Annotated in this window: 59 protein-coding genes, 1 riboswitch and 1 other annotated feature (2 of these 61 running past the window's edge); of the genes, 4 read left to right on the top strand and 55 right to left on the bottom strand. The window is 46.5% G+C overall.

The annotated features are described in order from the left end of the window. The 3 genes from BLS14_RS10405 to spoIVA form a co-directional block, all read right to left on the bottom strand. On the bottom strand, window positions 1–708 hold the beginning of the coding sequence (locus tag BLS14_RS10405) for a sugar ABC transporter ATP-binding protein (RefSeq protein ID WP_090951463.1). 810 nt of this gene lie to the left of the window's left edge; the window shows 708 of its 1,518 coding nt (coding positions 1–708); it begins with the start codon at window positions 706–708; its stop codon lies off the left edge, out of view. A 109-nt stretch (window positions 709–817) separates the two neighbouring features. Next, window positions 818–1,915 (bottom strand): sugar ABC transporter substrate-binding protein, encoded by a 1,098-nt coding sequence (locus BLS14_RS10410; RefSeq protein WP_090951465.1) that lies wholly within the window; start codon window positions 1,913–1,915, stop codon window positions 818–820. Between the two features lie 219 nt (window positions 1,916–2,134). Beyond that, window positions 2,135–3,613, bottom strand: a complete 1,479-nt coding sequence (gene spoIVA, locus BLS14_RS10415; protein WP_024630674.1) for a stage IV sporulation protein A — start codon at window positions 3,611–3,613, stop codon at window positions 2,135–2,137. A gap of 455 nt (window positions 3,614–4,068) precedes the next feature. Here spoIVA and BLS14_RS10420 point away from each other — a divergent pair, with 455 nt between their 5' ends. Continuing rightward, window positions 4,069–4,458, top strand: coding sequence for a tautomerase family protein (locus BLS14_RS10420; RefSeq protein ID WP_090951468.1), 390 nt, complete (start codon window positions 4,069–4,071; stop codon window positions 4,456–4,458). Between the two features lie 152 nt (window positions 4,459–4,610). Here BLS14_RS10420 and BLS14_RS10425 read toward each other — a convergent pair whose 3' ends face one another. The 18 genes from BLS14_RS10425 to BLS14_RS10505 all read right to left on the bottom strand — a co-directional run bounded on the left by BLS14_RS10425 (window position 4,611) and on the right by BLS14_RS10505 (window position 17,896). Then, window positions 4,611–5,384 (bottom strand): hypothetical protein, encoded by a 774-nt coding sequence (locus BLS14_RS10425; RefSeq protein WP_079694050.1) that lies wholly within the window; start codon window positions 5,382–5,384, stop codon window positions 4,611–4,613. Between the two features lie 35 nt (window positions 5,385–5,419). Beyond that, the gene (locus tag BLS14_RS10430; RefSeq protein WP_063566759.1) at window positions 5,420–5,773 is read right to left on the bottom strand and encodes a 2Fe-2S iron-sulfur cluster-binding protein; all 354 of its coding nucleotides are present in this window, start codon (window positions 5,771–5,773) and stop codon (window positions 5,420–5,422) included. A gap of 16 nt (window positions 5,774–5,789) precedes the next feature. Continuing rightward, entirely contained in the window at window positions 5,790–6,407 is a 618-nt protein-coding gene (locus tag BLS14_RS10435) for a hypothetical protein (RefSeq protein WP_090951470.1), read from the bottom strand. 83 nt (window positions 6,408–6,490) lie between these two features. Next, window positions 6,491–6,670, bottom strand: a complete 180-nt coding sequence (locus tag BLS14_RS10440; RefSeq protein ID WP_063566757.1) for a DUF2768 family protein — start codon at window positions 6,668–6,670, stop codon at window positions 6,491–6,493. A gap of 170 nt (window positions 6,671–6,840) precedes the next feature. Then, window positions 6,841–7,116, bottom strand: a complete 276-nt coding sequence (locus BLS14_RS10445) for a stage VI sporulation protein F (protein WP_024630680.1) — start codon at window positions 7,114–7,116, stop codon at window positions 6,841–6,843. 99 nt (window positions 7,117–7,215) lie between these two features. Next, window positions 7,216–8,256, bottom strand: coding sequence for an NAD(P)H-dependent glycerol-3-phosphate dehydrogenase (locus tag BLS14_RS10450; protein ID WP_063566756.1), 1,041 nt, complete (start codon window positions 8,254–8,256; stop codon window positions 7,216–7,218). Further along, entirely contained in the window at window positions 8,249–8,872 is a 624-nt protein-coding gene (gene plsY / locus BLS14_RS10455; RefSeq protein WP_063566755.1) for a glycerol-3-phosphate 1-O-acyltransferase PlsY, read from the bottom strand. Before plsY ends, BLS14_RS10450 begins: the two co-directional genes overlap by 8 nt. 11 nt (window positions 8,873–8,883) lie before the next feature. Then, window positions 8,884–10,206, bottom strand: a complete 1,323-nt coding sequence (der, locus tag BLS14_RS10460; RefSeq protein WP_063566754.1) for a ribosome biogenesis GTPase Der — start codon at window positions 10,204–10,206, stop codon at window positions 8,884–8,886. Window positions 10,207–10,390: 184 nt separating this feature from the next. Continuing rightward, window positions 10,391–11,605 (bottom strand): 30S ribosomal protein S1, encoded by a 1,215-nt coding sequence (gene rpsA / locus BLS14_RS10465; protein WP_063566753.1) that lies wholly within the window; start codon window positions 11,603–11,605, stop codon window positions 10,391–10,393. A 142-nt stretch (window positions 11,606–11,747) separates the two neighbouring features. Next, window positions 11,748–12,335, bottom strand: coding sequence for a lysophospholipid acyltransferase family protein (locus BLS14_RS10470; RefSeq protein ID WP_063566752.1), 588 nt, complete (start codon window positions 12,333–12,335; stop codon window positions 11,748–11,750). Further along, window positions 12,332–13,036, bottom strand: a complete 705-nt coding sequence (cmk, locus tag BLS14_RS10475) for a (d)CMP kinase (protein WP_063566751.1) — start codon at window positions 13,034–13,036, stop codon at window positions 12,332–12,334. The genes BLS14_RS10470 and cmk overlap by 4 nt, the downstream gene beginning before the upstream one ends. Before the next feature lie 112 nt (window positions 13,037–13,148). Continuing rightward, window positions 13,149–13,364: a hypothetical protein gene (locus tag BLS14_RS10480; RefSeq protein WP_063566750.1), complete on the bottom strand. Its 216-nt coding sequence runs from the start codon at window positions 13,362–13,364 to the stop codon at window positions 13,149–13,151. Window positions 13,365–13,433: 69 nt separating this feature from the next. Further along, window positions 13,434–14,087: a flagellar brake protein gene (locus BLS14_RS10485; protein WP_063566749.1), complete on the bottom strand. Its 654-nt coding sequence runs from the start codon at window positions 14,085–14,087 to the stop codon at window positions 13,434–13,436. Window positions 14,088–14,241: 154 nt separating this feature from the next. Next, window positions 14,242–15,588 carry a germination protein YpeB gene (gene ypeB, locus BLS14_RS10490; protein WP_090951473.1) on the bottom strand — a complete coding sequence of 449 codons (1,347 nt, stop codon included), beginning with the start codon at window positions 15,586–15,588 and terminating at the stop codon, window positions 14,242–14,244. Window positions 15,589–15,710: 122 nt separating this feature from the next. Further along, window positions 15,711–15,881 (bottom strand): hypothetical protein, encoded by a 171-nt coding sequence (locus tag BLS14_RS32525; protein WP_167666101.1) that lies wholly within the window; start codon window positions 15,879–15,881, stop codon window positions 15,711–15,713. 117 nt (window positions 15,882–15,998) lie between these two features. Beyond that, complete coding sequence (prsW, locus tag BLS14_RS10495) at window positions 15,999–16,694, bottom strand: glutamic-type intramembrane protease PrsW (RefSeq protein ID WP_063566747.1); 696 nt, start codon at window positions 16,692–16,694, stop codon at window positions 15,999–16,001. A gap of 43 nt (window positions 16,695–16,737) precedes the next feature. After that, window positions 16,738–17,352 (bottom strand): genetic competence negative regulator, encoded by a 615-nt coding sequence (locus BLS14_RS10500; protein WP_063566746.1) that lies wholly within the window; start codon window positions 17,350–17,352, stop codon window positions 16,738–16,740. Window positions 17,353–17,539: 187 nt separating this feature from the next. Further along, window positions 17,540–17,896, bottom strand: coding sequence for a hypothetical protein (locus BLS14_RS10505; protein WP_090951476.1), 357 nt, complete (start codon window positions 17,894–17,896; stop codon window positions 17,540–17,542). A gap of 94 nt (window positions 17,897–17,990) precedes the next feature. On the opposite strand from BLS14_RS10505, the gene BLS14_RS10510 reads away from it, so the two are divergent. Further along, entirely contained in the window at window positions 17,991–18,926 is a 936-nt protein-coding gene (locus tag BLS14_RS10510) for a polysaccharide deacetylase family protein (RefSeq protein ID WP_090951478.1), read from the top strand. A 107-nt stretch (window positions 18,927–19,033) separates the two neighbouring features. Here BLS14_RS10510 and BLS14_RS10515 read toward each other — a convergent pair whose 3' ends face one another. Genes BLS14_RS10515 through BLS14_RS10525 form a run of 3 tightly spaced genes read right to left on the bottom strand, consistent with a single transcriptional unit; the run spans window position 19,034 to window position 20,891 of the window. Beyond that, on the bottom strand, window positions 19,034–19,858 hold the full coding sequence (locus tag BLS14_RS10515) for a metallophosphoesterase (RefSeq protein ID WP_090807405.1): 825 nt from the start codon (window positions 19,856–19,858) through the stop codon (window positions 19,034–19,036). Further along, window positions 19,846–20,301, bottom strand: coding sequence for a hypothetical protein (locus BLS14_RS10520; RefSeq protein ID WP_063566744.1), 456 nt, complete (start codon window positions 20,299–20,301; stop codon window positions 19,846–19,848). The genes BLS14_RS10515 and BLS14_RS10520 overlap by 13 nt, the downstream gene beginning before the upstream one ends. Continuing rightward, window positions 20,298–20,891 carry a CPBP family intramembrane glutamic endopeptidase gene (locus BLS14_RS10525; RefSeq protein WP_063566743.1) on the bottom strand — a complete coding sequence of 198 codons (594 nt, stop codon included), beginning with the start codon at window positions 20,889–20,891 and terminating at the stop codon, window positions 20,298–20,300. The genes BLS14_RS10520 and BLS14_RS10525 overlap by 4 nt, the downstream gene beginning before the upstream one ends. 346 nt (window positions 20,892–21,237) lie before the next feature. Further along, window positions 21,238–21,468: a binding site (T-box leader), on the top strand. A 201-nt stretch (window positions 21,469–21,669) separates the two neighbouring features. Between BLS14_RS10525 and serA the strand changes: the two genes are divergently transcribed. Beyond that, entirely contained in the window at window positions 21,670–23,265 is a 1,596-nt protein-coding gene (serA, locus tag BLS14_RS10530; RefSeq protein WP_063566742.1) for a phosphoglycerate dehydrogenase, read from the top strand. A gap of 103 nt (window positions 23,266–23,368) precedes the next feature. On the opposite strand, the gene BLS14_RS33465 is transcribed toward serA, so the two are convergent. The 26 genes from BLS14_RS33465 to BLS14_RS10675 form a co-directional block, all read right to left on the bottom strand. Then, window positions 23,369–28,117 carry a BclA C-terminal domain-containing protein gene (locus tag BLS14_RS33465; protein WP_143021532.1) on the bottom strand — a complete coding sequence of 1,583 codons (4,749 nt, stop codon included), beginning with the start codon at window positions 28,115–28,117 and terminating at the stop codon, window positions 23,369–23,371. Between the two features lie 197 nt (window positions 28,118–28,314). Then, on the bottom strand, window positions 28,315–29,712 hold the full coding sequence (locus BLS14_RS10555) for an ATP-binding protein (protein WP_256336347.1): 1,398 nt from the start codon (window positions 29,710–29,712) through the stop codon (window positions 28,315–28,317). 55 nt (window positions 29,713–29,767) lie between these two features. Next, window positions 29,768–30,484, bottom strand: a complete 717-nt coding sequence (locus BLS14_RS10560; RefSeq protein ID WP_072735241.1) for a response regulator transcription factor — start codon at window positions 30,482–30,484, stop codon at window positions 29,768–29,770. 143 nt (window positions 30,485–30,627) lie between these two features. After that, window positions 30,628–31,890: a cytochrome c biogenesis protein CcsA gene (gene ccsA / locus BLS14_RS10565; RefSeq protein WP_063568322.1), complete on the bottom strand. Its 1,263-nt coding sequence runs from the start codon at window positions 31,888–31,890 to the stop codon at window positions 30,628–30,630. Further along, complete coding sequence (locus BLS14_RS10570; protein ID WP_090951480.1) at window positions 31,887–33,560, bottom strand: cytochrome c biogenesis protein ResB; 1,674 nt, start codon at window positions 33,558–33,560, stop codon at window positions 31,887–31,889. Before BLS14_RS10570 ends, ccsA begins: the two co-directional genes overlap by 4 nt. Window positions 33,561–33,574: 14 nt before the next feature. Beyond that, the gene (locus BLS14_RS10575; protein ID WP_063568320.1) at window positions 33,575–34,102 is read right to left on the bottom strand and encodes a redoxin domain-containing protein; all 528 of its coding nucleotides are present in this window, start codon (window positions 34,100–34,102) and stop codon (window positions 33,575–33,577) included. 253 nt (window positions 34,103–34,355) lie between these two features. After that, complete coding sequence (locus BLS14_RS10580) at window positions 34,356–35,105, bottom strand: pseudouridine synthase (RefSeq protein WP_063568319.1); 750 nt, start codon at window positions 35,103–35,105, stop codon at window positions 34,356–34,358. 221 nt (window positions 35,106–35,326) lie between these two features. Then, a complete protein-coding gene (locus BLS14_RS10585) occupies window positions 35,327–36,145 on the bottom strand; it encodes a S1 family peptidase (protein ID WP_064636817.1) in 819 nt (272 codons plus the stop codon). A gap of 64 nt (window positions 36,146–36,209) precedes the next feature. Next, window positions 36,210–36,743, bottom strand: a complete 534-nt coding sequence (locus BLS14_RS10590) for a spore maturation protein (protein ID WP_062324415.1) — start codon at window positions 36,741–36,743, stop codon at window positions 36,210–36,212. 6 nt (window positions 36,744–36,749) lie between these two features. Then, a complete protein-coding gene (locus BLS14_RS10595) occupies window positions 36,750–37,376 on the bottom strand; it encodes a nucleoside recognition domain-containing protein (RefSeq protein WP_090951482.1) in 627 nt (208 codons plus the stop codon). Between the two features lie 18 nt (window positions 37,377–37,394). After that, window positions 37,395–38,582 carry a D-alanyl-D-alanine carboxypeptidase family protein gene (locus tag BLS14_RS10600; protein WP_090951485.1) on the bottom strand — a complete coding sequence of 396 codons (1,188 nt, stop codon included), beginning with the start codon at window positions 38,580–38,582 and terminating at the stop codon, window positions 37,395–37,397. A 134-nt stretch (window positions 38,583–38,716) separates the two neighbouring features. Beyond that, a complete protein-coding gene (ytfJ, locus tag BLS14_RS10605) occupies window positions 38,717–39,211 on the bottom strand; it encodes a GerW family sporulation protein (protein ID WP_063565747.1) in 495 nt (164 codons plus the stop codon). A 283-nt stretch (window positions 39,212–39,494) separates the two neighbouring features. After that, window positions 39,495–40,226: a DUF2953 domain-containing protein gene (locus BLS14_RS10610; protein WP_072735281.1), complete on the bottom strand. Its 732-nt coding sequence runs from the start codon at window positions 40,224–40,226 to the stop codon at window positions 39,495–39,497. A gap of 190 nt (window positions 40,227–40,416) precedes the next feature. Continuing rightward, complete coding sequence (scpB, locus tag BLS14_RS10615; protein WP_090810655.1) at window positions 40,417–41,079, bottom strand: SMC-Scp complex subunit ScpB; 663 nt, start codon at window positions 41,077–41,079, stop codon at window positions 40,417–40,419. Further along, a complete protein-coding gene (locus tag BLS14_RS10620; RefSeq protein WP_063565744.1) occupies window positions 41,048–41,848 on the bottom strand; it encodes a segregation and condensation protein A in 801 nt (266 codons plus the stop codon). The genes scpB and BLS14_RS10620 overlap by 32 nt, the downstream gene beginning before the upstream one ends. 102 nt (window positions 41,849–41,950) lie before the next feature. After that, complete coding sequence (gene ribE / locus BLS14_RS10625; RefSeq protein WP_063565743.1) at window positions 41,951–42,418, bottom strand: 6,7-dimethyl-8-ribityllumazine synthase; 468 nt, start codon at window positions 42,416–42,418, stop codon at window positions 41,951–41,953. 86 nt (window positions 42,419–42,504) lie between these two features. After that, entirely contained in the window at window positions 42,505–43,743 is a 1,239-nt protein-coding gene (locus BLS14_RS10630) for a bifunctional 3,4-dihydroxy-2-butanone-4-phosphate synthase/GTP cyclohydrolase II (protein ID WP_072735283.1), read from the bottom strand. A 57-nt stretch (window positions 43,744–43,800) separates the two neighbouring features. Continuing rightward, window positions 43,801–44,469, bottom strand: a complete 669-nt coding sequence (ribE, locus tag BLS14_RS10635) for a riboflavin synthase (RefSeq protein WP_090951488.1) — start codon at window positions 44,467–44,469, stop codon at window positions 43,801–43,803. A 40-nt stretch (window positions 44,470–44,509) separates the two neighbouring features. After that, window positions 44,510–45,613 carry a bifunctional diaminohydroxyphosphoribosylaminopyrimidine deaminase/5-amino-6-(5-phosphoribosylamino)uracil reductase RibD gene (gene ribD, locus BLS14_RS10640; RefSeq protein WP_063565740.1) on the bottom strand — a complete coding sequence of 368 codons (1,104 nt, stop codon included), beginning with the start codon at window positions 45,611–45,613 and terminating at the stop codon, window positions 44,510–44,512. A 359-nt stretch (window positions 45,614–45,972) separates the two neighbouring features. Then, window positions 45,973–46,136: riboswitch (FMN riboswitch) on the bottom strand. 146 nt (window positions 46,137–46,282) lie between these two features. After that, on the bottom strand, window positions 46,283–46,714 hold the full coding sequence (locus tag BLS14_RS10645) for a peptidylprolyl isomerase (protein ID WP_024630947.1): 432 nt from the start codon (window positions 46,712–46,714) through the stop codon (window positions 46,283–46,285). Between the two features lie 222 nt (window positions 46,715–46,936). Next, window positions 46,937–48,268, bottom strand: a complete 1,332-nt coding sequence (gene lysA, locus BLS14_RS10650; protein WP_090951492.1) for a diaminopimelate decarboxylase — start codon at window positions 48,266–48,268, stop codon at window positions 46,937–46,939. A gap of 104 nt (window positions 48,269–48,372) precedes the next feature. After that, a complete protein-coding gene (locus BLS14_RS10655; protein WP_256336396.1) occupies window positions 48,373–49,980 on the bottom strand; it encodes a spore germination protein in 1,608 nt (535 codons plus the stop codon). An 86-nt stretch (window positions 49,981–50,066) separates the two neighbouring features. Further along, window positions 50,067–50,489: a stage V sporulation protein AB gene (locus tag BLS14_RS10660; protein ID WP_063565738.1), complete on the bottom strand. Its 423-nt coding sequence runs from the start codon at window positions 50,487–50,489 to the stop codon at window positions 50,067–50,069. Beyond that, window positions 50,476–51,132 carry a stage V sporulation protein AA gene (locus BLS14_RS10665; RefSeq protein ID WP_063565737.1) on the bottom strand — a complete coding sequence of 219 codons (657 nt, stop codon included), beginning with the start codon at window positions 51,130–51,132 and terminating at the stop codon, window positions 50,476–50,478. Before BLS14_RS10665 ends, BLS14_RS10660 begins: the two co-directional genes overlap by 14 nt. A gap of 542 nt (window positions 51,133–51,674) precedes the next feature. Continuing rightward, window positions 51,675–51,896: a hypothetical protein gene (locus BLS14_RS10670; RefSeq protein WP_063565736.1), complete on the bottom strand. Its 222-nt coding sequence runs from the start codon at window positions 51,894–51,896 to the stop codon at window positions 51,675–51,677. Beyond that, complete coding sequence (locus tag BLS14_RS10675; RefSeq protein WP_063565735.1) at window positions 51,893–52,804, bottom strand: AraC family transcriptional regulator; 912 nt, start codon at window positions 52,802–52,804, stop codon at window positions 51,893–51,895. The genes BLS14_RS10670 and BLS14_RS10675 overlap by 4 nt, the downstream gene beginning before the upstream one ends. Window positions 52,805–52,913: 109 nt before the next feature. Here BLS14_RS10675 and BLS14_RS10680 point away from each other — a divergent pair, with 109 nt between their 5' ends. Further along, window positions 52,914–53,846, top strand: a complete 933-nt coding sequence (locus tag BLS14_RS10680; protein ID WP_063565734.1) for an EamA family transporter — start codon at window positions 52,914–52,916, stop codon at window positions 53,844–53,846. 89 nt (window positions 53,847–53,935) lie between these two features. Here BLS14_RS10680 and sigF read toward each other — a convergent pair whose 3' ends face one another. The 5 genes from sigF to BLS14_RS10705 form a co-directional block, all read right to left on the bottom strand. Then, window positions 53,936–54,691 carry an RNA polymerase sporulation sigma factor SigF gene (gene sigF, locus BLS14_RS10685; protein WP_024630954.1) on the bottom strand — a complete coding sequence of 252 codons (756 nt, stop codon included), beginning with the start codon at window positions 54,689–54,691 and terminating at the stop codon, window positions 53,936–53,938. A 14-nt stretch (window positions 54,692–54,705) separates the two neighbouring features. Further along, window positions 54,706–55,161: an anti-sigma F factor gene (spoIIAB, locus tag BLS14_RS10690; protein ID WP_053784445.1), complete on the bottom strand. Its 456-nt coding sequence runs from the start codon at window positions 55,159–55,161 to the stop codon at window positions 54,706–54,708. Further along, on the bottom strand, window positions 55,158–55,511 hold the full coding sequence (gene spoIIAA, locus BLS14_RS10695; protein ID WP_036663380.1) for an anti-sigma F factor antagonist: 354 nt from the start codon (window positions 55,509–55,511) through the stop codon (window positions 55,158–55,160). Before spoIIAA ends, spoIIAB begins: the two co-directional genes overlap by 4 nt. Before the next feature lie 143 nt (window positions 55,512–55,654). After that, entirely contained in the window at window positions 55,655–56,776 is a 1,122-nt protein-coding gene (locus tag BLS14_RS10700) for a D-alanyl-D-alanine carboxypeptidase family protein (protein ID WP_231952730.1), read from the bottom strand. A 302-nt stretch (window positions 56,777–57,078) separates the two neighbouring features. Beyond that, a protein-coding gene (locus BLS14_RS10705; protein ID WP_063565732.1) for a purine-nucleoside phosphorylase crosses the window boundary here: on the bottom strand, window positions 57,079–57,671 show its 3' portion. It continues 232 nt past the right edge of the window; the window shows 593 of its 825 coding nt (coding positions 233–825); the start codon falls outside the window, past its right edge; its stop codon occupies window positions 57,079–57,081.

Genomic DNA, 57,671 nt, shown 5'->3' on the forward strand with positions numbered 1-57,671 from the left:
GATCGTAAGCTCTTTTGCCTCACCCGTGAACACATGTTGTCCATCTCTCATCACGGTGACGCGGTCACAGTGACTTGTAACTTCAGGAAGACGGTGAGTAATAAAAATACATGCCACTCCGCGTTCTTTCAACAAATGTACAATTCGGAAAAAAGCATCCGTTTCTTCCTGGCTCAGCGGTGCAGTTGGTTCATCAAAAATAATGACCTTCGCATCCTGAATCAGGATACGTGCGAGCAGAATCATCTGCTTCTCCGCGAGCGTCAGGTCGGCTACTTTTTTGTGAACGGATATAGCCGCTCCTAATTGCTGCAAAGCTTCAGCCGCACGCTGTTGCAGTTTCCGCGGGCTTTTCCACCAACCTCCACTCGGCGACGCTAATTGATCCAGCATAATGTTCTCGGCAGCTGTCAATTGGGGAACCAGCGCAGCATCCACCTCTTGATACACACAGTGAATACCACTCGCTTTGGCATCGCCTGGTGAATTCAGATGAAGCGTTTGCCCACTTAATTGGATAGTACCCTGATCCAGTTGATAGGCACCAGATAGAATTTTCATCAATGTGCTCTTGCCGGCACCATTCGCACCTAGCAGCGCATGAATTTCTCCGCCTTTCACGGAGAACTCCACGTCTTTCAGTGCAGGAATGCCTGCAAACTGCTTGTGGATATGTTCCATTTGAAGCAGAATCGGTGCAGTACTCATGACGCCAACCTCCAATCGCTCCCCTCCGGGAGTGTCACTATTCTCATGTAGTTATATTCCATCATGGTTGGAAAAAGCGCGCCTTGCGGCGCGCCTCCGTTACGCTGTTTTATTTAGCAGTAACTCCGTATTCCGACATCCATTCCTTGATTCCCTGTGTACTACCTCCCCAACCCTCAACATACTCGGACAGCTCTGAAGTGGAGATTTGTTTGTCAGGCAGCGCATCGCTCTGTACATAAACCGGGTTGAGAACCACTTGATCCTCTGTATCATCCCCGTTCAGCTTCTGGTATGCATAACGGACTTGTACACGTCCAATGTCTGTTGGATCAACCGCTGCGGAAGCTACCCAAGGGTTTTTCGGATCTTGGATCATCTGTAAATCTTCATCACTCATATCAATACCATATACCTTGATCTCGTCACGTCCTGCTTGCTGAATGGCACGCGCTGCACCTTTGGCGAACTCATCCCATGCAGTCCATACCGCTGTGATTTCACCTTTTGGATATTGTTTCAGAATCGCTTCCATTTTGGCTTGTGTATCCAGCGCCGGGTTCTGAGCTGAACCAAACGTTGCAATCTCCTTAATGTCCGGGTTCTCTTTCAGGAACTTGCCATAAGCAACCTGACGACGTTCCATTGGTGCAAAGCCGGCAACCCATACTTTTACGATATTGCCTTGTCCGTTGATATCTTTTTTCATTTGCTCCAGCGTAAGTTCAGCCATCTTTTGATCATCCTGGGACAACACTGTTGCTCCCGGAACACTAATGTCTGCATCGAACACAACAACCGGAATGTTTTGTTTTACTGCCTTTTTCACGCCCGGCGTCAGCAAGGAATCCCCATGATCCGTTAGAATGGCATCGAATTTCTGGTTAATTGCGCTATCGAGCAACGATACCATTTTGGCTTTATCATTATCGGCGACAAACGTAGTCAATTGTCCACCGAATTTTTCGATTTCTTCTTTAACCCCTTGCACATATTGCTGTGAGAACGTACCTGTGTTAAATTCCATGATCAGTGCAATTCGTTTTCCACTGAGTGGGCCTGTTACTGCTTCGGTTTGAGGCTTGTCCTCTGCTGCGCCAGAAGCTGTAGTTGAAGCAGGCTCTTTTTTAATTCCGCAAGCGGACAGCGCCAATGTAAATACAAGCAGCACACTCAACCATACCCATTTTGTATTTTTAATTCTCATCTCTTTCTCCCCCTGTTCACACTCTCTCTGTGATCTCGATCACAATAGTTGAATATTAATATAACGGCTAATCCCTAGTATGTAAATGGGTTTTAGTAATTTAAAGCTAAAACTCGCTAAGTTTTTATTCGAAACTAAAGTATCTTATCCAGTTCATCCAGAATCATGAAAATAAAACAAGAAAAAGACCGCGAGGGGTACCCCTACGGCCTTTTGGACTTACAGAATTATGGCGATTAATCCACCTGAACCTTCGTTAATGATACGTCCCAGCGTCTCTTGCAATTTATATCGTGCATTATCTGGCATCATCGCAATTTTACCCTGAATGCCTTCTCTCACGATGGAATGCAGCGAACGACCGAACATATCTGAATCCCATACCTTGATCGGATCGTTCTCGAAGTCCTGCATCAAGTACCTCACCAGTTCCTCACTCTGTTTTTCCGTTCCGATAATCGGTGCAAACTCCGATTCCACATCGACCCGGATCATGTGAATGGATGGTGCGGTTGCTTTCAGGCGGACGCCGAATTTGGTACCCTGCCGGATGAGTTCAGGTTCATCCAATGCCATTTCGGCGAGGGATGGAGCCGCGATGCCGTAGCCAGTCGTTTTGACCATCTCCAGCGCCTCAGCGAAGCGATCATACTCCCTCTTCGCATGGGAGAATTCCTGCATCAATTGCAGCAGATGATCTTTGCCTCGAATTTCAATACCAACAACTTCCACGAGGATCTGATCATATAATTCATCCGGTGCATACAGATCGATTTCTGCTACACCCTGCCCCATGTTCATGCCGCTCAGACCGGCTCGGTCGATGAATTCGTATTCCATGAACTGAGCAACAACTCGATCCACATCACGCAGCCTGCGAATATCCTTAACCGTGTCGCGAACGGAATTTTCATAGTTGCTGCGCAGCCAGTGGTTTTCATTCAGCACCATCACCCAGCTCGGCAAATTCACATTCACTTCATGTACAGGGAACTCATACAGCACTTCGCGAAGCACACCTGTGACATCATCTTCTGTCATTGTAGCTGCACTGAGTGTCATAACCGGAATGTCATACTTGGCAGCAAGCTCACTGCGCAACTGCAGCGCTTCTTCACTGCGAGGGCGAGTCGAGTTGATCACCAGTACAAACGGTTTGCCTACTTCCTTCAGTTCGGCTATAACGCGTTCCTCTGATTCCACATAGGAACTCCGGGCAATCTCAGCGATCGTGCCGTCTGTTGTAACCACCACACCCAGTGTGGAATGCTCCTGAATGACTTTGCGTGTGCCAATTTCGGCGGCTTCCTGGAAAGGAATTGGTTCTTCAAACCATGGCGTGGAGATCATGCGTGGTCCATTCTCATCCTCGTATCCCTTGGCTCCTTCCACTGCGTAGCCTACGCAATCCACAAGGCGCACATTGACATCAAGTCCCTCGGCGACCTTGATTTGAACCGCATTATTCGGTACGAATTTTGGCTCCGTAGTCATGATTGTTTTGCCAGCTGCGCTCTGTGGCAGTTCATCCACTGCCCGCGCACGGTCTGCCTCATTTGTAATGTTCGGCAAGACGATTGTTTCCATGAAACGTTTGATAAATGTTGATTTCCCCGTCCGGACTGCGCCGACAACCCCGAGATAAATATCCCCTCCGGTCCGCTCGGCAATGTCCTTAAAAATGTCCACTTTCTCCAATGAAATCCCTCCCTAAATTACTCCGAAGGAAAAATGCTAAAGAGCATCCGCTTCGTTTTTTCAATCAGAAGACTGAAATCCCTGCAACGGTAGAGCCGCCTTTGTGAGTGCCCGGAAGTCGTCCGCCGCCGAACGTTGCATTCTGATGAAATCGGCGAGAGCGGCGTTAACTCGTACATGCAATTGGACTAGTATCATCTTATGTATCCGTATGCAGCATTATGACGCGTATTTTTTGTTTTTTTCTCAAGGTAGTTGCCTTAAGAGAATTGCCCCGCTCTCGGACTGCGCGTCTTTATTACAATCTACTTTATGAGCGTGCCGAAGCTTTTATGCCGGTTCGTTCATTTGGTTCTCGTGTTACCGTTCAAGCCGTGCAGAAGGTATACTGTGAAGGTAAGGCATTTTTTAGCAGAGAAGAGCAGAGATAACGAGCTGAGAAAGGTGAGATGAGCGTGGCACAGATCAAAGTATATGGACTAGGTGAGTACTTGAACCCATTGAAAGAGCAGCTTTCACAAGTTATACACTCCGTTATGGTGGATGTTGTGGGATTACCGGAGAACAAGAAGTTTCAACGTTACTTTCCCATGAACACGGATGATTTTCTTTTTCCCTCTGATCGTTCAGCAGGGTATACCATTATTGAAATCAGCATGTTCGAAGGCCGAACAGATCAAGTCAAGAAAGAACTCATTCAGCAATTATTCACACGGATGAACGAACAGTTGAAATTGTCGCCCAATGATGTGGAGATTACTATATTTGAAACACCGCGCAGTCATTGGGGTATTCGGGGATTACCCGGTGATGAACTTGACTTGAGTTATAAAGTGGAGGTCTGAACAAAGTAATCTGAATATAGCTTATGGACCATATGATGTGACTATAAACCAACTTATAAGAAAGAGATATCCCGTGATGCGGAATATCTCTTTTTTTTACCTTAAGGACAATCAATGGATTGCGTGCATTCGAATCGAATTAACGCTCATTATTACTTTGTTGCAATCGGGGTGTTATTCTGCCAGGTATAGGCGACTGATTTTACAGGGACAAAGTAAGAATGCTCCAGCAAGAATTCACGCAAATCTTCCACTTTTGTTGGAGCATTATCTGACTTCTCTACAGCCTGCATAATGTCAAAAGCATAATCTACATAGACATTGCCCTCATCATCCATCATGAAAGGCAGTTCCTGACCCGAATATACACTATTCAGTGTAACCGCTGGGGCACCAGCCTGTGCGGCTTGTTCCATATCTACAGCGTATAGCCCAGGATACAGTTCTTCCCCACTTGGTAGTTGATTGTTATGTACGGACTTGTACTGATTGACCATTCGTTGAACATCATTTACTTTCTGTACCGTTTGAAGATCCATGACTTTGACTGTCGGGTTCACTTCTTCATCCTGAATGAGAAAGTAAGCGCTCCCACCACTTTCAAACGCCGTGCCGGGTATTTCATCCAGATACCCCTGCTGTTTCAGCTTGGACAGATCAACTCTGAATTTTTCATATTTCGGTGTTTCCATATCTGCGTTGACCATGGGCAAAATCCCCTGATCCTGTTGGAATGCTTCTACCGCAGTTTGAATACGGCTTAAGCTTTCCCTATAAGCTATTTTGGGATCGGGATTACTCTGGGATTGATACATACACCCCGTTGCTGTAAAAGCAAACAATAGGAATAAGAGTAGACAGGACATCTTCTGCAAATGACGCCTCTGCCTTCTTGGTTTCACGTTCTTCGTCATATTCACGTTCATCCGTATCCTCCTTGAATCGTTCCACTCAGGTATTCTTAGAACCAATCGTCCTCTTCCTGCTGCTGACGCTCCAATTGTTTACGAATCGCTGCCTTCAGAGGGTCCTCCGGAACATGAACCGTCACCGATCCCCGCACCTTCGCCTGACATGACAGTCGAGTGCCTGCATCCAGCAGTGAACCTAGTTTACGCTTCTCCGCATCTGTTGGTGGATGCAGCGCTGCTAGATGTTCCGAATCTACTTTCACCTTACACATCAGGCAGGCTGCCTTTCCATCACATCGCGTTGCTATTTTAACCCCTGCACGGCGTGCAGCATTTAACAGCGTTACCCCTGGCTTTAGCCGAATCGTTTTATTTTGCGGTAAAAATGTAATATTGTAATCCATCATTCTTCCTCCTAACTTACTGAGGCCATTCGAAGCCAACAAGCTCTTCCACTTCTGCTCTGAATCGGCTTGTCCATATATTTTGCTTCCCCAATAAAGTCATTAGAGGTTGATGTGATTCAGGCATCTGCCGAATCTGCCTTGCAATGGGTTCGTAACGATCGGCACGGCCTCTCATTAGATTAAACAACAGCTCATGAGCAAGCGGCATTAGACGCAATGTGTAAGAACCTACTTTGGCTTCAGGTGCATACTCGGCCAATACATGCTCAATTTCAATGCGGTACCAACTCTTACGTGACCACACTTCGAAACCCCCAACCAGTTCCAAGGCACAAGTCCCTACCTGATAATGACTGAGTAGCGAGGCATAAGGTCCCGTCTTATCTACGACAGGCTCGTCCAGTACCATTCCAGGCGCAGATTTATGCAGCAACTTCGCGGCGGTGATATCAGCGTAAATGTCAATATCTCTGGGAGCCTGCTGTAATTCCACCTGCTGGAGCAACAACCCACAGCTTCCCCCAAGCAGCCACGTATAAGGCTCTGTATCCCAAGCTTTCGCCGTTTCCAGCAAAGCCGCGTGTAATTCCGGATAGCGCTCTGTCCGATCCTCCGTTTCATGCGACCTCATCGGCTCACCTTCCCTTCATCCGTTTTCGTTGTGTCAGTTCTTATGATGTGTTTATGCGGATGTTATCTCTCAGGCGAGAAAGATCAGGTCAGAGAAGCTATTCCGCCGAAAAGGCCAATCAGCATAATGAGAAAAGCGATTAAAGAAAGAATGCCCCGTACAACGCCTTTCGTTTTGGAGCGAGCAAACGTAATTAGGAATACAGATAGTCCCATAATGAGGATTGCGACCAATGAAAGCCACATCTTGTCCATCGCGTTCATAATCCAGAGTTCTCCCCTTCAGTCCGTAATTCATCACTGACACTGTGACAATTGCAACTATTATAACACGAAACATTGCTCAGCTTTCCAAAAAAAAGACAAAAAGCAAGCCGGCAAATGCCGACTTGTCTTTTTGTCTTGCTCGATCGCCTGCATGCAGGCGCGATCTATTATTTTTTCATCATCATTTTCATTAATGATTCCATACTGTTTGGGTTTAATCCGCTTTTTTTGACGGCACTCACGATATCCTGAACTGTATCCTCAGATACCGGCACTTTTGCCATGGCGGATACTTGCTTGATCAGTTGGCGCAACTGAGCTTCATTCTGCATGGTGGACGGTTTTACTGTACTCGCCAATTTCTTGACGGCACCTTCCGTAATCGATTTCCCTGTTTTTTTGTTGATCGCTTTCAGCGCTTCCTTGGAAATGTTGTTAGCCATTCGTCTCCCCTCCTCCGGCAATACTCATGTGTATAATATGAGTGCACCGCAAAAAAGGTGAATAAGCTTCTCATTTCGGGAAAGCTGCCTACGCTACCATCAGGAATGCCACTGCTCCCAGGTTTCAAGCGTCATGACTTCCATTTCGGTCTTGGGATCACGTCCCATTAAAGCTTCAACCGCATCCCGCGGCTGTCTCTCCTGAAAAAGAACGTGATAAAGCTGATCTGCAATCGGCATTTGCACACCATATTTCTGAGAAATGAAGTGGGCGGCCTGTGTGGTCCGAATTCCTTCCACAACCATGCCCATGGAATTCAATACATCGTCCAGCTTCTGTCCTTTGCCCAGCAAGGAACCTGCTCTCCAGTTACGACTGTGCTGACTAGTCGCGGTCACGACCAAATCACCGATCCCTGCAAGTCCGGAGAACGTAAGCGGATTCGCCCCCATCTCCACACCGATGCGTGTGATCTCGGCCAGCCCGCGTGTTAGCAACGCTGCTTTGGCATTATCACCAAAGTTAAGGCCGTCTGACATACCTGCTCCCAGCGCGATAATATTTTTAAACGCTCCCGCCAATTCTACACCGATCATATCTCGATTCGTGTACACACGGAAATAAGCATTCATAAATAAACCTTGGGCGGCCTCGGCAGAAGCTTTATCCAGTGATGCCACAACAACCGTCGTTGGGCAACGCTTAACCACTTCTTCCGCATGGCTTGGACCAGAAAGTACAACGATATGTCCTTCTTCACATTCAAGTTCTTCCGAAATGACTGTGGACATGCGTTTTAGACTTTCTGTCTCAAATCCCTTGGTTGCATGAATGATTAACATTTCCGGTTTGTAATAGGCCTTAAGCTGATGAGCAACCGAACGCATCGCCGATGAAGGAGCAACAATTAACACAGCAGAAGCCCCTTCAACTGCCGTCGCCATATCCGTGGTTGCCTGAATACGAGGTGACAGCTCTGCATCGGGAAGGAAGCGTTGGTTTGTATGTTTATTATTGATTTCTGTGGCCTGGTCTTCACCACGTGTCCACATGATCACATCCAGTTGATTGGCAGCTAATACACTGGCAAGTGCAGTACCCCAACTGCCCGCAACCAGAACAGCAACTTTTTTAGACAACGCGTTTTCCCCCTCCAGGGCTTTTCGATCCCAATTTATTTTCCTGTCCTTTGGCGAGCTTCGCAATATTGGTACGATGTCTCCAGAACGCAAACAGACAAATAATCAGACTTCCCCAGAAGATACTCATCGAATATCCGGGTAACACAAGGATGAAGAGCGGTGTCAAAGCTACAAAAATAAGGGAACCCAATGAAACATATCGTGTCAATACGATGGACAGGATGGCAAATACACCGGCGCATAGCGCAGGAATAAGTGCAAGAGTTACGAGCACACCAATCGCTGTCGCAATTCCTTTTCCTCCGCGAAAACGGAAGTACAGCGGCCAGTTATGTCCTGCAATGGCAGCTATACCACTGAGTGCAGGAATCCAATCGGAACCATTGCTAAACCAAACCCCAATCCAAACGGCCGCAATACCTTTGAGTACATCCAACAGAAGTACCAGAATTGCCGGTCCTTTACCCAATATCCGCAAAGTATTGGTAGCCCCTGCATTTCCGCTTCCGTGTTGACGGATATCGATCCCCCGTAGTGCTTTTGCAAGGAGGACACTAAAGCTGATTGAACCGAGCAGATAGCTCAGTACAATCGCTGCGATTTGTAAAATCACAAACTTCTCCCCTAACCTTCGTCGGACTTCCTCCGAGTAAATATGCGAATTGGCGTCCCTTCAAAATCAAACGCTGCACGAATTTTATTCTCCAGGTAACGTTCGTAAGAAAAGTGCATCAATTCAGGATCGTTCACAAAAATAACCATGGTCGGAGGTTTAACTGCAACCTGAGTCACATAGTTGATTCTCATTCTGCGTCCTTTATCTGTTGGTGGCGGATTAATAGCCACTGCATCAGATACTACATCGTTAAGCAGATGCGTCTGAACACGCATAGTATGCTGCTGTGCTACACGTTGCACAACAGGCAACAATTTTTGTAAGCGTTGTTTTGTCTTGGCTGACAAAAATACAACCGGAGCGTAAGTCATAAACAGGAAATGATCCCGAATTTTTTTCTCAAACTCATTCATTGTTTTATCAGACTTCTCTACAACGTCCCATTTGTTCACAACAAACATGGAAGCTTTACCTGCTTCGAATGCATAACCTGCAATATGCTTGTCCTGCTCAATAATGCCTTCTTCGCCATTAATTACAATCAGAACAACATCTGCACGCTCAATGGCACGCATCGCACGCATTACGCTGTATTTCTCCGTGGTTTCATAAACTTTACCACGTTTACGCATACCTGCTGTATCAATCAGCACATAACGCTGACCGTCTTTTTCAAACGGTGTATCGATTGCATCCCGCGTCGTACCAGCAACATCACTGACAATAACACGTTCCTCGCCCAAAATGGCATTCACCAATGAAGATTTACCCACGTTAGGACGTCCGATCAGAGCTACACGAATGACATCGTCATCGTAAGTCTCTTCCTCAAGTTCAGGCAATTTCTCTACGATGGCATCGAGCAAATCACCTACACCTGTACCATGACTTCCCGATACTCCGATTGGATCACCAAATCCAAATCCATAAAACTCATAAATGAGCTCACTGCGCCCGATATTATCCACTTTGTTAACGGCTACAACGATAGGCTTACCTGAGCGGTACAACATCTCTGCGACTTCTTCATCAGATTGCGTAATCCCTGCTTTTGCATCACACATGAATACAATAACATCCGCTTCTTCAATGGCGAGCTCTGCCTGCATCCGGATTGATTTTAAAATGACGTCCTCGCCGTCGATTTCGATACCACCTGTATCGATAATGCTAAATGGTTTACCGTTCCATTCGCCGATTCCGTAGATACGGTCACGGGTAATGCCCGGCTTGTCTTCCACAATGGCCAATCTGTCGCCGATGATCCGATTAAAAATGGTGGATTTGCCCACATTCGGTCGCCCGACAATTGCCACAACGGGTCTTGCCATACATTCCACTCCTCCTGTCCATACTTACGATACTCATCATAGCAAAAAACGCCTGTCTTGGCTAACGTTTCATGCCGTTATACTCGCAATAAAAACAATCGGCGAACCCGCTGGGGCTCGCCGATCTTGCTTTTATTGTTCAGCAAAATATGCAGTATATAACTAAGAACCATGCATTTATAACTTATTTGAATTTGCTGAGTTTGTCACCGAAGCGCTCGCCGAGCGTGATGCTCAGACCTTGATTGCTCAAGGAAACGTTCGGGTTGTTGATTTCTTCACGTGGAGCATTGTTTCTTGCAGGTCTTTCTGATTTTGGCGCTTGAGCAGGAGCTTCTTCAGTTTCCTTGATGCTCAGGCTTACACGTTGCTCAGAAGGATTCATGTCCAAGATTTTAACTTGAACTTCTTGTCCTTCTTTCAATACTTCGTGCGGAGTGCCAATATGTTTGTGGGAGATTTGCGAAATATGCACAAGTCCCTCAACACCAGGAGCGATTTCAACAAAAGCACCGAAGTCAACCAGACGTTTTACAACACCTGTTACGATATCGCTAGAGTTGAATTTGTCGCCAGCTGTTTCCCAAGGACCTGGTTGAACAGCTTTCATGCTCAGGCTGATTTTACCTTTTTCAGGATCAACTTTCAGCACTTTTACGTTTACTTTATCGCCTTCAGACAGAACGTCCGATGGTTTGTCAACGTGTGTCCAAGCGAGCTCAGATACGTGAACCAATCCGTCTACTCCGCCTACATCAACGAAAGCACCGAATTGAGTCAAGCGTTGTACCGTACCTTCGATCACTTGACCTTCTTGCAAACCAGCCATAACAGTAGCTTTGTTTGCTTCGAATTCTTGCTCCAGTACGTCTTTTTGGGAAAGGATCACTTTGTTGTTCTCACGGTCGATCTCTTTCACTTTAACACGCAATGTGCGTCCTTTGTAATCGCTGAAATCTTCAACGAAATGGCGCTCTACCATGGAAGCCGGGATAAATCCGCGAACGCCCACGTCTGCTACCAGACCGCCTTTAACAACGTCACCTACAACAACTTCGAATACGTCTTGGTCTTCAAAATGCTTTTGCAATTGATCCCAAGCGTTTTCGCTGTCGATTGCACGTTTGGACAAAACGAGTTTTTCTTTCTCGTCGTCGATGCTAAGTACTTTAGCTTCAACTTCTTGTCCAACTTCAACTGCATCAGACGCGCTGTCTACGTGTAGGGAAGACAGTTCACGAATTGGAATTACACCGTCATATTTATATCCAATGCTCACATAGGCTTGGTTATCTTCCAATTTGACGATGGTTCCTTTTACGGTATCTCCTTTTTTCAAGGAAACGAATTGATCCAACTCATCTTGGGTTGCTTCTTGATTTTTCATTTCTTCCGACATGTCAAATACCCTCCTCAATTCAAAAACCCCATTATATTCAAACCTGCCTGTAGCAGAGTTCAAAACACTTTCATCGCTGAATGAACATCCTTAGCTTCCCTCAAAAATATGGAAACATGCACTCAGCAGTCTGACGATGCCGTTATTTGCTCGGCACGCCTGTTTGCACCATTTCGTTAATTTTGGACATAATCTTCTCCGTCGCTCTTTCCAGCGCATCGCCGGAAGGATCTTCCTTGAACTCGTCCAAATTCACTGGTGCTCCATAAACTACTTTCATCTTACGAAAAACCTTGTAGTTACCGATAATAGCAGTAGGAATAACTGTAGCACCACTTCGGAGAGCGAAGCTCGCTGCCCCTTTTTTGCCGATGCCTCCATCATTGTGTCGGCTTCCCGAAGGGAAAATGCCAAGCACTTCACCACCACGCAAAATGTTGAGTGAGGTCTTGATGGATTCCTTGCTGACGCCTCCACGTTTAACAGGGAAAGCGCCTACGGCTTTGATAATTCGGCCAAACACCGGAATATCAAACAATTCGCTTTTGGCCATGAAGCGCACCTGACGACGAATCTTGATACCAACCGTTGGAGGATCAAAGTTACTGATATGATTGGAACATAAAAGTACGCCGCCTTCTTTCGGGATGTTCTCCCGTCCAACTGCCTCTAGGCGGAAAAGAATGGTGTAAATGATCCGCAGTAATGTGCTGCAAAATGTGTAAATCATAGACCGATCTCTCCTCTGACCATTGTGCAATAAGACACGATTTTGTCAACCACTTCATGGATGCTCATCTCGGTTGTATCGAGCACTGTAGCGTCCTCAGCACAACGAAGCGGGGATATTTCCCGACTTTCATCCAATTTGTCACGGGTGGCAATGTCTCGCTCAAGTTGCTGCAACGTCAGTCCTTCTGAGGGGTCCAGTTCTTTGAAGCGGCGAAGTGCACGCTCTTCCACACTGGCAGTCATGAAGATTTTCACTTCCGCGTCGGGCAATACTGTCGTTCCGATATCGCGTCCATCCATGACGACGCCCTTGCGCAAAGCCATTTGCCGCTGTGTATCCACCAATTGCGTACGCAGCCCCTCGATTTGCGCATATCGGGACACGATTCCCGTCACTTCACGGGAGCGGATTTCCGAGGTTACATCTTCCCCATTACAGAACACTTTCTGTCCGTCGGGATCCGGTTGTAAATCAATGACCAGCTTTTGGGTTTCCTGAAGCACCTCTGGCACATCTTCCGGTGAAATACCTTTTCGAAGCATATGCAAGGTTACCGCACGGTACATCGCGCCAGTATCGACGTATATATACGCGAGCGCCTCTGCAACCAATCGGGCCACCGTGCTTTTCCCGGCACCGGCAGGTCCGTCAATTGCAACGTTCATCTTCCCGTTCTCTGATGTGTTCTGGCTTGCCAACGGGGCATTCCTCCTCAAACGATAAGCCTCAATAAAAAAACAGGCATTGCCTGCATCGTCAAAATTATACCACACTATACACATGGATGCAAAAACAGACAAATCAGTGATGCTATTGATCGTGTACCGTTTGCATCTGAATTGGTGTTCCTTCCAGACGATCAATGGAGGTCATATTCTTTTTCATATCAGGCACAAGAAGTAATAGCTGATAGATCACAAGCAGAACAAGAAGAGCTGTAATCAGCTTCAAAGCCCTTCTTTCCATTCGCTTGGATAAAACATAATATAGGCGCTCGTATCTGCGGGATGCATGGCGATTGTTCACAATCTGAACCTCCGTTTTTCCATTACATTGCCCACCATTGTCACTTTCTATCCCAGACAATCACCATCTCTATTTCGTTCGGTAATCTAATTGCCGTTCAAAACAAAACTTGATGATCTTTTGTCGTTCCGAATCTGTAATCTGCACAAACTTTAACATGCATAGCTGTCTGCCTGTTTCCAGTGTTTTGATCCGTACCACTTCAGCTTCAAAGTTCGCATGTTCAATCGCTGCATTCCGATAAGGAATAAGCAACCAGCATTTAAGCTTTTGTCCTTCCGCAATAGCAAAACTGGGTTCCCCATAAATGGACAATCCCCCGCCGCCAATATCTTCAGTCAAGCCCACGGCTCGGGTAAGATCTTCACCCTGAATAGCCATTTCAAGATTTGCATGAACACGCAGAAAACTGCGACGCTGGATTTTGGTGATGTCGTCCGGCAAGGGCTTGCGAATTCGTACAAGCCGAACTACATCTTCTTCAAATCCGGTCACATACGTATTGAAATAATGACGAACCCCGTCTTCCGTAATATAAGAAATGGACAATTCCTCACCAAAAAACAACCTTTTCAACCGACTGCTTCCCTGTTGCATCGGGACTTCGATCAGAAAACTATTTTCATCCACATCCGCTATGCGTGATTTATATTCTTTGCTTTCCTCTTTTTCATCTGCAGAGGCAATCTGGATGTATAAAACTTCATTTATTTTGGGAAACAAGCTGTTCACCGCCACCTTAGCTTTTTATCTTCGTATCGTATGTACAAGGACTATTATACCATGACCTTTCTCATAGTGGACAACAAAAAACAGACCACCACGTGGTCTGTTCCATAATCTATTTACATTTTAACAGGCTGCCGGCTTCTTGATGTTATGTGGTCTCATTCACCGGTTTGATCTCCTCAACGGCTTCTTCCATACCTGTATCAGCGTTGATGTAAATTTTATATTTTGCACCATTGATGCGTCCACCGAATTCGTAACACAGAACTTCTTTGCTGTAATCATTCTTAATGAGTGATTTGCGAGCATAGCTCTCCTTGAATTCCGGATTCAGTTTTTTGCGGGCTTGTTCAACCGTGAGTGCAGCTTTTGGAATCTCCCGCTTCTTCTGATGCTCATATACAAAATCACTTGCCTGGAAGCCGGTAACATCCCCATTATCAAGGCCAACCCGAACAGACATTTTTTCTGGATAAATCAGTGTATCGCCTTGTTTGCGCACATAGGTCAGGTTACCGAGGTTACCAAACTCGTCATAATTGACTGCCTTCATATCTTTGTAACCCTTATTGGAAAGGAAATGATCTGCTTTTGACATAGCTTCTTTACGTGTTACTTTCTTCGTCCCGATTGGGCGAGTATCACTGTAAGAGATGAGCAGACCGCCATTACGTGTGAAGTCCATACTTAATTTACTGTCTTTGGACTGATCAATCGTGGCTGTATACGATTCCCAATCTGTACCTTTACCATTTTCCTGTATTTGAATCTTGCCGTGTTCAGCATCGGAAAACTTTGCAGCTTTAGTTTGGATCTGCTCTTTGGTCATCGGTAAGCCATCCAGCTTCTTCACCGAACGTTTGGCATAAATGCTGGAGACTGAAGGACCCCAGTCAAGTTCAGGATACTCCTGTACCTTTTTGTTGACTGTCCGGAATCCATCCACGATGGTGTTGTCCATCGTTTGCTCTTCCGTTGCCATAGCCGACTCGGCATCCATCCAGCGTAAACGGTCAGAAATGACTTTCTGCTGTACATCCTGCAGATTTTTAGTGATCTCGGATGAATTCGCATACAGTTTTTTCAAGTTGCCCATTTCTTTTTCGCTTAATGGTTCATTGGTCAGATCACGCATGGACGCCTGATAAGCAAAGTTGGAGATGCGGGAGAGAAACTCCTCCGTTTCACTGAATGGCAGCATTGTAAGCGGCAATTGATTAATCTCATTCTGGGCTTCACTGGTAAGTCGCCATACGTTCATCAGACCTTTGCGATGCATCCCTTGGGACGTAGCATGGACTGCCAGCGTATTCCCAATCTCCGAGTGCAATTTGTCCATATGAAAAGATAAATCGTGAAAAGCACGCTGATATTGATTCTCTGCCTTGATCAGAATGGCATTTTTCTCCTGGTTCTCTTGGTAACCCCATACGAGAGCACCGATTAACAGAACTGCAAATATCGGAAACATAACTGAACTTAAACGTTTATACATCGGTAGAGTCTCCTTTCTTCTAAGCCACTACCTCTATTGTGGATCGAAGAAAGACCTCTTATGCATGCGATTTCCAGTCTGTCCAATGACGGGCTTATCACGCATGGTCTCAAACGTTCTATTTAATTCAATTGTACCCAGGTTGTGCCGCCATCTTCCTCAATTTCGAACTGATCTCGATTATCACACAAACACTGTTTAAAACCGGTCTCAATTCTTCCTCGTTCTTTCTTACCTCGCAGCGTAAAACGTTCTCCACATTGCTTGCATCTGATTTTAATTTTGATTCTCATCACGCTTATCCCCGTTTCTATTGGTCTTCCCCGGGAATTTTTATTTTATTGCAACAAAAAACACACCGGGGCATCAGGCGCAGGTTGCGCTCCATGTCCACCAGTGTGTCCGTATTTTTATAATTTAATCTCTTCCTCACGCTTCACAAAACGAAAAGGAGAACGATTGTTGGCCCTTGTAATCTTGCCCATCGCACCGTACCATAATCCCGCCATCAATGGCGCAATGAACCATAACCAATGATTCACCATGGTATTCATAATGACATCATAAAGCGCATGCCAGAAGAACGGTAGAACCAGTGAGAGCATAAGAAACCAACGTTTTTTCTTGCCATCCGAGAACTTGGCCCGCCCCATGTAATAACCCATAATTACTGCAAACATGGCGTGACCCGATACAGGAAGCAATGCACGAATGAACATAGCTGAGACGGAAGCATTCCCCGCAAAGGCATACAACACATTCTCAACTGTAGCAAATCCGAGTGAAACAGCAACGGAGTATAGAATCCCATCATAAGGCTCGTCAAATTCGGTATGGTTATAAATAATATGGTAAATCACAAACCATTTGACGAACTCTTCAACCCCACCTGAAATCAGGATGGATTCAACATAAGGATTATCTCCAAGCCAGATCATCATGCCACGCTGAATAATCATCACAGGCAGTACCATCAGAATCCCCATGAGAAAGACTCGAAATACCATGTGAAGAGGTTCAGAGTCATAACGGTCTTTCAGATAAAAGTATGTTAACAAGGCGAGACCCGGAGCTACTGCTGCCGCTAAAACCGAAAACAAAAGCACCGAAATTCCCTCCTCTGACTAAAGACGCGATTACAACTAGAGCTTACTCCTGACGCTTGAAGTGGGTGCAAATAACCTCAACCGCTTGTTCAGGCATAACAACCTTTCCGTACTCTTCCATGACGGCAGGGGTAACGGAAGAGCCTTCACCGAATTCAGCAAGCAATGCAATCAATGCTGCATGTTTGGTCGAATCCAAGTCATCCGGTTCAAAATGCAAAAACCATTTGTCTTTATAGGAATAAAGTCTTCCAGCATCCGTTACGTGCTGATGCAACATATGTGCAGCCTCAATCAGTACTTCAAAATCTTTGAATGCATAGACGATGGAATCGCTTTGCTCAAGTGTAACTTCCATCTCATATACTTCTTCAGGCAAATCATCCTCATTACCTGAACCATATTGTTGCGGATCATATTTCCCCCGGGTGACAATGACAACCATCCCTTGAGCGGGAAGTGCGAATACTTCGACAGCAAGTGGACCTGTAGCATCAAATCCAAGTTCGGAATAGGCCTGGTCCATCATTTCAGTGAACAGTTCATGAACTTTAGGTATTTCCTGCCACATATCATCTTTTTGTATTCCGCGCTCGCTCAGATCGTCAAAGGTCAGGAAAATCCGTATCTTATCGTGACTTAATCGTTCTATTTTCATACAGGATCTCCCCTTTATAAGCAAGTCTTATAACAGATTATGAAGCACAAAACAATATGTGCTGAAAATAAATCTATGTAGTTATGTTATCATTTTATACCTGCAAATGCACGAAGTAAAATCGACAAAAAAAGAATCATTCCACATCAAAACAGGACTGTGGATGATTCTAATGGGAGGTTTGTGTTTATAAACCCGGTACTGTTGTGTTTGTTTGAGTTAAAATTTGCTCAACTTCATGTTTAACATCCGGATTGGTGCGAATAAAATCTTTGAGCATGTTCATGTTCTCTTCTTTTTCCTGCGGAGTGATCGGCTTTGCACTTTTTTTATGCATGCTTTTGTGGGAATCTCCGCTCTGTTCGTTTGGCTTGGAGCTGAATCCGTCCATGCCTGGGAACGTCATCTCCATCATTTTGTGTTTGGCCTGATTCATCATGTTGCGGGATGAACCGGAAGACAGCATTGACATTTTACCTTTGGACAGCCAAGAACTGGCTGCTACGCCAATTACAACACCCCAGAAAAAGGATGACGCCTTCATTACACCAACCTCCTTTTAATGTTAAAATCACAACTAGTGTTTGCGGGAGTGCCTCATCTCATTCCGCATAAATACAGGAAAGCGAGTTGAAAGCATGATTAGACACACCACTGCCTTAATTATGATTGCATGCATGCTGTTGTCCGCTTGTGGAACCAAGGTCGAAACAACACCTGAATCCACGAAGTCCAGCAATGAATCGGATACTTCAACGCAGGAACAGCAGAACGAGCCAACTTCCACTGGCACAGGTGAAACAGCAACCACTGATTCCTCTTCCTCAACGGACTCGAATTCGGATCAAGAATCACCAAGTGATGACGAAACATCTTCGACAGAAAAAGAAGAAACTGATAACGCTCTCGGTACACAAGCAGCCGAAGTTAATATTGAAAAAACGTATCATATGAACGCCAATTACTACATCAAACCCAACGATAAAACGAGCGAAAGCAAGGTTGTATTGTTAACATTTGATGATGGGCCCAAAGAAGAAAAAATGATAAACGGATTAATCGACACCTTGGATAAACATGACGCGAAAGCGATATTTTTTGTTAACGGATACCGAGTGAAAAGTCATCCCGAGTTGCTCAAGATCATTCATGAACGTGATCAAGTTGTAGGAAATCATGCGTGGGACCATGAGGATCTGAAAAAAATGTCCACTACGGCAGCTTCCAAACAAGTCACCGATGTGCAAAAGATTGTGAAAGAAACGATTGGCGTGGAACCCCAGTTCTTCCGTCCGCCGTTCGGTTCTGGAAATGATGCATTAAAGGCCACAGTCAAGAAAAACGGCATGTTATATATGACATGGTCCAATGGCTCACTGGATTGGGATAAGAGTACCAAAAATAAACCGGATAAAGTCATCCAGAATGTGCTGGATCAATTAAATCCCGGCAGTAATATTTTGATGCATGAGTTGCCATGGACGGTTGAAGCGTTGGATGAGTTGTTAACCAAACTTGAACAGAAAGGTTACACTTTTGTCGATCCTCGCTCCATTGAACTGGAAGCCCGCTGAGCTTCGATTATTTGCCCAGCATCCGGCTTCATTTCAATAATTGATGAGTTGGAATTGACATGAAGGAACTTACAAAGTTATAACGAACAGCCTTGGTCCTATGCGGATCAAGGCTGTTTGTTTGAGAGCATTCGCAAAGTAATGATATGCATTTCTGCGGGACAACAAAGTCTGAACGGCAAATGATTTGTTCCGTATCCTTTGCTAACCAGCATTTTACCTTCTTGCTCGGTATCATTACCATCCTTTTTCAAAGAGAACCACCCGCTAGACACAGAGCGGTACGCTTTGTTAAGAAAGACGGGGCCAAAGACCGGAAATACTAATTGTCCACCGTGAGTGTGACCACTCAATATCAGATCAACAGGTCCATTCAAGTGAAGAGCCTCTAGGGGATCGTGCACGATGGCAATCTTGCATTCTTTGGAGTCCAATTCTGCAAGCAGCGAATCCCCTCGCTGTGAACGATAATCAACTCCGACCAGACACAGTTTGCTTCTGCCTTTACGAAGGTAAGTGGTAGAATCCTGTAAGAGTTGAACGCCCGTATCTCGGAATATACGTTCGAGATGCACAGTTCCTGCTCTTTTATCATGGTTCCCATAGACTGTAAAAACAGGGGCAATATAAGACAACAAGCTCATATTATGTCTGACAATGGGCCATGAAATTCCTTTTTCCGCCACATCTCCCCCAATAATAACCCAGTCCACCTGATTGCGAAGATGTTCCAGATCATTCTTTTTCAGCTTGCGTTTATGGATATCAGATAAATACAGGATTTTGCTGCCATCAAAAGAAGAGGGCAAATTCGGAACTTCAACCTCTTCTGAAACGATGTGATGAAGATGCGCCTCACGCCACATATGAACCAGCAAGGCAATCCCGGCCAAAATAACGGCAACGAACCATGCCAGTATTACCATGGCCATGGAAGGAAAGTATCCAAAGAAGGCGCTCCTTTTATCCCCCACCAAACCAGACTGATTGTGAGCAAAACAAATATAAATATGAGCGAGTTAACAAATCGCTTACTGAGACGTAAACGGCGAGATGGATGAAGCTCAGTCCGCGTAGGAAGTGTTCCGGCTTCGGAAACGGATTCTTCTTCTGATGGCTTTTCTGCTTTGTTGGCACGTGCTGGTGCCCGCCGGGGAAGTACCGGACTTTCCAGCGATGATGTATAAGACTTGCGTTGTGATCTTGGTATGGAGACCGAGGTAATGGGTGTGAGTCCTCCCACCTCTGAGGCAGCAGCTGGTTCAACAACCAGATTTACTTGAGAAGCTTCAGGCCGCTCAGATGTCTCTGTCTTATCCGAGTGACGATGGCGCTGACTGCCGTATGTCTTCATTCTACTTAATTGCTGATTCATGATCCCCTCCGAAAACGTATCGCTAATCCAGACACCAAATCAATAATAAAATGACATAGTATAGGCGCCCATAATGTGCCGGATTGCATATAAATCCAACCCAATCCATAGCTCGAAACAAATACCCAACCAGTTGGAATCCAGTGCCGCAAATAGCGTATATGGATAACCGCAAATAAAATACTTGTCCAGTAAGGACCTAACGCATGTTGTATGGCTCCACGAAATAACAATTCTTCACAAACAGCAACGATGGCTGCTATGCATACAATGTGCCAGATTGGACGCTTGCGAAACAGCAACTCGTTAATGCCGCCATCATCCATGCTTTCTTGAGGAATAACATAAGAAAGAACCAAGTCCATAACAAGCATAATGCCAGCAAGACCAAGCCCCCACCAAATAAACTGGTAACTATCAGGCCACGCAAGTACATCAAAAAGATTTCTCTTCTGCAATAAAATCCATACAACCCCAATGATCAAAGTTAACCCTTGTGTAAAGTATAGATTGATCAGAAGCAAACGCTCGGTAAGCTGCTGTGGTTCAGCCTTCTGAATCTTGAACTTGGGAAACTTTAATTTTTTCATCGCCTGTGTCTGTCCTCTTGACTTATATTTGATGGATAACAAATTCGTTGTCCAATCGGATAGTATACTAAATGATAGCCAAAAAACCAAATAGGTTCAAGGCCTGCCCCAAGTCCCGGTTTTTCAGCGCAGCCATATCCATTGAATTAGTTCATTAATGTGTTAAAATCCGATTCACAAAACAGCTTGTAATCGAGCTATTTCGAACGATCAAGGAAGTCAATTTTTTATATCTATACGCCTTCTCCTCTACTGAAGAAAATCACATTAGTAAATCGAATTAAAACATTTAAGCCTATTGACATGCTCATGTCAGCCATGATACATTATGAAAAAATTAGTCACGTTAAACACGATGATGGAAAAAAGACGTTGCTTTGTCTTACAGAGAGCCGATGGATGGTGTAAATCGGTGGCAGGCAGATGATCTTGAGCGCTCCTGAGTTATTGCATTGAAATTGGAGTAGGTGCAATCGGTTTAGACCCGTTATCCTCTTCGGTCTTCATTGACCGCTAAGACTGTCGTTGCGAAACGGCGGTGAATTAGGGTGGTACCACGACAACTCTCGTCCCTTATTGCGCAAGCAGTATGTGGATTGAGAGTTTTTTGATTTATTTTAGAGTACAGACGTGGGAATCGCCCTATTTGCTACACCCTCCTCCTCTGCTGCGACACCGCGTTGTTGGAAGGAAGAGTTTCAATGGTTTTAAGGAATGCCTCTTTTCGTGAGGTGAGACCTTGACGATATAGATACACATACCTAAGGAGGAAGAAACCATGTACAAAGTGTTAGTGTCGGACCCCATTAGTGATCTGGGAATCCAGCAACTGGTGGATGCAAATGATGTTGTAGTTGAGAAGAAAACAGGTCTTAGCGAAGATGAGCTTGTTGCAATTATCGGCGATTATGATGCCCTTCTAGTTCGAAGTCAGACTCGTGTAACGGATCGTATTATGACAGCAGGTACAAACCTTAAAGTCATCGGACGTGCTGGCGTAGGTGTAGATAACATTGATTTGGAAGCTGCTACCCAACGCGGTATCATTGTTATTAACGCCCCTGACGGTAACACGATTACGACATGTGAGCATACATTTGCCATGATGATGGCACTGGCACGACATATTCCTCAGGCATATGCCAAAACCATTCAAGGTACTTGGGATCGTAAAACCTTCCTTGGTGTGGAGTTAAGAAATAAAACGCTGGGTGTGCTCGGTATGGGACGGATCGGTAGCGAAGTAGCTAAACGTGCCAAAGCATTCGGAATGGATATTCTAGCTTATGACCCGTTCCTCACTCAAGATCGCGCAGAGAAACTTCAGGTTAAGCTGGCTAGTGTGGATGACATCATTCGCAATGCCGACTTCATGACCGTTCACACACCATTAACACCTGAGACACGCCATATGATCTCCCGTCCACAATTCGAAGTGATGAAAAAAGGTATGCGTATTATCAATTGTGCCCGTGGCGGAGTCGTTGATGAAATGGCACTTGTAGAAGCAATTGATGAAGGTATCGTTGCTGGTGCAGCATTCGACGTATTCGAGAGCGAACCACCGGCTGCAGATCACCCATTCCTGAATCATCCTAGCATTATTGTGACGCCTCATCTTGGTGCATCGACAGTAGAAGCACAAGAAAATGTAGCGATTGACGTATCCGAGCAAGTCCTGCATATTCTGCGCAATGAACCGTTCAAAAACGCAGTTAACATGCCTGCAGTAGCCCCAACTGTAATGAACAAACTGCAGCCGTACTTTAAACTGGGTGAAACACTGGGTAGCTTTGCAGCTCAGATCACTCAAAATGCGGTTCAGGAAATTCGGATCGACTACGCTGGAGATCTGTCGGAAGTGGATACTTCTCCTTTGACTCGTTACATTGTAAAAGGTATTCTGGCAAGACATTTAGGCGGAGAAGCCAATATTGTCAACTCCATGCATTTAGCTAAAGTGCGGGATCTCAACGTAGTGGTTAGCCAAACATCGGCCACTAAAGGATTTACAAATCTGATTACCGTCACACTCGTGACGACTCAGGATGCCGAGGAGCGTCGTGTTGCGGGCACACTGCTTGCAGGTTATGGAGAGCGGATCGTGCGTCTGGACAAATTCCCAGTGGATATCGCTCCAGAAAGTCACCAAATTCTGATTTCGCATAATGATAAACCGGGTATTATCGGACGTGTTGGAACTTTGCTTGGAGAGAACGAAGTTAACATCGCCTCCATGCAGGTCGGACGTAAAATCATTGGTGGGGCAGCTATCATGATTCTGACTGTTGACAAAGAAGTTCCAAAAGATGTGCTTGTACAGCTTGCAGCTCTTCAGGAAATCAATACAGCCGTTGAAATTGTATTGAATTAACTGCCGGAATATTCACTTATAAGACAAAAGAGGTGAACCTTTATCGGGTTCGCCTCTCTTTTTTATAAACTCAAAATTCCTTTTTAATAGTCTAATTCATGCATTAAGCTAATTGAATAATGTTTATTGTAGCGCCTGGTGGAGAGAGGACAGCTGTAGCAACAAGCCCAAATAATTGGAACTGGATTGTTGATCCAGCAGTTACCGTCACAATAAAGTCAGACTGCAACTGACTGAGGGAAAGTAATGGTGAAACTACACTCGCCGGAATTGCTGTTCCGTTAAGTAAAATACGGGATTGAATAGCAAGTGCGGCTGTCAGATTTATTTTGTAAGAGATATAGTAACGCCCTGCATTGGCAAGAGTGAAGGTGTCATTCGTCCCATTAATGGTTATGCCAGTGCCGATATTTTGGTTATTCGGCAGTGGAATTAGTGTTCCACCCAAAATAACAACGATGGTTCCACTTGTGTTCTCACCGTAAGCCGAGTTAGATGTTACAGAAGTTCCTGTGGCTCCGGTTGCGCCCGTTGCGCCTGTACCCCCGGTGACTCCTGTCGCGCCTGTTGCTCCGGTAGCTCCAGTTGCCCCGCTTGCTCCAGTAACTCCAGTTGCGCCCGTACCTCCGGTTACACTAACCCCTGTTGCCCCGGTAACCCCAGTTGTTCCGCTTGCTCCCGTAGTCCCTGTAATTCCCGTCACACCCGTGATTCCGGTAGCTCCTGTTGATCCAGTGACACCGACTCCTGTGGCACCTGTTAATCCCGTCGCTCCGGTGACTCCCGTTATTCCGGTGGCCCCTGTTGCACCAGTGACTCCGATTCCTGTTGCACCCGTTACTCCAGTGAGACCGACTCCTGTGGCACCTGTTATTCCTGTAACCCCGGTGCTTCCAGTTATTCCCGTTGCTCCCGTTATTCCGGTGGCTCCCGTTGCTCCAGTGACACCCACTCCGGTTGCACCCGTTAATCCCGTAACCCCGGTGGCCCCAGTTATTCCTGTTGCTCCAGTGACTCCCGTTACTCCGGTGGCCCCTGTTGCACCAGTGACACTAACACCCGTGGCACCGGTGACGCCGGTAACCCCAGTGACTCCCGTTACACCCGTATCACCTGTCGCTCCGGTACTTCCCGTTACACTGACACCCGTGGCTCCAGTTACACCCGCTGCTCCTGTATCGCCGGTAACCCCAGTGACACCCGTTACACCCGTATTGCCTGTCGCTCCTGTACTTCCCGTTACACTGACACCCGTGGCTCCAGTTACTCCCGAAGCTCCTGTATCGCCGGTAACCCCAGTGACACCCGTTACACCCGTATCGCCTGTCGCTCCTGTACTTCCCGTTACACTGACACCCGTATCTCCCGTGGCTCCAGTACTTCCCGTTACACTGACACCTGTGGCTCCAGTTACTCCCGCAGCCCCTGTATCGCCGGTAACGCCGGTGGCTCCGGTTACACCCGTATCCCCCGTTGCTCCTGTACTTCCCGTTACACTGACACCCGTGGCTCCAGTTACTCCCGAAGCTCCTGTATCGCCGGTAACCCCAGTGACACCCGTATCGCCTGTCGCTCCAGTGCTTCCCGTTACACTGACACCTGTGGCTCCAGTTACACCCGTAGCCCCTGTATCTCCAGTAACCCCAGTCGCCCCAGTTACACCCGTATCTCCCGTGGCTCCAGTACTTCCCGTTACACTGACACCTGTGGCTCCAGTTACTCCCGTAGCCCCTGTATCGCCGGTAACTCCAGTGGCCCCAGTTACACCTGTATCACCGGTTGCTCCTGTTGCTCCTGTTACACTAACACCGGTAGCACCGGTTACCCCCGCAGCCCCTGTATCTCCAGTAACCCCAGTCGCCCCAGTTACACCCGTATCTCCCGTGGCTCCAGTACTTCCCGTTACACTGATACCTGTGGCTCCTGTAGCCCCTGTAACTCCAGTAACCCCAGTCGCTCCGGTTACACCTGTATCTCCGGTTGCTCCGGTACTTCCCGTTACACTGATACCTGTGGCTCCAGTTACTCCTGCAGCCCCTGTATCTCCAGTAACCCCAGTCGCTCCGATTACACCCGTATCTCCGGTTGCTCCGGTTGCACCCGTTACACTAACACCGGTAGCACCAGTTACTCCTGTATCTCCAGTGACGCCGGTAACTCCTGTATCACCCGTTGCTCCGGTACTTCCCGTTACACCGACTCCAGTTGCTCCTGTCGCACCCGTGGCTCCCGCACCAGCCAGCAATGTATAATCCGGGGACGTTCCTGGTGTTCCTGTTGGCGATGCCACATTTGCAATATACGTACTGCCGTCAAATGTCACCACCTGACCGGCTGGATATGTTGGCGCTACTGCTGGATCGAATGGAACAACGCCCGTCAAGCCTACGCCTGTAGCTCCCGTTACACCGGTATCTCCTGTTGCGCCGGTTACACCGACTCCGGTTGACCCTGTCGCACCCGTGGCTCCCGCGCCAGCCAACAACGTATAATCCGGGGACGTTCCTGGTGTTCCTGTTGGCGATGCCACATTTGCAATATACGTACTGCCGTCAAATGTCACCACCTGACCGGCTGGATATGTTGGCGCTACTGCTGGATCGAATGGAACAACGCCCGTCAAGCCTGCGCCTGTAGCTCCCGTTACACCGGTATCTCCTGTTGCGCCGGTTACACCGACTCCGGTTGCCCCTGTTGCACCCGTGGCTCCCGCGCCAGCCAACAACGTGTAATCCGGGGACGTTCCTGGAGTGCCTGTTGGTGATGCCACATTTGCAATATACGTGCTGCCATCAAACGTCACCACTTGACCCGCTGGATACGTTGGTGCTACCGCCGGATCGAACGGTACAATCCCACTCAAACCTACTCCAGTTGCTCCCGTTACACCCGTTGGCCCTGTAGGGCCTGCGCCTGCAATCAATGTATAGTCAGGGGATGTACCTGGCGTTCCCGTTGGCGATGCCACATTTGTAATGTACGTACTTCCGTTAAATGTCACGACTTGACCCGCCGGATACGTTGGTGCTACTGCTGGGTCAAACGGAACTGCTCCATTCAAGCCCACTCCTGTTGCTCCAGTTGCACCTGTAGCACCTGCACCTGCAAGCAAGGTGTAGTCTGGTGAAGTTCCCGGCGTTCCCGTTGGCGACGCGACATTGGCAATGTACGTACTGCCGTCAAATGTAACCACCTGTCCTACCGGATACGTTGGCGCTACCGCCGGATCAAACGGTACAATCCCACTCAAACCTACTCCAGTCGCTCCCGTTACACCCGTAGGCCCTGTTGGTCCTGCGCCTGCAATCAACGTATAATCCGGTGATGTTCCCGGCGTTCCCGTTGGTGATGCCACATTTGTAATATAGGTGCTGCCATCGAAAGTTACGACTTGACCGGCCGGGTATGTTGGTGCCACTGCTGGGTCAAAAGGAACTGCTCCATTCAAGCCCACGCCTGTTGCTCCGGTTACACCGGTGGCTCCTGCGCCAGCAAGCAATGTGTAGTCTGGTGATGTACCTGGGGTTCCAGTTGGTGAAGCTACATTAGTAATATAGGTACTACCGTCAAATGTCACTATTTGACCCGCTGGATAGGTTGGTGCTACCGCTGGATCAAACGGTAATATTCCACTTAAACCTACTCCTGTGGCTCCCGTAGCCCCAGTAGGTCCTGCACCTGCCAAGAGTGTATAGTCCGGTGAAGTACCGGGAGTTCCCGTTGGCGATGCCACATTTGTAATATAAGTGCTGCCGTCAAATGTTACGACCTGACCCGCTGGATACGTAGGTGCTACTGCGGGATCAAACGGAACAGAACCACCGAGTCCCACTCCTGTTGTCCCAGTAGCCCCAGTAGCTCCGGCCGATGCCAGCAAAGTATAATCGGGTGAACTGCCCGGTGTTCCCGTTGGCGATGCCACATTAGTAATGTAGGTACTACCGCCAAATGTTACAATTTGCCCTGCCGGATAACCTGGTGCGAGCGCCGGATCGAATGGAACAGAGCCTGTTAAGCCTGCCCCTGTTGCTCCGGTCGTTCCGCCTGACAAAAACAACGTGTAGTCTGGAGAGCTTCCCGGTACACCGGTGGGTCCATTCACATTAACAACATAAAGACTGCCGTTATACGAAACTACTTGACCTTCCACAAAGCCAGGTGCCTGATCAGGATCAAAAACGGAAATATCATTCAGTCCAACCCCCGGAGCCCCCTGCGGACCTGGTACGCCTTGGGGCCCTAGAGGACCTACCGGCCCTACTGGTCCTACGGGTCCAACTGAGCCTCCTGGCCCGGCTGGACCTGGTACTCCGGGAACACCCGGAACCCCTGGAACTCCTGGGGGACCTGGAGGACCTGGAGGACCTGGAGGACCTGGAGTTCCCGATGTTCCAAATGAACTGGTAGCGCGACTCAATGATACGGATATGGATCGAATCAAACCGACCAATTTATCTTTTTCCGCATGCGGAACTTCCAGAAGCAACGTCACACTTAATAAATCATCGAGCAAATTTTGCAAGTTGCCAGCCAGATTGATAACGGCTACAGGTACAACTTCAGAACCTGCTATGGTTAATTCCAGAACGGATTGTAACTCAGCTTTCACCCCAGCTCGAAAACCAGAGGTATTAACAAAGGTGAGCAAACTCCGTAAACTGTTTTGCAATGCGAGAATATTAGACGCTGTAGGCTGACTAACAGCTGCAGGAATAGTCACTGCCAATGCTTTCAAAATGGACTCAAACTGCTCCACTTCACTCGATGTTATTGGAATAAACGGTGATCCCGCTCGAAACGATCTTCCTTCTATGAAAGCTTTAATATTCACCCTTTTTCTTTCATCAGACATGCCTAATCCACTCCTCCTTTAACTTCTTCGCTTTTCAAGCTTATGTATCATAAGAGGCAAAATTATCTTGGACACATTTTTTGATGCAAAAAAAAGAGAACATACTGTTCCACGTTGAACAAGATTAAACGGTACTGTTCAACAAAAAAAGCACCCTCAGCATGAGGGTGCTTTCGCACTTTTTGTATGAAATCGGGCTATTTCGAAGAATCCACAGGAAATTGTAAAATAAACTCTGTTCCTTCACCAAGTACACTATTAACGATAATGGTACCGTGATGGGCATCCACAATATTTTTTACAATTGCGAGCCCCAGTCCTGTACCGACACTTTCACCTCGAACACGAGCCTTATCTGCTTTGTAGAATCGTTCAAAGATGAATGGCAGATCGGAAGACGGAATGCCTACACCTTCATCTTTTACAGTCACTTTAGCTACAGGTGTCCGGATATCGGTTAACAGCTCTGCCGATATGACAACATTTTTGCCTGAGGGAGTATGCCGAAACGCATTATCCAGCAAATTTGTAAATACCTGTTCAAGCCGATCCTCGTCAGCCTGGTGAAGTTCAATCGAAGTCTGTTTGCACTCAAACCGAAGATGGATATCCTGTTCTTTGGAACGTACCGAGAACTTTCTATATACACGCTCCAATAGTTCAACCAGATCCACTTCCTTCACGGCCATATCCGTATGACCCGCTTCCATTCGCGCAAGATCAAGCAGATCTTTAACCAACCTGCCCATACGTAAAGACTCATCATGAATCACTTGAATTAATTCTTCACTTTCTTCTGGAGAAGCCGCCATTCCATCCAAAAGAGCTTCACTATACCCTTGCATCATGGATAGCGGAGTTCGTATTTCATGAGATACGTTGGCGACAAAATCACGGCGCATCTTCTCCAATCGTACTTCCTCCGTTACGTCACGAAGCACAGCAACAGCCCCCCGTACGACACTATCCGCATACAAAGGCGCCATCTGAACAGACCAGACACCCTGCTGCACATGCACGTTAGAGTTCTGATCGCCACCTTGCTCCATCACCATTTTGAACAAAGGAACGAGTGGTTCCGGCACCTCTCGTGAAGAACTCACAGCATTCTCCGAATCCTGTCCCTCACCCATTTGTGCCCAGTCCAAATCACACCAAGCCTGCATGATTTTCTCTCCAGGGGGGTTTGTCAAAATAACTTTCCCTTCACCATCGAATGTCACTACGGCATCGGTCATGCTTCGGAGCACGCTCGCCAGATGTTCTTTTTCATGGTTAAGGTTGCGAATGTTATCTTCCAGCTGTGCAGCCATATGGTTAAATGTATTACCTAATTCTCCAATCTCATCGCTCGTTACAAGGGAGAGACGTGTACCGTAATTTCCTTTCCGAATCGCATTGGCTGCCTGAATTAACTGCTGCATCGGCTGCGTAATTTTCGTAAAAAGAAACAGCGCAAAAAAGGTCGTCAAACTGAATCCGATAATACAAACATACGTGAACAAACGTTTGATATCTCTCGACTCAGACTCCGCAAAATTCGTATCAATATACGGCAACAAAAAAAGACCCAATGCTATGAGTACACAGCCCACAAGGCAAATAATCGTAATCCATAACTTCCCGACCAGCGATCTCCAGAAACTAAAACTACTTCGGTACTTCCAGTTTATAACCCACACCCCACACCGTCGTAATCATCGCCGCTGATTCTGGCGAAACCTTGTTTAACTTCTCGCGAAGACGCTTCACATGCGTATCCACAGTACGAAGATCACCAAAGAATTCATAGTTCCATACATCCTTCAGCAGCTCTTCTCTGGAGAAAACTTTATCTGGAGATGTCGCGAGATAATGCAACAGTTCATATTCTTTCGGTGTTAGACTGATCTCTTCCCCACCCGCGGTTACGCGGTGAGCATCATGTTCGATGACCAAATTAGGAAATACGATATTGTTGCTTGAATTACTCTCCTTGGACAGATACGCTGTCGCAGAAGAACGACGCAGAATCGCCTTCACCCGGTAAATCACTTCACGTGGACTGAACGGTTTAACGACATAGTCATCTGCTCCAACTTCAAAGCCCTGAACGCGGTTGATTTCTTCGCCTTTTGCAGTAAGCATCAAAACCGGAGTTGATTTTACCTGACGCAAACGGGTACATACTTCAACGCCGTCCATGCCCGGCAACATCACATCAAGCAAAATAAGACCATAGTCACCTGCAGTTGCTTTTCGCAACGCAGTTTCCCCATCCTCAGCTTCATCGATTTCATAGCCTTCTTTTTCGAGATACATTTTCAAAAGCCGTCGGATTCTTTCCTCGTCATCCACGACGAGTATACGGTTCTCATGTTCAGCCATTCCACTCCAGCCCCTTTGCAATAACTCCTCATCACTTCTATTATGTTCGATCTGGCGAACAATATTTGAATGCCCCATTGGACGTAGGGGCTCACGTATGTGTTTCATGGATTTCTCTCGGGAACTTTACGAAACTACCTATCCTAGTCTGCCCCTGCGTAAGAATGCAACCCGGCAATGATCAAATTCACACCAACGAGCGTAAACATAACGACCAAAAACCCAAGTACTGCAAGCCATGCAGACTTGCGGCCCTGCCAGCCTCTGGACAAACGCAAATGCAGGTACACACTATAATATAACCATGTTATCAAAGCCCACACCTCTTTGGGGTCCCATCCCCAGAAGCGGCTCCAGGCAATCTGGGCCCAGATCATAGCGAAAATTAATGCTCCCAATGTGAATATAGGAAATCCGATAGCAATTGCCCGATAACTAATCTCATCGAGATCATCGGCATCAATGCCATCAAGCATCGGTTGCAGAGCTTGTCCAAGCGGTCTTCTTACAATTAAACGAATAAGTCCATATAAGATCAACCCTACAATCAAAGACCAGACTACCGTATTCAGTTTACGTCCAGCATTAACTCCGTTCATCCAGGAAGGTGTCTCAAGTAATGGTTCCTTCATGCCAAGAAACGGTTTTATGCTCTCCACTTCGCTATTATAAGGCGCAAAAATAGGAGGCATGCGATAAATCACTTTCTCTATTGTACTATTTTCCTGTACCTCTGTGTCAATGCTAGCGATTTTCTGAACAAAAACCGCCTCATATCCGGATGCACGGAAAGCAAATACCGACCCGATAAACCCAACGACAACGACGATAGTGATTAATGTAAACTCAACCCACCCGCGCTGGCGTCTGGATGACTTATCCTTGCCACTGAAATCGACTGTGCGTAACAAGTACATGAATCCCGCCGCAAAGCCTACGGCGAAGAATGCCTCGCCAAGAGCTGCCAACGTCACGTGGATCTTGAGCCATATCGATTGTAAAGCAGGGATCAGCGGCTGTACTTCCTGAGGAAATACGGCTGCATATGCCATAATAATGATGGTTAGTGGCAATGCAAACAATCCCAGCAACGATTTGCGATAGATGGCGTAAACTACAATAAATGCCACCATAATCATCATGGAAAGAAAACTCATAAACTCATACATATTACTTACTGGTATATGGCCTGCTCCAGCCCAACGTGTACCAAAGAAGATGAGATGTGCAGCTAGTGCAACAGTTGATGCAATAAAGGCTCGTTTCCCCCATCGTTCTACATGAGCTTGCGGGTCACGATTACTCCATTTCTTTCCCATGACGGCAACGCCATATAACATAAATGCAGCACAATATAGAAAAAAAGATACGATAAATGCGTCGCTGCTGAAATCCAATAAACTCATGTTTGGTTCCCCCCGTTATCCAACGACTTCTCATCCACTTCCACATTCATATGTTTTAACACAGCTGCAATCTCACGCCTAAATCCAAACCAGTTTTTATTCGTATGGCCGCCTAGGGTGAGCTGTCCATCATCAATACGAATCCAAATACGTCGGTGGTGCCAGTAAAAGCCCATAACCAGACCCAACATAACGATTCCTGCACCAACCCATACAAAAGGCATAGCCTTATCAATACGGATATTGAGGTAACTCACGGACTGAATGATGTCCACCTTATCCATGCTATCAACCTCTAGCTGCAAAGGAATTTCTCCTCCATTCAACTGTTTGTTAATTGCGTCCTGTTGAAAACGTTGTTTATCTATCTGCTTCGCAAAATACAAATACTGCATTCCCGCTTCAGGTAAATCGGGTCCCTTGATGTTAAATAGAAAGGCAGGCGCATTCGGTGAAGGGGATTTTGATTTGGGTTCTCCATTTTCATCCAGCCCAAAATCCATATATTTTTCTTTAACACTCAGACTATAGGGTCCAGCTTCAAACGTTCGCTGCGTATCCACCATAGCAATTTGGATTGCTCCATACTTCTCACCCGTCTGGGCATTGACCAAATCAGGCGTTACCGAACGAATCGTTGGTGTCAGATCATAATCAAATTGATATGCTTTTAATCCGTGGTAATTCAGTGGATGGTTCACTCGAACATCATGTCGGTCCACCTCGGTCAATTGAGGTTTTTTCGAAGGATCCGAGCAATCTGCCGTACATTCGTACAATACCACTTTGGTTTCAAATAGTTTTGGAACGGTTTTGTTCAAATTACGGAACTGTTCTGGAACCTCATCTTCATTGTAAAATTCAACATTAAACTGTTCATTCTTCAAATACATGGAGGTATTCGGTATTTTTTTGATTTCCCCTTGGGGAAAAGCAACATGCTCATCCAGATTCAGCCCGGGAAGTCCTCGAGCAAGTACTGCGAGCAGGAAGATAATCAATCCGATATGGATAACATATGGCCCCCAGCGACTGAATCGATGTTTCTCGGCCAGCAATGCAGTACCCTCGGTATGCACGCGATAACCTTTCTTTTTAAGCGGCGTAACCGCTTTCTTAATCCAGTCTTCTGATGCCTCATCTATGGAACCTTGATACACCAGTCGCTGGCGTGTAAGAAACTGCATGTGTTTGCGTATTTTCTGTTTATTCAGTGCTTTATATAGTGGAAGTACCCGGTCTAGACTGCATATGACCAATGAAGCGCCGATCAGTACCAGTAACAAAATAAACCACCAGGATTCGTATGTATGGGACAGACCCAGCAGATAATAGATATGACCCAACTGACCGTATGTGTCCTTGTAATATACGGATGGATCAATATTCAGAAATGTACTTTCTTGTGGATAGATTGTGCCCAGCATGGAACCTACAAGTGTAAACACAATCATGTAAACAGCAATTTTGACCGATGAGAAAAAGTTCCATATGCGGTCAATGATTTTGGGATTTGTACGCTGCGATCGACGCGCCATGCCATCATAACGCATTTCCAATACTTCATCCGATTTGACCTCGGCCTCCAGCAGCGGCTTGCCACAGGCTTCACACAGCACAGTGCCCACCGGATTCTGGTGTCCGCACTCACATTTCGTATTTTGGAACACGACTAGACCTCCTGTCAGGGCTGTTTCGCCAGTTGTGAAATTTGAGCGTCAAGTGTGTCCAAATCAAGTTGACCGATATGAATGGTGGAGATTTTGCCCGTGTCGGAGACAAAAAATGTCGTTGGCATCGGCGAAATGCCAAAATCCCGGATCGAGTTTTTGTCACGGTCGAGCATAATCGGAAACGTAACGCCCACCTGTCGAACAAAATTTTCCACGGTCATCTGGTCTTCCCCAACATTGATACCAACAAATTGCACACCCTGGTCCTTCCATTTGTCCGCTTGCGCTTGTAGCGCAGGCATCTCTTTCACACAAGGCTCACACCATGTTCCCCAGAAGTTGATTACCATGGCTTTGCCTTTGTATTCCTCAGACGTATGAACTTGTCCATCCAGGCCCAGCAGTTCAAAAGAAGGAGCTTTGTCTCCTTCTTTTGGCTTGCCATTCGAGCCGGATACCGATGTAGTAATCGCATATCCGCCCAACACCAGGATCAATAACAAAATGACGATTTGCACCGCTCTTCTTGATTTCCCCATGTGCTGCTCCCCTTTTAAGTCAGCTTTTTGCATAATTTGAATTTAAACGCTCCCGGGTACAAGAATTAGACGAATAACACCATTTCGATCTAACTCTTGCTGATTGAAAGTCGCTCCGGGGATTTATGCAAAAAGCTTGAGTGACTAGCATTCGCATATAACAGTCTTGGACAACTGTGAACATCCTATGAACAATTATAGCGAATTTCGTCACAAAACTGCGGCGCTTTTATGAAAATTATGTGTCCTCACATTACCTTTTTTTCATTTTTTTGGCGGGTTCTGATTTTGCGAGCGTAATCAGGTTGTTGACTTCTTCTTTGGTTAGATTGCGTGTGAGTCCCCGTTTCAGGTTTTGAAGCAAAATACCACCAAACGAAATCCGTTTCAGACGTGTTACCGGATGGTTAATCGCTTCGAACATACGTCTAACCTGACGGTTACGCCCTTCGTAAATCGTAATAGAGATAACAGATTCATTTGCTGCGGTATCCACATCTTTGTACTCAATCTCTGCCGGAGCTGTCATACCGTCGTCCAGCATAATGCCTGTCTTTAATTTCTCCAGAGCCGAACCATGTGGAACACCTTTAACGGTTGCATGATATGTTTTGGGTACGTGATGCTTCGGATGCGTCAACAAATGCGCAAACTCGCCATCATTGGTCAGAATGAGCAATCCTTCTGTGTCATAATCCAGACGCCCCACTGGGTATACCCGTTCCTTGACACCTTTAAGATAGTCGGATACAATTTTCCGACCTTCCGGGTCTGAAGCACTTGTGATAACACCCTTCGGTTTGTTCAACATCATGTACACTTTCTTTTCACTGCGGATCGGTTTACCATTAACCGTAATCATATCCTCTTCGGGGTTCGCTTTCGTACCCAGTTCGGTTACGACCTCCCCGTTAACTTCTACTTTGCCGGACAGGATCAGTTCCTCGCTCTTGCGGCGGGATGCAATGCCTGCCTGTGCGATAATTTTTTGTAATCTTTCCATGTTTGTCATGTCACCTCACACTAATGATACCCATCAAGGCCGGAAATCACAAGGATAATCCATCGATTTTGTTAACGCAGGGGTTGTAAACACCTTTTAAGCTGCATTTAGCTATGAATTTAGACCAAAAAAGCTCACCCTCTCACTGCCGGTATGCGGCAGGAGCGTTAAGGTGAGCCGTTCAATTTCAACCATATGTAACCACTACAACATGAATAAGTTTAATTGGCTACTTTACCAGCAACAACGACCTGTTTTTTCGCAGGGGTTGCACTTTCTTTAATGAAGGATTGCAATGTTTTGGAAGTAATATAATAAGTACGTCCGCCGTATACAAAGGTCATCATGCCAATAACCCGATTGTTCTGGTCCAGAACAGGGCCACCTGAATTGCCTTGTGCTACTGATTTTACGATACTGCCAATGCCCTTCTTGCCTGGAACATCTGAATCTTGTGAATTAAATACTCGGCTCTTGGCAATTGTATTATAAGTTGAAGGGAAATCTTCGTCCAACAGCACAAGTTCCCCGGCAGAATTTTTAGGAAATCCGATGGTATAGACAATTTGATTATCTTTCGCATTTGCAAACGTCACCGGTTGTGCGTCGATTTCTTTGTCCAGCTTCAGCAATGCCATATCTGTCACCGGATCTGTTTTAATGATTTTGGCTTTAACCGGCTTGTCCAGATGACCTGGGCTTGCTACAGTAAGTGTGCCTTCATCCCCATCAGACAGTTCAGCATAATCCTGAACGACATGATAATTGGTTAGCACCTCATCCTTGGAGATCAGTATGGATGTACCTACATCATAATATACTGAATCGGGTTCATCCTGTTTGACCAGACGTACGTTCACAACTGGAAAAGAATCCGCTGTAACGGCCAACTGAGCACGTAGTTGTTTATCGAAGTATCCCGTAAAATGAATCGTATTAACGGCTTGAGCCGCAGCCAACCCCGTCTGTCCTGCAAGCAACGCAATGGCAAGCATGCCTGACATTCCAAAGCGGAGCATTCGTTTCCAACTCTTTTGCATGATTCTCACTCTCCTCCGCTATCATTCTAGCATAATTCGTATATCGGAAGGAGAGGGCATATTTTTAACCAAATACAATCAAACAAATGACCAAGGCTGCAATGAAACCAACTACATCGGAAAACAACCCAACTTTGAGCGCATAGCGACCATTACGAATGCCTACGGCTCCAAAATAAACTGTCAATACATATAGGGTTGTATCCGTACTGCCTTGAATCGTGGAAGCCATGCGGCCAATCATCGAGTCAGGGCCATAGGTTTTAATTAGGTCAGTTGTAAAGGCAAGCGAGCCTGTCCCAGTTAAAGGACGCAAAATACCGAGTGGCAATACTTCTCCCGGAACCCCCATCCAGGATACAAGTGGTGCGAATAGGCTGATCACATAATCCAATGCACCGGAAGCACGGAATACACTGATCGCTACCATCATACCTACCAGATGGGGAATAATGCTAATTGCCGTAGAGAAGCCATCTTTGGCCCCATCAACAAAAGATTCGTAGACCGGGACCTTTTTGGTAAACGCATATAATGGAACAAACGCGATGATAACCGGAATGGCCCAGACGGAAATCCAGTTGATGAAGGTTAACAACGTTGCTCATCCTTTCATACCGGGATTGTCACTTTTATATACACGCGGCGGCCTGTGAAGTGCCCTATTTCGGTACCAGCGATCGGCTACAATGGCTGCAAATGTCGCAATAATGGTTGCCATTAGCGTGGTACCTACAATTTCCGTGGCATTCGCGGAATGATAATTAAGTCGAATGGCTATCAGGGTTGTCGGAATAATGGTGATACTCGCTGTATTCAGAGCCAGCAAAGTGCACATGGCAGGGGAAGCCGTTTGTTTATCCGGATTTAGCTCTTGCAGTTGCTGCATGGCTTTGATCCCCATTGGGGTTGCCGCATTGCCTAGGCCGAGCAGATTGGCACTCATGTTGGATAAAATGTAGCCCATGGCTGGATGATTCCGCGGAACATCCGGGAACAAAAAGCCAACAACCGGACCCAGCAGCTTCGCGATTCGTCCCAGCAGCCCGGCATCCTCAGCCATTTTCATCATACCCATCCAAAACACGAGCACACTGATCAGCCCAAAACATACCGTTACTCCGGTTGCTGCTCCATCAAAAGCCGCCTGCGTAACGACTTCAATTTTGCCTTGTGCTGCTGCAAAAGCAAATCCGGTTACGATCATGAGAAGCCAGATTAAATTGATCAAAGGATAACCCTCCCCTCATTATGGAGATAACAAATGGCTTAATACTGCGCGCCATGCGGAAGCCCAGGTAGAAATTTCACCGATCCCCCCCAGAGTTGCATCCTCTATCTTCGGCTCTGGCGGAATATAACTTCCTTTGCGATACACAGGAATTGAACCCACAAGTTTCCCGTCAAGCTGCATATCAATTCGGCCAGCCAGTCCAAAAGTAGGATCTGTCGTTTTTGCATCTCCCACTGTACTCTCCTGTGCCCGGTTATCGAGTAAAATCAGCTTTTTCGTCAATAAGGATGTCTCACTCTTCGCTAGAGGATAGGTGAACCCGCGACCTGTGACCACATCCGTGTTTTGTACAGGCTGTTCTTTTTTTGCAATTTCCACCAAAGGGAAGTTTTCAAAACCAAAATCCAGCATACGTGCATGGTCATTCCAATCGTCGCCATCGTTCAGGGTTACCGCAGCAAGCTGTTGCCCATTGCGTGTAGCAGAGCTAACCAGACAACGGAACGCCTTTTTGGTATATCCGGTCTTTACGCCATCGGCCCCCTCGTACAACCGCAGCATTTTATTTTTGTTTTGCCAGGAGTACTCCCAGCTCTCGTTCGGATTTGGAGCCGACTTGTTCTCCGTAGCTACAATACGTTTGAACACCGGATTCTTGAGCGCATACGCAGTTAAGCGTGCAAGATCATTGGCGGTGGAGTAATGACCGTCTGCGTCAAGTCCATGGGGATTCATAAAATGGGAATGGGTCAGACCAATTTGCTCTGCCTTTTTGTTCATTAACAGGACAAAGCCTTCTTCAGATCCACCGACATGTTCAGCAATCGCCGAGGCCGCATCGTTGCCTGATCGCAGCATCAGCCCATATAGCATGTTTTCAAGTGTCATTTCTTCACCCAGCTTGAGATAGATGGACGACCCTTCTTTGGCAAAAGCCGAAGAAGTTACCTTTACTTTGTCATCCAGTTTACCGTGTTCAATCGCAACAATTGCCGTCATGATTTTGGTCAAGCTGGCAATTCTCAGTTCCTTATCCCCATCTTTGCTGTACAATATTCGGCCCGATGTTACATCAATGAGAGCAGCGCTTTGCGCATGGTTTGAGGGGCCGGGGATGGTTCCCTGGGCTTCAGCAAGCCCAAATGAGGGAAACAGAAACAAAGGTACAAGCATACATGCCATAAATTTCATTAATTTTCGCATCGATTCATTCCTCCGGGTCACTTGGAATCTTGTACTAGCTTATGTCTGGACAACCCGAAGTATGTCCCAGTGTTAGAAAACAGCAAAAATCCCTCTCGCACATGCTGCGGAAGGGATCTTAACCGAATCATTATTTAGCTGTACGTAGAAGGATCAGGTGTGACAGGAATGCCGGACTCTGCCGGTTGTGCTGTATTACGATTGCGGAACATGTCCTGGATTCTATCCATCACATATGGTGTGGAATCGATCAATTTCTCGAACAGATGCGTTGAGTTGTCAAGCGGTACGATGTGTACGCCCTGTTTGCCAACTACCAGGAACGCGATAGGACGAATGGATACGCCCCCCCCGCTTCCGCCTCCAAATGGTGAGGCAACCGATGCGGAGCTGGCATGTTCAGTGGTACTACTTCCGCTGCTCCCGCCGCTTCCACCTTTGCTGTTTCCATCATTTACATGAAAATCACTGCCACCCGCAGCGAATCCAAACCCCACTTTACTGATCGGCAAAATTACGGTACCATCAGGTGTTTCGACCGCATCGCCCACGATTGTATTGACATCCACCATGGCCTTGATATTTTCCATTGCGGTTTCCATTAAGCCTTGAATTGGATGATCTGACATTTAAATTCCCTCCAGTTTCAATTTAAGCTAGGTTTGATCTAACCATATCATCCCCAAACTTGAAGGGACTTATGTAAGCCAGCCATTTAACTAAACCTCAATACTACAAACCGCTGACTGGGCAAAATAAAATCCGGTAGTTGCAAGCAAACTATAGGAAATTTTCTCATACTCGGTTTCTTCTTAACTACCGAGTAGACCCAGCCAAGACGCATAGTTCCACCCCCGCCACCCCGCAATCATTTTAAATGAAAGGCGTATAACACAGGGACAGTACATACACTTAAATTTGCGATTTACTGTGTTGTTTCTTCAGCTTCAGCTTGCGTCTGCGCCGTTGTTCTTGTAAGAGTTTGAACCACATCCGCCATCCTCCCTCTACTTGAAGCACTCGGGTTAAGAGCGTAAGTCCTGCAATCATGACTGCTGAAATCCGGATCTTTAGTTTCCAATCCAGCTCGGTTTGGAACTCCATCTCGTCTTCCCACACCGGCACAACTTGTAACTTTGGCGTTTGTTCAAAACGGATTTGATAAGAGAGGTATCCAATGATGATCGACTTGATACTCCACACCCAACCGATGAGAACAGCCGTATATGCTGCGTCGCCGACGCCAACGCGAGTGGACCAGGACAAATGAGTCATATGTACACGAGTGAGTGTTTGCTTGATCCAGAGCTTTAATGCTTCCGTTGCCCTGAGCATGATTTTTACATCCTTAGCCCATTTTTTGACTTTACGTTTGTTAACACGCTCGCTGCTCTGGGCTTCTCCCCTCGAATGATTCATTCGCTGCTCCGTCTTCACCAGAAAACCTTCCTTCATATTACGAAAGACAATACTAGGAATTTCATAGTTAATACGCACAATGCCATATAACAGACGAACCGTAATCTTGGCATAATCATCATGATTGTGTTTCCTGAATGTAAAATGCACATGAACATACGAGATGAGGACTGCGACAAGAAGCAGTGCGATCAACAAGCCGATTCCTCCAAGCCAAATCCACACAGACCTTACCTCCAAGCCCTCAATTCTTTTCTCGTCTAGTATGACACTCTATATAGGAAAAAATTCACGTCTGACCTGAAAATTCCATTTAATCTTTGAACGACTACCTTACACTCCATTCCACATACCACGCCAAAAAAACCGGCACCCCGAAAGGGCAACCGGTTTTGGATCGATCCAGACTGCAAAGTTATGAGTGCGAAGGATCATCTTCGTTATTAATATCGTTTGCATTTGCATCATTCTCGAGATTTGCACTATCCAGGTCCAGGTCCACATGCTGCACATCCAATTTTTCAAAAAGCAGCTGTGTTTCTTCCTCCAGGTTCTCGGAATCTTCAAACAACCCTGGCTCCGGCAGATCTTTGAGCGAAGCCAAACCAAAGTAATCCAGGAAAGACTTGGTTGTGCCATATAGAATTGGGCGTCCAATGGCCTCAGCCCGTCCCACTTCCTGAATGAGATCCTTGTTCACAAGTGTATGAATGGCACGTTCGGATTTCACCCCACGTATCTCCTCAATCTCTACCCGTGTGATAGGCTGACGGTACGCCACAATAGCGAGCGTCTCCAACGCCGCCTGGGATAAAGAGGTACGTGCAGGTGAATAAGCCAATTTCTCAAAATAGGCCGCATGTTCCGGCAAGGTACCCAGTTGGACTACCCCTGCAATTTTAAGAATTTGTACGCCTCGTCCCTGCTTGGCAAATTCAGCGATCATTTCCTCAATCGCATCCGACACCAGTTCGGTTCGCTGATCTACGATTTCGGCGATTTGTTTGATGCTCAGACCTTCTTCTCCGGACAAAAACAGCAGGCCTTCAATAATCGATTTCAATTTCGGAAAATCCATGATTCTTTGTTTCCCCTCTCCACTCCATAACGATATCCTCAAACATCCGCTCCTGATAACAGACGATCTGCTTCATCTTCATCAGTTCCAGCACCGCCAGAAAAGTTACGACAATCTCGTGCCGATAAATTTGGTTATCCAGCAACTTGGAGAATAACAGCCTGCCTCCCGGTCCCATACTTTCCAACGCACCGATGACATCGCGAATACGATCCTTAACCGAGATTTCATCCCGATGGATCCGAGTTACAGTTGTCCGCTTCTCCGCCTTGCGCAGCGCCTTCTGGAAGGCCGCAATCAGATCCGAGGTATGCAAACCCTCGACCGGATTCGATTGTGCTTCTACAGGCATATACGGCCGCAAATCCTCGGGCTCTTTGGAGAAAATAAGGCTGCGTTCCCACTCCCGTTCGTGCAAGTGACGCGCAATTCCCTTGTATTTGCGGTATTCAATCAGACGCGCAATCAGTTCTGCACGTGGATCATAATCTTCATCTTCCATATATGCATAATCCTCAAAGTCCTCGATTACCGGTGGTTTGGGCAGTAATAACTTGCTCTTGATCGACAGAAGTGTTGCCGCCATTACCAGAAATTCACTCGTAATATCCAGCTCCAGCTCCTGCATCGAATGCAGATACGCCATATATTGATCGGTAATATCGCTGATGGGAATATCCTGGATATGAATCTCTGCCTTATCGATCAGATGAAGCAGCAGATCCAAAGGCCCTTCAAAAGTCTCCAGTTTGTATGTAACTACCGTCACTAGACGAATCCTCCCGCCAGAAAAATAAAAACCCCCGCTAAGCCGCCGAATCCGGTCTCCCGTTTTCGTCTGCGCTGAGCAGGGCACTATATTAAATAAGCACTATTTTAGCTGTTTCGTCAAGTTCGCCATTTCAATAGCGGCAGTAGCTGAATCCCAGCCTTTGTTTCCTGCCTTTGTTCCAGCACGCTCAATGGCCTGTTCAATATTCTCTGTTGTAACCAAGCCGAAGATTGTAGGTACGCCTGTTTTCAGGTTAATTGCGGCTACACCCTTAGCCATCTCATTGCACACATAATCATAATGTGTTGTTGAACCACGGATAACCGTCCCCAGCGTAATGACAGCATCATATTTTCCACTTTCAGCCATTTTTTGGGCAATCAACGGGATTTCAAACGCTCCTGGAACCCACGCTACATCCACTTCATCATCTTGTACACCATGACGTTTGAACGCATCCAGTGCTCCACTGAGCAATTTGCTTGTAATGAACTCGTTAAAACGTCCTACAACCACTCCATATTTTAATCCTTCTGATACCAAATGTCCTTCAAAAAAGTGTGGCATTCAAGTCATCTCCCTAATTGTATTATATGATGTACGCAGCTGATCTTTGGAAACTAGTTCACCCTGTTTAACCTCAGAAAAACTACTCAGTTTTTTTCTTCATTCTGCTCGATATCGTCGAACTTTAGCATATGGCCGAGCTTCGCCTGCTTCGTGTGCAAGTAGACCGTATTGTCCTCGTTCTCTTCCATCTGAATGGCAACACGTTCCACCACTTCAAGTCCGTACCCTTCAAGTCCTTTAATTTTGCGTGGATTGTTGGTTAACAACCGAATTTGACGAACCCCTAGATCTTTGAGAATTTGGGCACCAATGCCGTAATCTCGAAGATCGGCAGCAAACCCAAGCTTCAGATTGGCATCCACGGTGTCCAGACCTTCCTCTTGTAGTTTGTAGGCTTTGAGCTTGTTGATCAGTCCAATGCCTCGTCCTTCCTGTCTCATATAGAGCAGGACGCCGTTGCCTTCGTCATGGATCTGTTTCAATGCTGCATCGAATTGTGGACCACAATCGCATCGATGAGAATGGAATACATCCCCTGTGAGACATTCGGAGTGTACGCGGACCAATACAGGCTTCGATCCGTCAATTTCGCCTTTAACCAAAGCGACATGCTCCTTGTTGTCCACTGCATTTGTGTATGCCACCGCCTGGAATTCACCAAAGTCTGTTGGCATACGTACAGCTACTTCGCGTTTAACCAACTGTTCCTTCTCATTCCGGTACCGAATCATGTCCTGAATGCTAATCAGCTTCAGATCATGCTTGCGGGCAATCTCCTGCAGATCCGGAAGTCTGGCCATCGTGCCATCTTCCTTAATCACTTCACAGATTACACCTGCCGGATAAGAACCGCACATAATAGCGAGGTCTACGGCTGCTTCCGTATGTCCCGCGCGTCTTAGCACACCGCCATCTTTGGCGATGAGTGGGAACATATGCCCCGGCTTGCGGAAATCTCCGCTTTTCGCTTCGGGATCGATTAGACCCTTGACTGTAATGGAGCGTTCATGAGCCGAGATGCCCGTTGTGGTATCTTTATGATCTACAGAGACGGTGAAAGCCGTCCCATGAAAGTCCGTATTTTGCTGAACCATAGGCTTTAGGTTGAGTTCATCGGCACGTTGCTGCGTAATGGGAACACACACCAGACCCCTGCCTTCGGTAATCATGAAATTGATCACTTCAGGTGTAGCCTTTTCCGCCAAAGCGATAAAGTCGCCTTCATTCTCCCGATCCTCATCATCCACCACAATAACCGGTTTACCCTGCATGAGATCGTAGATGGCTTCCTCAATAGAATTCAGAATGGATTTCTCTAACATAGGTCCCCCTCCAGTTTCCATTTCAATTTATATTTGTAGTTTATCAATTACGATTTGTTAAGCAAAGCCGTGATTAGCCAGGAAATCCTCACTGATACTTCGCGGCTTGCCCGCACCGGTCTCCTGATGTCCCTTACCATAGTGCAGCAGATGATCCACATATTTGCCCAAAATATCACACTCAATATTGATGGTATCTCCCGTCTTTTTCCCATTTAATACGGTCTCACCAATGGTATGTGGAATAATGGATACAGTGAATGCGGTCTGTGAAGTATGCACAACGGTCAGACTAATTCCGTCCAGGGTTACAGACCCTTTGGGTATCAGATATTTGAACAGCTGCATATCGTCAGGTTTGATCTCGAAAACAATTGCATTCTGGTCACGTGTAATGCTGCCAATGACCCCAGTGCCATCGACATGGCCCTGAACGATATGCCCGCCAAAACGTCCACCTGACAGCATGGCTCGCTCCAGATTAACTTTGCTGCCGGATTGCAATTGACTAAGATTGGTATGTCGATATGTCTCGGGCATCACATCGGCAGTAAATCCGCCACCCTCCAGGGTTGTCGCAGTTAAACATACCCCGTTTACAGCTACACTATCGCCAATCTTTAAGTCGTTCATGATGGCGGAAGCTCCGATATTCAGGACCATCGCTTCGCCTTTCCGACCTATCCGCCGGATCTGACCGACTTCTTCCACCAAACCGGTAAACATGCTACCGCCTCCTTTATTTATTTCATTATCGTTAATTCATTTATTCAGGCCAAACCGGAATTCCGCCAATGCTGATATTATCTCCAACTTGCTCAATTTCCAGCTGATGTAATTGAATCGCCTGACTCATGCGCTCTACACCCTCAAAGCGGAAACTGCCTGGTGTTTCGTATCCTCCGACAATTTTCGGAGCAATGAACATGAGCAGTCGATCTACCAACCGCGCTTCCAGCATGGACCCATTCAATGTTCCACCGCCTTCAAGCAGAATTGAACCAATCTCACGCTCACCGAGCTTGCTGAGTGCACTCAGTAGATCAACACGTGGTCCTGGACCACAACGTATAATCTCCACCCCATAGGCTTCCAGCCGCTCTGCCGCTTCAGGGCTCGCCTCATCTGTTGTAAGCACCCAGGTAGGTGCAAGGCCATCCTTGACCATTTTGGCGCCTACAGGCAGACGTAGCTTGGAATCGACCACGATTCGTACCGGGCTGATCCCTTCCACTTGCAAGCGAGTCGTGAGTTCGGGATTGTCTGCAATGACCGTTTCCACACCAACCATAATTCCTTGATGGCGATGGCGAAGAGCGTGTACAATCTCGCGAGCTGACTCGTTAGAGATCCATTTGCTGTCACCGCTACGCGTAGCAATTTTGCCATCCAGTGTAGAGGCCGTCTTTAAAGTTACAAAGGGGAGACCTGTTGTAATGTATTTGATAAATTTCTCGTTCATCCGTCTTCCGCGCTCACGCAGCACTCCAACTTCAACTTCGATCCCTTGTTGACGCAGCATGCTGATTCCTCTGCCGGATACTTGCGGATTCGGATCTTCGCAGCATACAACGACACGTTTCACTTTCTCATGAATGAGACGTTCACTGCATGGTGGAGTCTTGCCATAATGGCTACAGGGTTCGAGCGTAACGTACACTGTACTGCCTTCAGCATCACTACCCGCCATGTTCAGTGCATGAACCTCTGCATGACCCGTTCCCCGTTTGAGATGACTTCCGAGGCCCACGATACGTCCTTCTTTTACCACGACACAACCAACTACCGGATTGATTCCGGTCTGTCCTTGTGCCCGTTCTGCCATATCCAGTGCTAGCGCCATATAAAATTCATCATTAATCATTTCCAAGTCCGTTCACCCCACGGTTAAAATCTTAAGTTATAGACCTCCCTTCCAACAGAGAGGCATGTTCCATATCCAATAAAAAATCCCCGTCGAACAAACCGTTCGATGGGGATGATGAGAGACATGTGTCACCAGCAGTACTATTGATACATTGCCAACAACACATCGCCCAAAACTTCATTTCAGGCAAGTGAAAGCAGACACATACCTTAATGAACTTCAATTACAGGTAAAGAGCTTCTATGATGTGGCATATGTATGAAGATTTCCGGAAGTAACCGGATTTCTCCCTGCACAGGAAATGAATTCGTCAAAAACTGTACAGCAACACTCCTGCGGAATGCGGCCCCTAAGGACTGCACCCTCTCCTTCTCCCATCCAGACTATACTGTCGGTTCTGGAATTACACCAGATCAGCCATCTGCCACAGGCAGACGGGTCACGGACTTTGCATCAATGCTGGATAGATATCCTCACATACTGCATCACCGCCGGTAGGGAATTACACCCTGCCCTGAAGGATTCGTTGCGTTATTAATTGGATGTTAGCACTTTAACGTCAAAAAATCAATTGTTTTTTGTTCCTTTTTGTCACATACTAACTTTTAATAAGCTTAAGTGTAAACAAAAACCGCTTCGCTAATTGCGAAACGGTTTACATACGTTTATTGATTAAGCTTCTACTACTTCAACTGTTTCCATTTTGTCGCGACCTTCGAAAGCGTCCACGAATTCCATACCTTTGGTTACTTTACCAAATACAGTATGTTGTCCATCCAAATGTGGTTGCGGTTGGTAGCAGATGTAGAACTGGCTTCCCCCTGTGTTACGGCCTGCATGAGCCATAGCCAAAGTTCCACGCTCATGTTTGTTCGGGTTGATTTCACAGTTAATTGTGTAACCTGGGCCGCCTGCACCGGAACCGTTAGGGCATCCGCCTTGAGCTACAAAGCCCGGAATAACACGGTGGAATACAAGACCGTTGTAGAAACCGGAGTTAGCCAGTTTCTCAAAGTTTGCTACTGTGTTTGGAGCTTCTTGATCGAACAAATCGATTACAACTTCTCCGCCGTTTGCCATTTTGATTTTCGCTTGTTTCGCCATATGTAAATGACTCCTTTCGTATTGACCATCGTTAATGGTGCCAGAACGCATGACCCTGGGCCAAGCTTTATAGCACTTTTCTTAGTGTACACTGAAAATGGATTGATCGCAAAATAATAAGCAAGTTTTTTTCAAAATCCAGCCCTAAAGATGCAAAAGAAGACAAAAAAGGAGTGTCCTTTTTTGTCTTCTTCATATAGTGCTCCACTATTTGTTCTTTAATTAACGGGTAACTGGCTGTTTTGCAATACGCTCAGGTACGAGATCATTCTGGATGATGTCCTGATACGTCTCACGGCGTACCACTACATCCCCTTGACCGTCTTTGACAAACACAACTGCCGGACGACGAATCCGGTTGTAATTGCTTGCCATCGAGTAGTTGTATGCGCCTGTGCAAGCTACTGCGAGTAGATCGCCGCTTTGCACTTTAGGCAGGTCCAGATCCCAGATCAGCATATCGCCGCTCTCACAGCATTTACCAGCAACAGATACCGTTTCCTGAGCAGCCTCATTTGCACGGTTTGCCAATACAGCCTCATATTTGGACTCATACAGCGCTGGACGTGGATTGTCTGTCATTCCACCATCCACAGCTACGTATTTACGAACTCCTGGAATATCTTTGCTTGTTCCAACAGTGTAGAGCGTAGTTCCCGCTTCCCCTACGATGCTGCGGCCTGGTTCAACCCAGATCTCAGGCACGGCATAGCCGATTTGAGCAAAATGATTTTTCACCGCATCCGTGATGGCTTTCACGTATTGTGAAACTTCAAGCGGTGTATCTCCATCGATATAGCGGATACCGAAGCCACCGCCCAGATTAACCACTTTGAATGCCACGTTAAGACGCTCATACACATCTGCTGCAAACTCAGCAACGCGTTGAACTGCCATCTGGAAGCCTTCAACTTCGAAAATTTGGGATCCGATGTGTGAATGCACACCGAGCAATACCAGATTTGACTGCTTGGAAGCCAATTCAATGGCTTCAAATGCCGTTCCGTTCCCGATATCGAATCCAAATTTGGAATCCGTTTGTCCTGTCGAGATATATTCATGCGTATGCGCTTCAACACCAGGCGTCACACGAAGCAAAATGTTAACTTTGCGATTTTTGTCTGCGGCTACAGCTTGCAGCAAGTGCAGTTCATTGAAGTTATCCACAACGAAGCAGCCAATCTCTGCATCAAGCGCCATTTCGATCTCTTCCAGCGTTTTGTTGTTACCGTGGAAATGAATGCGTTCTGCCGGGAAACCGGCTTGAAGTGCCGTGAACAATTCACCGTCGGATACAACATCCAAGGAAAGTCCTTCTTCCGCAGCAAGGGCACACATCGCCATTACGCAGAATGCTTTACTTGCATAAGCAACCTGGAAAACCAGGCCTGAAGCACGGAACGCTTCCATATACTCTCTGCAACGCTCACGAACCAATTGCTCGTCCACAACATACAGGGGAGTTCCAAATTGTTCTTTCAAGTCGGTTGTATCGACTCCACCAATTTCCAGATGTCCCTGTGCATTTATTTTACTTGTACCATGTAAATACATAATCTGCATTCCTCACTTTTTTATATACTGGAACAGCTGTTATTCCAATGATTTTACACCAGTATATCAAATTAGAAAATGAGAAGAATGGATTTTTCGGCAGATCATTTGTGTTTTTTACTTTTTTGCAGTTCCCCGTCTGGATCACTGTCCATTTTGGTATTGTCACGCGTTTTGTTGATCGAAGGACGTTTTTTATTTTCCAACAGCGGCAAACGGAACAAAAAGTTACCCAAAGCCTTTGCATTAAACGGTATGAACGGCCAGAGATACGAAGAGTTGTAGGAGCGATGCAAAGTGAGCGCCACGATAATGAACGTCGTCCCGACAACGAATCCGGGAACCTTGAATATCGCCACAGCAACGAGCAAAAACAATCTGACCAATCGATTAGCCAAACCAAGCTCATAACTGGGTGTTGCAAACATACCAATCGCGGCAATCGCCATGTAAAGTACCACTTCATTGACAAAATATCCTGTTTTTACGGCGATATCCCCGACTAAAATGGCCGCAATCAAACCCATGGCCGAAGCGAGTGGCGTCGGGGTATGGACTGCTGCCATCCGTAATAAATCCACTCCGAATTCAATAAGCAGGAACTGCAGAATCAGCGGGAGCTGGGCATTTTCATGAGGACCGATGAACTCCATTCCTGCTGGCTTAATGGCAGGGTCAATAACCATCAACAGCCATAGCGGCAACAGGAAAAGCGAAATCAGAATACCCCCAAATCGTACCCAGCGCAGATAGGTTCCCATAAAGGCGGTCTGTCTGTTCTCTTCCGCATGCTCACACAGGTCAAAAAAGGTCGTGGGCAGAATCATCACACTGGGTGAAGTATCTACAAAAACAACAACCCTTCCGTCCATCAGATGGGAAGCTGTCACATCCGGTCGTTCCGAATAACGAACCAACGGATACGGGTGCCAACCCTTGTTAATAATCGCTTCTTCAAGCTGTTTATCGGCAGCAGGGATGCCGTCGATATTTACTCGTTTGATTTTTTCACGAACGGAATCCACCTGAACCTTGTCCACGATATCGTCAATATATACAACACAGACATCCGTTTGCGATCTGCGTCCAACCTGCATAATTTCAAATTTTAATCCTGGGTCCCGTATTCTTCGGCGCACTAACGCCACGTTGGTCAGAAGTGTCTCCGTGAATCCGTCTCTTGAACCCCGCACCACTCTCTCCAGCGAAGGTTCCTCTGGGGAACGTACCGGATAGCTGCGGGTATCCATAATAATAACGGAACGATCCCCTTCGACAAACATGGCACTCATGCCAGTGAGGACCTTGTTGATGACGGCGCTCATTTTCTCCACTCGCTCAACTTGAATATGAGGAATGTAACATTCGAAATACGACTTCAGCGCATGTCCGGACACTTGCTCCGGTGTAAGATAGGTTAGCCTTTTTAACACTTCAAGCAGAATCTCATCCTTTGCAAACCCAGTCAGCAGCAACAATCCAACATGTTTGCCACCCAAGACCATTTCCCTCATATTCACATCAAAGGACTCTCCAAGTCCCAACACTTGCTGAAGCGTATATTTGTTATCACTCATGCGAGGGGATATATCGTCGTTTTCCTGCCAATATTCTACCGATTCCTCGATACTGTCAGACATTTCATTTTGCTTCTTCTTTTCGTAAGCCTTCTTTTCTTCTTCCTTTTGAATCTCATAAGGAGATTTATGCATCTTCTCTTCGGATGTTGCTTCGCTGGATTCATGCCCGTCGTTGTCCGATCTTACGTCCATTTCCCATCCTCCTTAGGCCTAACGTTTTAACGCTGGTATACAAAAAAGTCAAACAGGGAGCCCGTCATCTTCCCCAAAATCATAGCAAGCAACAATCCAAACAAATACGATTTCATGCCCAGTCGTTTTGCCAGCACTGGCAGTACATTCAGCACCTCAGTCAGTGCCGCAGCAAGCAGACCGATGAACACACCACAAAACAGTCCGATGATCGGGCTCAGCAACAGCGCTCCGTGTACCTTCCAGTGCCAAAAATCCGCAACAGTACCGAGCAGCGAACCTCCGATCAAGGCCCCTTCATACCAATGGGTTTTGTCATAGGTTCGCGTAAGTTGAGCTAGTCTTGGGATCATATCAAGCACGAGAATAAGCGCAATCACACCGCTTCCTACAGCGATTCCCCCCGCAATGCCCAGCACAATGCTGATTGCTCCGTTAAGAACGCTCATCCGCATTCATCTCCCTGCGTTCCTCTTCATGCATACGTTCGGTTTCTTCAATCACTACATACTTGTCTACATTTTGCTGATATAGGAACATTTCCACTTCCAAAGGGGTAGGTTCTTCATTCCACTTTTTCTTGAATAAATGATTGAAAAACACAGCCATACCAAACCCGATCCCGAGAGAATACGCCACCTGAAACAGATACGGATGCTCATCCCGGTGGCCCGTAATCATCTCTACAATTCGAATTTGGACTTCCTGCATGTTTACGTCCGCATGAAAATTCATAATGGTCAATGCTGATCCAAAGAAAAGCAGCAGCCACACCAGGATGAACAGAGATTTGGAAGGCTTGCCACTTCCTACAACCACCTCAACAAGCGTATGACCCGATCCGATTAATTCAACGGTGACATCTGGCAAGGTTCGACGGATCTCGGGGATGATCTGCAATATATCAATGAGGATCAGATTGCCGTCCTCCGGTCCGGGGCGCAGCAATTCAAGCTCAAGCAGCCTTCCTTCCTGTTCTTCGGGAGAGGTGAGCAAGTGAGCTACATCTCCAAGCTTGACACTTCGGCCTCTTTGGATGCGAATACGGCTGCGCAAACGAACATAGACCGTTGGAGTGGGTGTCAGGGACATCCGGAACACTCCTTTACTGCGTAATTTAGGTTAGTATTTGAAGAATGTGCAAATTTATTACATTTTGGTTGGAAAAAGGTTGTGTGGACCCTGCGGGCGCTTCGGGATGGATCGGCCATCGGTCGCTGTTGCTCTCAGGTTAGTAAGGGAACTACACGCAGGCACTCCAGCTGCAGACCAACCTTCCGATCGCTGTTGTCTCCAAATTCTTTTGATTTATTTCTAAATGTTAGAAATTTGGAGACAGTGTATGCTTTCGAAGTAGCTTTCTTTCAGAAAGCTTTTAGGCGAACGCTTCGCTTCTTCAGGTCTAATCTGCCGCCTACGTTGCTTGTGTGTATCCTTAGACGAGCCCTCACGCTTCGCTCCTTTGTCCGATTCCATCCCTCCGCTGCACGGGTCCCTTTTTTTCAAAGGCCTGCAATAAATGTGCAGGGAGGCGGTAGTAGGAGATTTAATAGCTGGCTTAATTACAGCTTTTTCTCTATTACTTTTCTTTATGACTAATGCACAAAAACAAAAAAAGCCGCTAATATAGCGACTTATTGAGAAGAGAAAACCTTATGGATTGTCTGATCAGGTATCTTTGTGAAAGCCTTACGCATCGTTGTCAGGACTTCCTGTGAAGAGGTTATATCTGAAGAAGGAGTAATTTGGATTACTTCAATATCTTTGGGGAACGGGTGGAAATAACGCATATAAACAAAAACAAAAGCCGTGATTATCAGCAGGACGGATAACAATACTTTCATTTTTTTGTTCAATGTTCAATACCCTCCTTAATTCTCAACTCCACTTCTCTTCTGAACTTTAACGGGGTGATTTGCATGGTTTTACGAAACTGATGGATAAAATAGCTCGTGCTATTAAAACCAACTTCATAAGCAATCTCGGTAATACTACGTTCTTGGAGTTGCAACAACTCCACACTTTTTTGAATTCGATAATCAATAACATACTGCATGGGTGTTGTCTTCAACATTTGTTTGAAATAACGACATGTTTCCGAGCGGCTTAACTGACCGGCCCTCGCAATGTCCTCCAATTGGATTGGTTCGGCGAAGTGCAGGTGAATCCATTCGACCATATCCTTCATTCGCCTGCTTCTGATGATTTCGGATGGATCATATTCCAGCGCGTATCCACTTGTAATCAGATGTTTCCATATCGTCAAAAGGCTTGCAGCCACATTCATTTCGTAAAATGGAGGCTGCTCATCCAAATCCTTTTTAACATGCCGGATGGCGTCGAGGACTTGAACTCCCCATGAAATTTCCCTTTTGATATGAAGATAAGGTAAATTGGTTGCTGAGATATAAGGATGAACATACTTCAAATATAACTCGGAAGGCACAACAAAATGCGGAGAGACATTTAGACAAAGATAAATACAATTATCCTGCTTACCCCGTTCCTCTGCCATGTGCATGCAACCACTGTTGATAAACAGCCCGTCGCCTTGGAGCACAATGATCTTTTGATCATTCACATAAAAAAGAGCTTCGCCCTGGACAACCAAGACAAACTGCAATTCATCATGCCAATGCAAAGGAATATGCCCGTGAACATTGCGTGCAATTGTGGTTTCATAACACGCCACAGGCAATATAACTGTACGATGCTCCGTCAGTTCCCTCCCGTTCTTATCAATTCCAAATTCTATCTTAAGCATATTCTCTCATCTCAATATAATGATATTTATCTGTGCGATATTGATATTATTATAGCCTATTTCGTTTTAATATAGCACTATTCTTATATTTAAGGTGAGGGCGCTATTCATGAAAATATCTATTCAAAGATCTAGAAAATCAGGCCTATTCTTCGTTCTTACAGGTGCGATATGCTGGGGCATTGGCGGAACAGTTTCACAAAAACTGTTTCAACAATACGGAATTGAAGTCAACTGGTTTGTAACGGTTCGACTGCTGATTGCGGGTATACTGCTTCTGACGGTTCAATCCTTTACAACAAGGCGCTCGCAAATTTTCGATATGTGGAAGCAGAAAAAAACAGCCTTGCAGCTAATCATTTTCGGATTATTCGGGATGCTCGCTGTTCAATATACGTACATGGCGTCTATTCAACATGGCAACTCCGCAGTAGCGACACTACTTCAATATCTATCACCAGTCATGATCATAGTCTATATGATCTGGCGAAAACAGGCTGCTCTAAGCAGAAAGGATGTTGCATCAGCGATTCTGGCTCTGAGCGGGTGTTTTCTCCTGCTCACCAATGGTTCTCTCTCCCAATTGTCTGTGCCTTTACCCGCAGTATTGTGGGGGTTGTTATCCGGAGTTGCCGCTGCCTTCTATACCCTCTACGCCGTGAAACGGATTGAAAAGTTTGATTCACTTGTTGTGGTAGGCTGGGCAATGATTATCGGAGGCGCTGCGCTGAGTCTCATCCACCCACCGTGGAAAATGGACTTTGCTAGCTTGCGTTTGGAAACCTACGGATATTTGGCCTTTACCATTATTTTAGGGACAATGATTGCATTCTGGTTCTATATCGAAAGTTTAAAAAGCCTGTCAGCCAAAGAAACGAGTTTAATGGGAAGCGCGGAGCCGCTTGCTGCCGTTGGCACCACTGTTATCTGGTTGCATGAACCCTTCGGGATATTTCAATGGCTGGGGACCGCATGTATCATTGGATTGATATTATTGTTGCAGTCGAATCGCCCCAAACCCATTCAGGTCAACGACAAATAACCTTCTTCGCATATTAAATGCGCGATAGAAGGTTGTTAGTTGTCGTATATTGGTGGTTTAACACCCATATTGTTGTCAGCAATCCAAAATCACTGTGCGATCTGGTCGCGGATGGATTGAAGTATTTTTTTCTCCAGTCGTGACACCTGCACCTGGGATATACCCAGCCTGCTAGCGACCTCGGACTGGGTCTGATCCCGGTAATACCGGAGGTATACAATCAGCCGTTCCCTTTCGCTGAGACCGCCAATCGCTTCGTTTAGCGCAAGTTTGTCAAACCACCGTTCCTGAGACTCATCGGCAATCTGGTCCATTAGTGTAATCGGATCGCCGTCATTCTCAAACACCGTCTCATGTATGGAGGTCGGCGGTTTGTTGGCTTCCTGAGCAAATACAACTTCCTCTGGGGTTACCCCCAACTCCGCGGCTACTTCCTTAATCGTTGGAAGACGGTCGAGGTGTTTGGAGAGTTCATCCCTTTTTTTGCGGACTTTATTCGCCATTTCCTTGAGCGAACGACTGACCTTAAGCGTGCCGTCATCCCGCAGGAAGCGCTGAATTTCTCCGATAATCATCGGGACAGCATAGGTGGAGAATTTCACATCATAACTGAGATCGAATTTATCCACCGATTTGAGCAGCCCGATACAACCAATCTGGAACAGATCTTCCGGCTCATATCCCCTGTTCATAAAACGTTGTACGACGGACCAGACGAGTCTGATGTTGCAGTTCACCAGCGTATCCCGTGCGACATGGTCACCCGACTGACTGAGCGCAATCAGCCGTTTGACCTCGGCATCGTCCAAATAGGTCTGTGAAGACTGTTTCACTTCAGCATCCATAAGACTACCAACCCCTAATTATACAATGCTTTCTTGGATTCAATCCTTTTCTTCATCTTGATGGAGGTGCCTCTGCCGGGCTCACTGCTGACTTCGAATTCATCCATGAAGTTTTCCATAATGGTGAAGCCCATGCCCGAGCGCTCAAGTTCGGGTTTGGACGTATACAGCGGCTGTTTGGCAAGTTCAAGATCTTCGATGCCTTCACCACGGTCTTCCACAATGATGGTAATCATGTCATCCCGAATCTCGGCTTGAATGGACACGACACCTTCCGCATTGTTGTTGTATCCGTGGATGATGCTGTTCGTTACGGCTTCCGAAATGACCGTCTTCAGATCGCTAAGCTCGTCCATCGTAGGATCAAGCTGGGAGATGAAGGCAGCAACCGTCACCCGTGCGAACGATTCGTTCTCCGACTTGGCCGCGAATTGCAGATTCATGAAATTTGTCCCCGTTCCTTCATTCATGAGACGACCTCCAGACCCGAGAGAGCAGTTCCCTCATTTTCGTAAATCGGCATAATCTTGAACAAACCTGACATTTCCAGCAAACGATACACTGGCGGATTGACATCACAGACAACCATCTTGCCGCCTTTATTCTTAATGAGCTTGTATCTACCCAAAATGACACCCAGACCCGAACTATCCATGAATTGCAGATCTTTCAGGCTAAGTACCAAATGCTCGCATTGTCTGCGCTGGATAGCTTCATCCATCTGCATCCGTACCATGTCAGCTGTATGGTGATCCAGCTCCCCGGATAATCGCACAATCAGAATCCCGCGGTGATGTTCCATTTCCACATGCAAGTTCACGTTTGCTCACTCTCCTCCCTGTCTTGAACAAGGATTTCTACGTTCCCGAAGGCTTTTCCTGCCCCCCGACAAAACTAGAAGAAAACCCCTAATTAACTACAAAATACGTTCAAAGGATGCACGCATCCTGCATAAATCGCCGTTTAATCGAACAGTTTGGAGGTTGTGCGTTTGAACAGCTTCCACCAGCCAGCCTTGTCCACACCCTGCGGAGCCTGAATGTCGAACTCCTTGATGACTTCATTGCCCTGGTAGACGACTAGTTTACCTACACTCTGACCTGCTTTGACCGGAGCTTTCACTTCTTTTGCCATCAGCAATTCATGACGGATCTCATCCGATTTCGCACCTTTGCGCATCAACACACTATAATTTTGTGTTGCATTCAGCGGCAATTCGGCAACTTCACCTTTTTCAATTTTCAGACTACCCAGCAGGTCCCCTGACTTGTACAGGGCTTTCATCGTGTATTGCCCAAAAGCATAGTCAAACATCGAGGAAACTTCACTGTTCCGTGTTTTGGTATTGGGTTCTCCGAGTACTACCGCGACCGTACGAAGCCCATCCTTCATCGCTGTAGCCGAGAGACAAAACTTGGCTTCGGAAGTGTATCCTGTTTTCAACCCATCGGCACCGGAGTAGAAACGAACCAACTTGTTCGTATTCACCAGCCAGAATGGCTTCTCGCTATCTTTACGAAGGTAGTCCTGGTATGCACCGGTATATTTCGTAATCCCCGGATGCTTCAGCAGTTCACGGCTCATGACCGCAATGTCATGGGCCGAAGAATAATGGTTATCGACCGGCAGGCCGTTACAGTTGGAAAAATGAGTATCCTTCATTCCGAGTTCCTTCGCCCGCTCATTCATCAGTTGTACAAAGGCTTCCTCCGAACCGGCAATTTTCTCAGCCATCGCTACAGAGGCATCATTACCGGAAGCCATAGCAATACCTTTTAACATATCGTCGACCGTCATCTCTTCCCCAGGTTCCAGAAAAATCTGTGATCCACCCATGGATGCGGCATATTCACTCGTTCTCACTTTATCCGTCAGCTTCAGCTTGCCAGAGTCGACCGCTTCAATGGTGAGCAGCATGGTCATAATCTTCGTAATGCTCGCCGGTGGCAGCTGATCATGACTGTTTTTTTCAAAAATGACAGTGCCCGTATCAGCATCCATCAAAATGGCAGAGCGTGCCGACGGGGCCAAATCGGTTCCCCCCGCTGCTTTGGGAGTTTCTTCAGCCAGCGCGGTTGATGCCATCAGGGGCAGCAGGATACAAAGGGTCATGAACGATGCCATTATTCGTTTCTTCACTAGGGTTACCTCCTCAAATGACTTGCTTACTGCATGTTCCATGCATGTACTGCTAATCATTGTCGGCCCGATTGAAGTAAATTATTCCATGTAAAGAATGATTTCCCGAACTTTTTATGTAATCCGTGTGAAACACAAAAAACGAGCCTGACACTCATTGGATGAGAAAGCTGCCCGTTAAGGAAATAAAAAAAAGACAATCTGCCCCAATGAATCACATTAGGGTAGATCGTCTTCTTATTGATCAGTTACATTTGTGGAATAACAGCCAGCACAAGGGCCAGGAACGATTCACGAACACGTTCTGTCGTCTCCATAACCTCATCATGCGACAACGGCTGGTCCAGAATGCCGGCAGCCATGTTGCTGATACAGGAGATACCGAGTACTTCTATGCCGGCGTGGCGTGCCACGATGACTTCAGAAACGGTAGACATGCCGACAGCATCCGCACCCAGCGTACGCAGCATCACGATCTCAGCTGGTGTCTCATAGTTTGGACCAAGCATACCTGCGTATACACCTTCACGTACATCAAAACCTTGTGACGCGGCTGTATCCTTCGCCAGCGCACGCAGACGGCGGCTGTACGCTTCGGACAGATCCGGGAAGCGCACACCCAGTGCGGAGTCATTCGGTCCGATTAATGGATTCTTGCCTGTGAGATTCAGATGATCCGAGATCAGCATCAGGTCACCCGCCTCATAAGAGGTATTCACGCCACCTGCAGCGTTCGTTACGAGCAGCGAAGTTACGCCCAGTTCTTTCATAACACGTACCGGGAAGGCAGTCAGTTCCGGACCATATCCTTCGTACATGTGGAAACGACCTTTCATCATAA

It is taken from the genome of Paenibacillus sp. OK060 (genome assembly GCF_900101205.1).
GTDB classification, from domain to species: domain Bacteria; phylum Bacillota; class Bacilli; order Paenibacillales; family Paenibacillaceae; genus Paenibacillus; species Paenibacillus marchantiae.

What these genes read in the sequence shown, in the direction of transcription:
- BLS14_RS10410 (WP_090951465.1), bottom strand. Translation starts at nt 1,915, where the DNA reads ATGAGAATTAAAAATACAAAATGGGTATGGTTGAGTGTGCTGCTTGTA.
- BLS14_RS10425 (WP_079694050.1), bottom strand. Translation starts at nt 5,384, where the DNA reads ATGAACGTGAATATGACGAAGAACGTGAAACCAAGAAGGCAGAGGCGT.
- BLS14_RS10430 (WP_063566759.1), bottom strand. Translation starts at nt 5,773, where the DNA reads ATGGATTACAATATTACATTTTTACCGCAAAATAAAACGATTCGGCTA.
- BLS14_RS10435 (WP_090951470.1), bottom strand. Translation starts at nt 6,407, where the DNA reads ATGAGGTCGCATGAAACGGAGGATCGGACAGAGCGCTATCCGGAATTA.
- BLS14_RS10440 (WP_063566757.1), bottom strand. Translation starts at nt 6,670, where the DNA reads ATGAACGCGATGGACAAGATGTGGCTTTCATTGGTCGCAATCCTCATT.
- BLS14_RS10445 (WP_024630680.1), bottom strand. Translation starts at nt 7,116, where the DNA reads ATGGCTAACAACATTTCCAAGGAAGCGCTGAAAGCGATCAACAAAAAA.
- der (WP_063566754.1), bottom strand. Translation starts at nt 10,206, where the DNA reads ATGGCAAGACCCGTTGTGGCAATTGTCGGGCGACCGAATGTGGGCAAA.
- rpsA (WP_063566753.1), bottom strand. Translation starts at nt 11,605, where the DNA reads ATGTCGGAAGAAATGAAAAATCAAGAAGCAACCCAAGATGAGTTGGAT.
- BLS14_RS10470 (WP_063566752.1), bottom strand. Translation starts at nt 12,335, where the DNA reads ATGATTTACACATTTTGCAGCACATTACTGCGGATCATTTACACCATT.
- ypeB (WP_090951473.1), bottom strand. Translation starts at nt 15,588, where the DNA reads ATGTATAAACGTTTAAGTTCAGTTATGTTTCCGATATTTGCAGTTCTG.
- BLS14_RS32525 (WP_167666101.1), bottom strand. Translation starts at nt 15,881, where the DNA reads ATGAGAATCAAAATTAAAATCAGATGCAAGCAATGTGGAGAACGTTTT.
- BLS14_RS10500 (WP_063566746.1), bottom strand. Translation starts at nt 17,352, where the DNA reads ATGAAAATAGAACGATTAAGTCACGATAAGATACGGATTTTCCTGACC.
- BLS14_RS10505 (WP_090951476.1), bottom strand. Translation starts at nt 17,896, where the DNA reads ATGAAGGCGTCATCCTTTTTCTGGGGTGTTGTAATTGGCGTAGCAGCC.
- BLS14_RS10510 (WP_090951478.1), top strand. Translation starts at nt 17,991, where the DNA reads ATGATTAGACACACCACTGCCTTAATTATGATTGCATGCATGCTGTTG.
- BLS14_RS10515 (WP_090807405.1), bottom strand. Translation starts at nt 19,858, where the DNA reads ATGGCCATGGTAATACTGGCATGGTTCGTTGCCGTTATTTTGGCCGGG.
- BLS14_RS10520 (WP_063566744.1), bottom strand. Translation starts at nt 20,301, where the DNA reads ATGAATCAGCAATTAAGTAGAATGAAGACATACGGCAGTCAGCGCCAT.
- BLS14_RS10525 (WP_063566743.1), bottom strand. Translation starts at nt 20,891, where the DNA reads ATGAAAAAATTAAAGTTTCCCAAGTTCAAGATTCAGAAGGCTGAACCA.
- serA (WP_063566742.1), top strand. Translation starts at nt 21,670, where the DNA reads ATGTACAAAGTGTTAGTGTCGGACCCCATTAGTGATCTGGGAATCCAG.
- BLS14_RS33465 (WP_143021532.1), bottom strand. Translation starts at nt 28,117, where the DNA reads ATGTCTGATGAAAGAAAAAGGGTGAATATTAAAGCTTTCATAGAAGGA.
- BLS14_RS10560 (WP_072735241.1), bottom strand. Translation starts at nt 30,484, where the DNA reads ATGGCTGAACATGAGAACCGTATACTCGTCGTGGATGACGAGGAAAGA.
- ccsA (WP_063568322.1), bottom strand. Translation starts at nt 31,890, where the DNA reads ATGAGTTTATTGGATTTCAGCAGCGACGCATTTATCGTATCTTTTTTT.
- BLS14_RS10575 (WP_063568320.1), bottom strand. Translation starts at nt 34,102, where the DNA reads ATGGGGAAATCAAGAAGAGCGGTGCAAATCGTCATTTTGTTATTGATC.
- BLS14_RS10580 (WP_063568319.1), bottom strand. Translation starts at nt 35,105, where the DNA reads ATGGAAAGATTACAAAAAATTATCGCACAGGCAGGCATTGCATCCCGC.
- BLS14_RS10585 (WP_064636817.1), bottom strand. Translation starts at nt 36,145, where the DNA reads ATGCAAAAGAGTTGGAAACGAATGCTCCGCTTTGGAATGTCAGGCATG.
- BLS14_RS10600 (WP_090951485.1), bottom strand. Translation starts at nt 38,582, where the DNA reads ATGCGAAAATTAATGAAATTTATGGCATGTATGCTTGTACCTTTGTTT.
- ytfJ (WP_063565747.1), bottom strand. Translation starts at nt 39,211, where the DNA reads ATGTCAGATCATCCAATTCAAGGCTTAATGGAAACCGCAATGGAAAAT.
- scpB (WP_090810655.1), bottom strand. Translation starts at nt 41,079, where the DNA reads ATGGATTTTCCGAAATTGAAATCGATTATTGAAGGCCTGCTGTTTTTG.
- ribE (WP_063565743.1), bottom strand. Translation starts at nt 42,418, where the DNA reads ATGCCACACTTTTTTGAAGGACATTTGGTATCAGAAGGATTAAAATAT.
- BLS14_RS10630 (WP_072735283.1), bottom strand. Translation starts at nt 43,743, where the DNA reads ATGTTAGAGAAATCCATTCTGAATTCTATTGAGGAAGCCATCTACGAT.
- ribE (WP_090951488.1), bottom strand. Translation starts at nt 44,469, where the DNA reads ATGTTTACCGGTTTGGTGGAAGAAGTCGGTCAGATCCGGCGGATAGGT.
- BLS14_RS10645 (WP_024630947.1), bottom strand. Translation starts at nt 46,714, where the DNA reads ATGGCGAAACAAGCGAAAATCAAAATGGCAAACGGCGGAGAAGTTGTA.
- lysA (WP_090951492.1), bottom strand. Translation starts at nt 48,268, where the DNA reads ATGTATTTACATGGTACAAGTAAAATAAATGCACAGGGACATCTGGAA.
- BLS14_RS10655 (WP_256336396.1), bottom strand. Translation starts at nt 49,980, where the DNA reads ATGCATAAATCTCCTTATGAGATTCAAAAGGAAGAAGAAAAGAAGGCT.
- BLS14_RS10660 (WP_063565738.1), bottom strand. Translation starts at nt 50,489, where the DNA reads ATGAGCGTTCTTAACGGAGCAATCAGCATTGTGCTGGGCATTGCGGGG.
- BLS14_RS10665 (WP_063565737.1), bottom strand. Translation starts at nt 51,132, where the DNA reads ATGTCCCTGACACCCACTCCAACGGTCTATGTTCGTTTGCGCAGCCGT.
- BLS14_RS10675 (WP_063565735.1), bottom strand. Translation starts at nt 52,804, where the DNA reads ATGCTTAAGATAGAATTTGGAATTGATAAGAACGGGAGGGAACTGACG.
- BLS14_RS10680 (WP_063565734.1), top strand. Translation starts at nt 52,914, where the DNA reads ATGAAAATATCTATTCAAAGATCTAGAAAATCAGGCCTATTCTTCGTT.
- sigF (WP_024630954.1), bottom strand. Translation starts at nt 54,691, where the DNA reads ATGGATGCTGAAGTGAAACAGTCTTCACAGACCTATTTGGACGATGCC.
- spoIIAB (WP_053784445.1), bottom strand. Translation starts at nt 55,161, where the DNA reads ATGAATGAAGGAACGGGGACAAATTTCATGAATCTGCAATTCGCGGCC.
- BLS14_RS10700 (WP_231952730.1), bottom strand. Translation starts at nt 56,776, where the DNA reads ATGGCATCAACCGCGCTGGCTGAAGAAACTCCCAAAGCAGCGGGGGGA.